53 protein-coding genes, 2 tRNA genes, 1 rRNA gene and 1 riboswitch are annotated in these 50,830 nt (G+C 70.1%); of the genes, 26 read left to right on the forward strand and 30 right to left on the reverse strand.

Annotated features, from left to right (window positions below; translation table 11 throughout):
* Window positions 1–547 precede the first annotated feature (547 nt).
* Genes ETD85_RS19865 through ETD85_RS19875 form a run of 3 tightly spaced genes read right to left on the reverse strand, consistent with a single transcriptional unit; the run spans window position 548 to window position 3,763 of the window.
* Window positions 548–898 (reverse strand): VOC family protein, encoded by a 351-nt coding sequence (locus ETD85_RS19865; RefSeq protein WP_138691238.1) that lies wholly within the window; start codon window positions 896–898, stop codon window positions 548–550.
* Between the two features lie 5 nt (window positions 899–903).
* Window positions 904–1,695 (reverse strand): helix-turn-helix domain-containing protein, encoded by a 792-nt coding sequence (locus tag ETD85_RS19870; RefSeq protein WP_138691239.1) that lies wholly within the window; start codon window positions 1,693–1,695, stop codon window positions 904–906.
* A gap of 10 nt (window positions 1,696–1,705) precedes the next feature.
* Complete coding sequence (locus tag ETD85_RS19875; RefSeq protein WP_138691240.1) at window positions 1,706–3,763, reverse strand: prolyl oligopeptidase family serine peptidase; 2,058 nt, start codon at window positions 3,761–3,763, stop codon at window positions 1,706–1,708.
* Between the two features lie 278 nt (window positions 3,764–4,041).
* Between ETD85_RS19875 and ETD85_RS19880 the strand changes: the two genes are divergently transcribed.
* From ETD85_RS19880 to ETD85_RS19890, 3 genes are read left to right on the forward strand one after another with little or no spacing between them, the layout of a single operon-like run.
* Window positions 4,042–4,551, forward strand: coding sequence for an HNH endonuclease (locus ETD85_RS19880; protein WP_138691241.1), 510 nt, complete (start codon window positions 4,042–4,044; stop codon window positions 4,549–4,551).
* A 49-nt stretch (window positions 4,552–4,600) separates the two neighbouring features.
* Window positions 4,601–5,410, forward strand: a complete 810-nt coding sequence (locus ETD85_RS19885; RefSeq protein WP_138691242.1) for a GNAT family N-acetyltransferase — start codon at window positions 4,601–4,603, stop codon at window positions 5,408–5,410.
* Window positions 5,411–5,468: 58 nt separating this feature from the next.
* Window positions 5,469–5,681, forward strand: a complete 213-nt coding sequence (locus tag ETD85_RS19890) for an FmdB family zinc ribbon protein (protein WP_138691243.1) — start codon at window positions 5,469–5,471, stop codon at window positions 5,679–5,681.
* An 86-nt stretch (window positions 5,682–5,767) separates the two neighbouring features.
* Here the strand turns inward: ETD85_RS19890 and ETD85_RS19895 are convergent, their stop codons facing one another.
* The 4 genes from ETD85_RS19895 to ETD85_RS19910 form a co-directional block, all read right to left on the reverse strand.
* Window positions 5,768–6,673 (reverse strand): serine hydrolase, encoded by a 906-nt coding sequence (locus ETD85_RS19895; protein WP_138691244.1) that lies wholly within the window; start codon window positions 6,671–6,673, stop codon window positions 5,768–5,770.
* A 67-nt stretch (window positions 6,674–6,740) separates the two neighbouring features.
* Entirely contained in the window at window positions 6,741–7,235 is a 495-nt protein-coding gene (locus ETD85_RS19900) for a helix-turn-helix transcriptional regulator (RefSeq protein ID WP_170246755.1), read from the reverse strand.
* 89 nt (window positions 7,236–7,324) lie between these two features.
* Window positions 7,325–9,163 carry a dihydroxy-acid dehydratase gene (gene ilvD, locus ETD85_RS19905; RefSeq protein ID WP_138691245.1) on the reverse strand — a complete coding sequence of 613 codons (1,839 nt, stop codon included), beginning with the start codon at window positions 9,161–9,163 and terminating at the stop codon, window positions 7,325–7,327.
* 149 nt (window positions 9,164–9,312) lie between these two features.
* Complete coding sequence (locus ETD85_RS19910; RefSeq protein WP_138691246.1) at window positions 9,313–10,122, reverse strand: thioesterase family protein; 810 nt, start codon at window positions 10,120–10,122, stop codon at window positions 9,313–9,315.
* A 67-nt stretch (window positions 10,123–10,189) separates the two neighbouring features.
* Between ETD85_RS19910 and ETD85_RS19915 the strand changes: the two genes are divergently transcribed.
* Entirely contained in the window at window positions 10,190–10,879 is a 690-nt protein-coding gene (locus ETD85_RS19915; RefSeq protein ID WP_138691247.1) for a TetR/AcrR family transcriptional regulator, read from the forward strand.
* 9 nt (window positions 10,880–10,888) lie between these two features.
* Here ETD85_RS19915 and ETD85_RS19920 read toward each other — a convergent pair whose 3' ends face one another.
* Window positions 10,889–11,716: a nuclease-related domain-containing protein gene (locus tag ETD85_RS19920; RefSeq protein WP_138691248.1), complete on the reverse strand. Its 828-nt coding sequence runs from the start codon at window positions 11,714–11,716 to the stop codon at window positions 10,889–10,891.
* A gap of 299 nt (window positions 11,717–12,015) precedes the next feature.
* Between ETD85_RS19920 and ETD85_RS19925 the strand changes: the two genes are divergently transcribed.
* Both ETD85_RS19925 and ETD85_RS19930 read left to right on the forward strand, forming a co-directional pair.
* Window positions 12,016–12,306 (forward strand): hypothetical protein, encoded by a 291-nt coding sequence (locus tag ETD85_RS19925; RefSeq protein ID WP_138691249.1) that lies wholly within the window; start codon window positions 12,016–12,018, stop codon window positions 12,304–12,306.
* Window positions 12,307–12,313: 7 nt separating this feature from the next.
* Complete coding sequence (locus tag ETD85_RS19930) at window positions 12,314–12,676, forward strand: DUF5130 family protein (RefSeq protein ID WP_138691250.1); 363 nt, start codon at window positions 12,314–12,316, stop codon at window positions 12,674–12,676.
* Between the two features lie 6 nt (window positions 12,677–12,682).
* On the opposite strand, the gene ETD85_RS19935 is transcribed toward ETD85_RS19930, so the two are convergent.
* The 4 genes from ETD85_RS19935 to pepN form a co-directional block, all read right to left on the reverse strand.
* Window positions 12,683–13,633: a hypothetical protein gene (locus tag ETD85_RS19935; RefSeq protein ID WP_138691251.1), complete on the reverse strand. Its 951-nt coding sequence runs from the start codon at window positions 13,631–13,633 to the stop codon at window positions 12,683–12,685.
* 95 nt (window positions 13,634–13,728) lie between these two features.
* A complete protein-coding gene (locus ETD85_RS19940; protein ID WP_138691252.1) occupies window positions 13,729–15,009 on the reverse strand; it encodes a serine/threonine-protein kinase in 1,281 nt (426 codons plus the stop codon).
* 45 nt (window positions 15,010–15,054) lie between these two features.
* Window positions 15,055–15,330 carry a TIM-barrel domain-containing protein gene (locus tag ETD85_RS19945; protein ID WP_138691253.1) on the reverse strand — a complete coding sequence of 92 codons (276 nt, stop codon included), beginning with the start codon at window positions 15,328–15,330 and terminating at the stop codon, window positions 15,055–15,057.
* 98 nt (window positions 15,331–15,428) lie between these two features.
* Entirely contained in the window at window positions 15,429–17,993 is a 2,565-nt protein-coding gene (pepN, locus tag ETD85_RS19950; protein ID WP_138691254.1) for an aminopeptidase N, read from the reverse strand.
* 107 nt (window positions 17,994–18,100) lie between these two features.
* Here pepN and ETD85_RS19955 point away from each other — a divergent pair, with 107 nt between their 5' ends.
* Together ETD85_RS19955 and ETD85_RS19960 are read left to right on the forward strand one after the other, a co-directional pair.
* On the forward strand, window positions 18,101–18,703 hold the full coding sequence (locus tag ETD85_RS19955; protein WP_379508007.1) for a mycothiol-dependent nitroreductase Rv2466c family protein: 603 nt from the start codon (window positions 18,101–18,103) through the stop codon (window positions 18,701–18,703).
* A gap of 140 nt (window positions 18,704–18,843) precedes the next feature.
* Window positions 18,844–20,247 (forward strand): aldehyde dehydrogenase family protein, encoded by a 1,404-nt coding sequence (locus tag ETD85_RS19960; RefSeq protein WP_138691256.1) that lies wholly within the window; start codon window positions 18,844–18,846, stop codon window positions 20,245–20,247.
* A gap of 42 nt (window positions 20,248–20,289) precedes the next feature.
* Here the strand turns inward: ETD85_RS19960 and ETD85_RS19965 are convergent, their stop codons facing one another.
* Together ETD85_RS19965 and def are read right to left on the reverse strand one after the other, a co-directional pair.
* Window positions 20,290–21,018 (reverse strand): SDR family oxidoreductase, encoded by a 729-nt coding sequence (locus tag ETD85_RS19965; protein WP_138691257.1) that lies wholly within the window; start codon window positions 21,016–21,018, stop codon window positions 20,290–20,292.
* A gap of 9 nt (window positions 21,019–21,027) precedes the next feature.
* Complete coding sequence (def, locus tag ETD85_RS19970; RefSeq protein ID WP_138691258.1) at window positions 21,028–21,513, reverse strand: peptide deformylase; 486 nt, start codon at window positions 21,511–21,513, stop codon at window positions 21,028–21,030.
* Window positions 21,514–21,603: 90 nt separating this feature from the next.
* Between def and ETD85_RS19975 the strand changes: the two genes are divergently transcribed.
* Window positions 21,604–22,071 carry a ribose-5-phosphate isomerase gene (locus ETD85_RS19975; RefSeq protein WP_138691259.1) on the forward strand — a complete coding sequence of 156 codons (468 nt, stop codon included), beginning with the start codon at window positions 21,604–21,606 and terminating at the stop codon, window positions 22,069–22,071.
* Window positions 22,072–22,078: 7 nt separating this feature from the next.
* Here ETD85_RS19975 and ETD85_RS63195 read toward each other — a convergent pair whose 3' ends face one another.
* The gene (locus tag ETD85_RS63195) at window positions 22,079–22,225 is read right to left on the reverse strand and encodes a hypothetical protein (protein WP_170246756.1); all 147 of its coding nucleotides are present in this window, start codon (window positions 22,223–22,225) and stop codon (window positions 22,079–22,081) included.
* 15 nt (window positions 22,226–22,240) lie between these two features.
* Window positions 22,241–23,470 carry a GNAT family N-acetyltransferase gene (locus ETD85_RS19980; RefSeq protein WP_138691260.1) on the reverse strand — a complete coding sequence of 410 codons (1,230 nt, stop codon included), beginning with the start codon at window positions 23,468–23,470 and terminating at the stop codon, window positions 22,241–22,243.
* Window positions 23,471–23,588: 118 nt separating this feature from the next.
* Between ETD85_RS19980 and ETD85_RS19985 the strand changes: the two genes are divergently transcribed.
* Window positions 23,589–24,704, forward strand: coding sequence for a PP2C family protein-serine/threonine phosphatase (locus tag ETD85_RS19985; RefSeq protein WP_138691261.1), 1,116 nt, complete (start codon window positions 23,589–23,591; stop codon window positions 24,702–24,704).
* A gap of 130 nt (window positions 24,705–24,834) precedes the next feature.
* Here ETD85_RS19985 and ETD85_RS19990 read toward each other — a convergent pair whose 3' ends face one another.
* Entirely contained in the window at window positions 24,835–25,431 is a 597-nt protein-coding gene (locus ETD85_RS19990; RefSeq protein WP_138691262.1) for a response regulator transcription factor, read from the reverse strand.
* Window positions 25,432–25,587: 156 nt separating this feature from the next.
* On the opposite strand from ETD85_RS19990, the gene ETD85_RS19995 reads away from it, so the two are divergent.
* Window positions 25,588–26,892 carry a M50 family metallopeptidase gene (locus ETD85_RS19995; protein WP_138691263.1) on the forward strand — a complete coding sequence of 435 codons (1,305 nt, stop codon included), beginning with the start codon at window positions 25,588–25,590 and terminating at the stop codon, window positions 26,890–26,892.
* Between the two features lie 4 nt (window positions 26,893–26,896).
* Complete coding sequence (locus tag ETD85_RS20000; protein WP_138691264.1) at window positions 26,897–27,247, forward strand: MmcQ/YjbR family DNA-binding protein; 351 nt, start codon at window positions 26,897–26,899, stop codon at window positions 27,245–27,247.
* A 73-nt stretch (window positions 27,248–27,320) separates the two neighbouring features.
* Here the strand turns inward: ETD85_RS20000 and ETD85_RS20005 are convergent, their stop codons facing one another.
* The 4 genes from ETD85_RS20005 to ETD85_RS20020 all read right to left on the reverse strand — a co-directional run bounded on the left by ETD85_RS20005 (window position 27,321) and on the right by ETD85_RS20020 (window position 31,218).
* Complete coding sequence (locus ETD85_RS20005; protein WP_138691265.1) at window positions 27,321–28,055, reverse strand: hypothetical protein; 735 nt, start codon at window positions 28,053–28,055, stop codon at window positions 27,321–27,323.
* 137 nt (window positions 28,056–28,192) lie between these two features.
* Window positions 28,193–29,149, reverse strand: coding sequence for a coiled-coil domain-containing protein (locus ETD85_RS20010; RefSeq protein WP_138691266.1), 957 nt, complete (start codon window positions 29,147–29,149; stop codon window positions 28,193–28,195).
* Between the two features lie 5 nt (window positions 29,150–29,154).
* Window positions 29,155–29,294, reverse strand: a riboswitch (cyclic di-AMP (ydaO/yuaA leader).
* Between the two features lie 68 nt (window positions 29,295–29,362).
* The gene (galT, locus tag ETD85_RS20015) at window positions 29,363–30,442 is read right to left on the reverse strand and encodes a galactose-1-phosphate uridylyltransferase (protein ID WP_138691267.1); all 1,080 of its coding nucleotides are present in this window, start codon (window positions 30,440–30,442) and stop codon (window positions 29,363–29,365) included.
* Window positions 30,439–31,218, reverse strand: coding sequence for a DeoR/GlpR family DNA-binding transcription regulator (locus ETD85_RS20020; RefSeq protein WP_138691268.1), 780 nt, complete (start codon window positions 31,216–31,218; stop codon window positions 30,439–30,441). The genes galT and ETD85_RS20020 overlap by 4 nt, the downstream gene beginning before the upstream one ends.
* Before the next feature lie 139 nt (window positions 31,219–31,357).
* Between ETD85_RS20020 and ETD85_RS67505 the strand changes: the two genes are divergently transcribed.
* Window positions 31,358–31,435, forward strand: a complete 78-nt coding sequence (locus ETD85_RS67505; RefSeq protein ID WP_371252575.1) for a 50S ribosomal protein bL37 — start codon at window positions 31,358–31,360, stop codon at window positions 31,433–31,435.
* Window positions 31,436–31,473: 38 nt separating this feature from the next.
* Here ETD85_RS67505 and ETD85_RS20025 read toward each other — a convergent pair whose 3' ends face one another.
* The 5 genes from ETD85_RS20025 to ETD85_RS20045 form a co-directional block, all read right to left on the reverse strand.
* Window positions 31,474–32,784 (reverse strand): TrpB-like pyridoxal phosphate-dependent enzyme, encoded by a 1,311-nt coding sequence (locus ETD85_RS20025; RefSeq protein WP_138691269.1) that lies wholly within the window; start codon window positions 32,782–32,784, stop codon window positions 31,474–31,476.
* Window positions 32,785–32,876: 92 nt separating this feature from the next.
* Entirely contained in the window at window positions 32,877–33,767 is an 891-nt protein-coding gene (locus tag ETD85_RS20030; RefSeq protein WP_138691270.1) for an LLM class flavin-dependent oxidoreductase, read from the reverse strand.
* On the reverse strand, window positions 33,760–34,428 hold the full coding sequence (locus ETD85_RS20035) for a nucleoside/nucleotide kinase family protein (protein ID WP_240779255.1): 669 nt from the start codon (window positions 34,426–34,428) through the stop codon (window positions 33,760–33,762). Before ETD85_RS20035 ends, ETD85_RS20030 begins: the two co-directional genes overlap by 8 nt.
* A 39-nt stretch (window positions 34,429–34,467) precedes the next feature.
* A complete protein-coding gene (locus ETD85_RS20040; protein ID WP_138691271.1) occupies window positions 34,468–35,046 on the reverse strand; it encodes an alpha/beta fold hydrolase in 579 nt (192 codons plus the stop codon).
* Between the two features lie 166 nt (window positions 35,047–35,212).
* Window positions 35,213–35,286, reverse strand: a tRNA-Gly gene (locus ETD85_RS20045).
* 89 nt (window positions 35,287–35,375) lie between these two features.
* Between ETD85_RS20045 and ETD85_RS20050 the strand changes: the two genes are divergently transcribed.
* From ETD85_RS20050 to ETD85_RS20080, 6 genes are all read left to right on the forward strand, one after another.
* Window positions 35,376–35,449, forward strand: a tRNA-Pro gene (locus tag ETD85_RS20050).
* A gap of 176 nt (window positions 35,450–35,625) precedes the next feature.
* Window positions 35,626–37,188 (forward strand): dipeptide ABC transporter ATP-binding protein, encoded by a 1,563-nt coding sequence (locus ETD85_RS20055; RefSeq protein WP_138691272.1) that lies wholly within the window; start codon window positions 35,626–35,628, stop codon window positions 37,186–37,188.
* Window positions 37,185–37,694 (forward strand): nuclear transport factor 2 family protein, encoded by a 510-nt coding sequence (locus tag ETD85_RS20060; RefSeq protein ID WP_206058414.1) that lies wholly within the window; start codon window positions 37,185–37,187, stop codon window positions 37,692–37,694. The genes ETD85_RS20055 and ETD85_RS20060 overlap by 4 nt, the downstream gene beginning before the upstream one ends.
* A gap of 191 nt (window positions 37,695–37,885) precedes the next feature.
* On the forward strand, window positions 37,886–38,308 hold the full coding sequence (locus tag ETD85_RS20065) for a DoxX family protein (protein ID WP_240779256.1): 423 nt from the start codon (window positions 37,886–37,888) through the stop codon (window positions 38,306–38,308).
* Window positions 38,309–38,360: 52 nt separating this feature from the next.
* Entirely contained in the window at window positions 38,361–39,143 is a 783-nt protein-coding gene (locus ETD85_RS20075) for a hypothetical protein (RefSeq protein WP_170246757.1), read from the forward strand.
* Entirely contained in the window at window positions 39,133–39,633 is a 501-nt protein-coding gene (locus ETD85_RS20080) for a DinB family protein (RefSeq protein WP_138691274.1), read from the forward strand. The genes ETD85_RS20075 and ETD85_RS20080 overlap by 11 nt, the downstream gene beginning before the upstream one ends.
* Before the next feature lie 70 nt (window positions 39,634–39,703).
* Here ETD85_RS20080 and ETD85_RS67290 read toward each other — a convergent pair whose 3' ends face one another.
* From ETD85_RS67290 to ETD85_RS20095, 4 genes are all read right to left on the reverse strand, one after another.
* Window positions 39,704–40,087, reverse strand: coding sequence for a VOC family protein (locus ETD85_RS67290; protein ID WP_206058415.1), 384 nt, complete (start codon window positions 40,085–40,087; stop codon window positions 39,704–39,706).
* A gap of 90 nt (window positions 40,088–40,177) precedes the next feature.
* Window positions 40,178–40,414 (reverse strand): VOC family protein, encoded by a 237-nt coding sequence (locus ETD85_RS67295; RefSeq protein WP_206058416.1) that lies wholly within the window; start codon window positions 40,412–40,414, stop codon window positions 40,178–40,180.
* On the reverse strand, window positions 40,404–41,099 hold the full coding sequence (locus tag ETD85_RS20090; RefSeq protein WP_240779257.1) for a TetR/AcrR family transcriptional regulator: 696 nt from the start codon (window positions 41,097–41,099) through the stop codon (window positions 40,404–40,406). Before ETD85_RS20090 ends, ETD85_RS67295 begins: the two co-directional genes overlap by 11 nt.
* 199 nt (window positions 41,100–41,298) lie before the next feature.
* On the reverse strand, window positions 41,299–41,775 hold the full coding sequence (locus ETD85_RS20095) for an ATP-binding protein (RefSeq protein ID WP_138691275.1): 477 nt from the start codon (window positions 41,773–41,775) through the stop codon (window positions 41,299–41,301).
* A gap of 242 nt (window positions 41,776–42,017) precedes the next feature.
* Here ETD85_RS20095 and ETD85_RS20100 point away from each other — a divergent pair, with 242 nt between their 5' ends.
* The 7 genes from ETD85_RS20100 to ETD85_RS20130 form a co-directional block, all read left to right on the forward strand.
* On the forward strand, window positions 42,018–42,884 hold the full coding sequence (locus ETD85_RS20100; protein ID WP_138691276.1) for a helix-turn-helix domain-containing protein: 867 nt from the start codon (window positions 42,018–42,020) through the stop codon (window positions 42,882–42,884).
* A 165-nt stretch (window positions 42,885–43,049) separates the two neighbouring features.
* The gene (tig, locus tag ETD85_RS20105) at window positions 43,050–44,441 is read left to right on the forward strand and encodes a trigger factor (protein WP_138691277.1); all 1,392 of its coding nucleotides are present in this window, start codon (window positions 43,050–43,052) and stop codon (window positions 44,439–44,441) included.
* 458 nt (window positions 44,442–44,899) lie between these two features.
* Complete coding sequence (locus tag ETD85_RS20110) at window positions 44,900–45,532, forward strand: ClpP family protease (protein ID WP_138691278.1); 633 nt, start codon at window positions 44,900–44,902, stop codon at window positions 45,530–45,532.
* A 12-nt stretch (window positions 45,533–45,544) separates the two neighbouring features.
* Window positions 45,545–46,168 (forward strand): ATP-dependent Clp protease proteolytic subunit, encoded by a 624-nt coding sequence (locus ETD85_RS20115; RefSeq protein WP_138691279.1) that lies wholly within the window; start codon window positions 45,545–45,547, stop codon window positions 46,166–46,168.
* Between the two features lie 188 nt (window positions 46,169–46,356).
* Window positions 46,357–47,640, forward strand: a complete 1,284-nt coding sequence (gene clpX / locus ETD85_RS20120) for an ATP-dependent Clp protease ATP-binding subunit ClpX (protein ID WP_138691280.1) — start codon at window positions 46,357–46,359, stop codon at window positions 47,638–47,640.
* 72 nt (window positions 47,641–47,712) lie between these two features.
* Window positions 47,713–50,286: a valine--tRNA ligase gene (locus tag ETD85_RS20125; RefSeq protein WP_206058417.1), complete on the forward strand. Its 2,574-nt coding sequence runs from the start codon at window positions 47,713–47,715 to the stop codon at window positions 50,284–50,286.
* A 448-nt stretch (window positions 50,287–50,734) separates the two neighbouring features.
* Window positions 50,735–50,830 (forward strand): 16S ribosomal RNA (locus tag ETD85_RS20130); the annotation flags it as partial.

Consider the following 50,830-nt stretch of genomic DNA (forward strand, 5'->3'; position numbering starts at 1 on the left):
GGCCCCAGCAGCCGCCCCAGCCCCGGCGAAGCCTTCAGACGCACCCCCGGCAAAGCCTTCAGACGCACCCCCGGACACGCCCCCGGACGCGGCCCCAGGCGCGCCCTCGGCTGTGCCCACAGATACGCCCTGGGCGACGCCTCCAGACGTGCCTCCAGAGACGCCGCAGGCTACGCCCTCAGACCACGCCTTCGGCTGAGCCCCCAGAGACGCCCACAGGCACGCTCCAAGCCGCGGAGACACCAGGCTGACCAGCAGCTCAGACCGGTCGCTCGCAAGTCCAGGTCGGCGGATCGGCCGCGCTCCGAGCGACCCGGCCAGCCGCCGTCACGGCGTCATCCGGTCCAGGCAGCCCAGGGGGCGCTCGCCCCGGTGTGAGCGAGCCCGGAAGCTGCGAGCCCGGAAGCTGCGAGCCCGGAAGCTGCGAGCCCGGAAGCCCCAAGCCTGGGGCCGGGAGCGCGGAGCCAGGGCCGGGAGCCCAGGGTCGGGAGCCGGGGATTGAGAGTGCGGGGCCGAGGGTCGGGGGCGCCTCCGTGGTCGCCCGGCCTCAAGGCCGGTACGTGCCGAAGAACCAGGAATTCCCCTCCGGATCCTTGCAGGCGTATTCGCGCGACCCATAAGGCTGCTCCGTCAGCCCCATGGTGACCTCGGCCCCCGCCGCCCTGGCCCGGTCGTGGTGGGCGTCGACGTCGTCCACCGCGACGTAGATTCCGGGCCCGCCGGGCCGGCCCTCGCCGATCATGATCAGGTCGTCCCCGACCAGCAGCTCCGCGTGGTTGACCACGCCGTCGTCGTTCTTGCTCGCCTCGTGCACCCGGAACCCGAACGCGCTGGTCAGGAAGTCCAGCGCGGCCTGGCAGTTCTGGTAGCGGGCGAGTGCGTAAACGGTTCGCTTCATGAAGCTCAGGATGCCTGGGGCGCGTCCAGGGGTCTTGGAAAAATCTGACCTGGCGTCGTGCCGCCCAGCAGCCGGAACTCCCGGTTCATGTGCGCCTGGTCGTAGAAGCCGCAGTCGGCCGCCGCCCGCGCGATGGGCGTGCCCGACTGCAGCAGCCGTACCGCCCGCCCGAACCGGATCACCCGCGCGGCCGTCTTCGGCGAGAGCCCGATCTGGTCGTGGAAGCGCGAGACGAGATGGCGATGGCTCCAGCCGAGCGACGACGCCAGCGACGACACGCCCACGCGGCCGCCGGACTCCAGCAGCCGCGCCCACGCCCACGGCAGCTCGGGGCCGATCGCGGGCCCCTGCCGGATGCGCGCGGCCAGCAGCCGGTCGGTCAGCGCCAGCCGGTCCTGCCACGACGGCGTCTCGGCCAGCCTGCCCACCGCCATGTCGGCCCAGGGGCCGAGCAGGTCGGCGAGCGGCACGGTCAGGTTGGTCAGGTGCCGCAGCGGCACGCCGTAGAGCCTCCTGGCCCCGAACGGCGTGAGCAGCACCTCCACACCCTCCGTCGGCCCCATGGTGCGGGTGATGGTGAAACGGTCGCCGAGACCGCCGGAGAACGCCGTGACCGGCTTCCCCGCCACCTCCATCGGCGAGCCGAACGCGAGGATGAGCACGGCTCCCGGCAATGCCATCTCCGACCGGGTCACCGGGGAGCCGTAGTGCTCGCGGTAGGCGCACAGCCGCGTCACATAGGGCCGCAGCGCAGCGCTGGGGTCGGCCTCGACCATGGCCAACCCCAGGGTGCTCACATTTTCGAGACTATAGGCCGGTGTGCCGCGCCAGGAAGGTGAGCGTGTCGGCCGACAGGTCGACACTTCTGCTCACCGAGCGGGCACCGTGGCCGACTTCGGTCTCGTTGCGCAGCAGCACCGGCCGGTCCGACGCCGAGGCGTGCTGCAGCGCCGCGCACATCTTCCACGCGTGCATCGGGTGCACGCGCGTGTCGGACTGGAAGACGGTGAACAGCGTCGCGGGGTACGACACCGCCTCCTTGACCGCGTGGTAGGGCGAGTAGCCCAGCAGCCAGCCGAATCCCTCGGGGTCCTCGGCGGAGCCGTACTCGACGTTCCAGGTGGCGCCGAGCCCGAACTGCTCGTACCTGATCATGTCGAGCAGCGGCGCGGAGCACACGACGGCGGCGTACAGCTCGGGGCGCTGCGTCAGCGCCGCGCCCACCAGCAGGCCGCCGTTGGAGCCGCCGGAGATGCCGAGCTGCGCGGCCGTCGTCACGCCGGTGGCGATGAGGTGCTCGGCGGCGGCGTGGAAGTCGTCGAAGACGTTCTGCTTGTTGCCGAGCATGCCCGCCCGGTGCCAGTCCTCGCCCTCCTCGCCGCCCCCGCGCAGGTTGGCGATCGCGTAGACGCCGCCCGCCTCCACCCAGGACAGGATCGAGGCGGAGTAGCCGGGGGTCATCGACAGGCCGAAGCCGCCGTAGCCGTACAGGATCGTCGGCCGGGGGCCGGGCGTGTCGTCGGCGGGAGAGATGATCAGCATGCGGACGTCGGTGCCGTCCTTGGACCGGTAGACGACCTGCGAGGTGCGCACCTCAGGCACCTCGACCGCGCCGGGCGAGGCCGCCCAGAGCGTGGTCTCGCCCGTCCTGGCGTCGTAACGCTGGATCGTCGGGGGCGTGGTGTTGTCGGTGTAGCCGAACCACGCCTCGTGACCGCCCTCGGGCCGCTCGGAGATGCCGCCGATCGTGCCCAGGCCCGGGGTGGGCACCTCGCCGAGGCGTTCGCCGGTCGCCAGGTCGTGCACGGTGATCTCGCTGATCGCGTGGCGGGTCCAGCCCACCAGCAGTACCGGGCGCTCCAGGTCGTCGAGGATCGCGAAGTCGCTCAGCACCGCCTCGGGGTCCTCGGGGATCAGGTCGCGCCAGGTCTCGTAGCCAGGCTCGGCCGGGTCGGCGACGCACACCCTGGCCCGGGGCGCGTTGAGGTCGGTGTGCACGTAGAGCTTGCCGTCGCGGCCGAACACGAGCCCGGACTGCGCGTCCAGGCCCTCCTGTACGACCGTCAGCGCCGGCCGCTCGATCGGCGACTCGGTCAGGTCGGCCACCCAGAGGTCGTTGCGCGGCGCCGTGCCCTCGTGCGCCGACACCTGCAGCCAGCGGCCGTCACGCGAGACCGAGACGCCGTAGTAGTTCGTCATCTTCAGGCCATGCCCGAAGATCATCACGTCGTCCTCGGTCGAGGTGCCGACGCGGTGGAGGTAGACGCGGCGGTGGAACTGCGTCTCGTTCTCCGGCACCTCGGTGCTCGGCAGGCGGCGTACGTAGTAGAAGGCCTCCCCGCCGGGCAGCCACGCGATGGGGGAGTAGCGGCAGCGATCGATCGGGCCCTCGACGCGCACGCCCGTGGCGACGTCCATGACGTAGAGGACCGACTCCTCGTCGCCGCCCACGGAGATCTGGTACGCGAGCAGCCGCCCCTCCTTGTCGGGCTGCACCGCGTCGAGCGTGGTCAGCCCGGAGGGGTCGATCTGCATGGGGTCGACCAGCGCGCGCTCGGTGCCGTCGGGCTCGACGACGTAGTAGACGGCGTGCTCCTGGTCGGGCGTGCGCCGGCTGAAGAAGTGGCGCCCGCCCCGCCAGGCCGGCGTGCCCACCGAGCCGGACCTGAGCAGCTCCGCGATGCGGCTCTTGAACCGCTGAGTCCCCCGACCGTTTCTGAACAGCTCGGCCTGACCGAGCAGCCAGCCCTTCGTCTCGGGACTGTCGGGATCCTCGAGCCATCGATAAGGATCTGACACGGGTGTTTCGTGCAAGATGTCGACGGTGCTCTCGCGGCGTGCGGTCGGGTAAGGCTCTCGCGTCATGCAGGAACCCTACTGCCAACGTGGATGCGTAAAGCGCTGGTGAAGCGGGCATAAAACGTATCGTGCGTCCCTCTAGTCATTCCGGCTGCCGGTTTTGGGGTGGCGGGGACCACGGTGCAAACGCCAGACTTGGTGACAGGACGGTGCCGTGGTGACCATCCGCTGGACCGTCCGGCGGAGGTCCACGTGACGGAAGCACAAGTGCCCCAGGAGGGGCCGACAGGCGGGACATGCTGCGGCATGTCCCCTTTGATACGCGTGCAGCAGGGAGAGGCCCGATGACGCGCCAAGTCCTGCTGCTTAACGCCACCTACGAACCCCTGACCACCCTTTCCCTGCACCGCGCCATCGTGCTCGTCCTGCGGGAGAAGGCCGACGTCGTCCACCGTGACGGCCGGGGCGCGGTGCTGCGCTCCGCGACATGCACGCTGGACGTGCCCTCGGTGATCAGGTTGCGGAGATATGTCCGGATCCCGTACCGGTCGCGCATACCCCTGACCAGGGCCGCTCTCATGCGGCGCGACGACTTCCGTTGCGCCTACTGCGGGATGAAGGCCGAGACCATCGATCACGTCGTCCCGCGGTCCAGGGGCGGCACCCACACCTGGGAAAACTGCGTCGCCTCGTGCACGACGTGCAATCACCGGAAGGCCGACAAATACCTGGAGGAGCTCGGGTGGACGCTGCGCGTCAGCCCGGCCGTGCCACGGGGCGCCCACTGGCGGCTCATCGGCGCGTCGCTCGTCGGCGACCCCCAGTGGGCGCCCTACCTTGAGGCAGCGGCCTGATCACGGGCCCCGTATACCGGGACTCCGCCGCCTGACACCATGAACAGGCATGTGGACCTTAACCCAGGACGCTGAGGAGTACGCCGCGGTCGCCGAGCCCTTTCTGCTCGGCGACCCGGTGCACAACACCGTCGCGCTGACCATCCTGGCCAACCTGCGGGCGGGCATGCCCGCGAAGAACCCGGTCTTCGGCTGGTGGACAGTGGACGGGGAAGTTCGCGGGGCGGCTTTCCGTACTCCGCCGCACCCCGTCGGGCTGGCCGGCATGCCCGTCGAGGCCGTCGCGCCGCTCGTGGAGGCGCTCGGCGGCGACCTGCCCGCGGTCGTGGGGCGCCTGGAGCTGACCGCGGAGGTCATCCGGCTGCTCGGGCCGCCCCGGAGAGCGGTGTCCGAACGGCTCTACCGCCTCGGCACACTCCACATCCCCGACGTGCCCGGTCACGGCAGGCAGGCCGTGCCCGCCGACTACCCGCTGCTGGTGAGCTGGTACCAGGCGTTCGGCGCCGAGGTGGGGCTCGGCGAGTCCGACGACGTTGCCCAGCGGGTGGCGCAGCGACTGGCGGGGCGCGAGTTGTTCGTGTGGGAGGCGGACGGGGCGCCGGTCTCGCTGGCCGCGCTCTCCCTCCCGGCGGGCGGCGTCTGCCGCATCGGTCCTGTCTACACGCCGCCCTCCTGCCGCAGGCGCGGGTACGGCGCCGCCGTCACGGCCCACGCCAGCCAGGTCGGCCTGGCGGAGCGTTGCGAGCAGGTCGTGCTCTTCACCGACCTGGGCAACCCGACGAGCAACGCCATCTACCAGGCGATCGGCTACGAGGCCGTGTCCGACTACGCCCACCTCACCTACGGTCAACGCGCCTAGGCAGGGTGGCGCCCGACGGGCCGCAGCGGTCAGCGGAGTCTGCGGATACGCTTAGGTCATGCCGCGATACGACTTCCGCTGCCGCGCCTGCGGCTCCACCTTCGAGGTCTCCCGTCCCATGTCGGCCTCCGACGACCCGGCGACCTGCCCCGACGGGCATGCCGACACGGTGAAGCTGCTGTCCACGGTGTCCATGACCGGCAGCGCCGCCGCCCCCCGGGCGAGCGGTGGCGGCGGTGGCGGCTGCTGCGGCGGAGGCTGCTGCTCCTGACCCGCTGCTCCCGAGAGCACCGGTCCAGAAGCGCCGCTCTTGGACCGCGCTGCTCCTGACCGCTCGGCTCTCCGCCCGTGCGGGGTTCAACCACGCGGCCGGGCCGCCACGGCGGTTCCGGCGGCCGGGTGGGCTCGGGTCAGCGCACGAACCGCCAGCCGGGCGAGCCGCTCCACGGTGGCGATCCCCGTCTCCATGTCCGGGCTGCGCTCCGACAGCACCGCGATCAGCAGCTCGTGCCCGCGCACGTCCAGCCGCCCCACGCTGTTGACCGTCCACAGCCCGTCGTGCACCTCCGCCGGCAGCCACCCGTTCTTGAGCGCGGTCACGCCCTCGGCCGCCGCCGCGCTGACGCCCCACGCCTGCGAGGGCCGCACGGACGACATGAGCTGCAGGGCGTAGCGCCGGTTGCCGGCCGACACGGGCCCCTCAGGGTCGGTGAGCTGCTCCAGCACCTTCACCTGGTCGGACGGCCCGCTCATGGTGGCGCCCCACGAGAGCCCCGGGCCCGGCCGCGTGTGCTCGACGCCCACTCTGCGCAGCATCCTGGCCAGCCCGTCCTGGCCGCCGATGGTCAGGTAGAGCTCGTGCGCGCAGTCGTTGTCGCTGTAGCGGATCATGCGGGAGGCCAGCGCGCGCTCGTACGCGTTCAACGGCCGCCGCTCGCGCTGCTTGCCCAGCAGGAACGCCAGCAGGATGTCCACCTTGGCCACGCTGGCCAGCATGAACGCCGGCCGCTCCCGGAAGGAGTAGCGGGCGCCGGTCGTACGGTCATAGACGGCCAGCGCCGCCCGCCCGGGACGCCCGCGCAGGTAGCGTTCCAGCGCCTGGTCGAGCGCGCCCTGCGCCCGTGGTGGCAGGGCGTTCCCGACGACCGCCCCGTCCGGTCTCTGCTGGGGCGCGGGGACCGGGCGCGGCGCCGTGGCGCCGGCGCCGCAGCCGGGCGTGACCAGCAGGAGGGTGACGATGAGCGAGAGCCCCCGAACGCGCATGTGCGGGAGCCTGCCAGCCGCCACCCCAACGGGCGGGGGTGGCGCCGGTCAAACTTCGGCCAGTTTCCTACGCGGCCCGGCTGCGCCTGCGGCGCTGGAACGGCAGGAACCGGTCGGCCAGATGCGGGCGGGACGGCGTGAGCGTGGGCTCGACCGCGATGATCCGGTCGAACCTGAACGCCCTGATCGCCCGGCGCATCCTGCACACGCCGACCAGATACCAGTATTCGCGGTGGACCAGGCACGTCACCGGCTCGACGTCGCGCGCGGTGATGTGGCCGGAGGCGTCGCGGTAGTGCAGGCGGATCATGAGCCGGCTGGTGATGGCGTCGGCCATCAGCCTGGCCCTGGAGGCGACCTCCAGCGGCAGCGGCTCGGTGAGGGTTTCGAGCGTGGTGGCGATGACGTCGTCGTCGAGCTCAAGGTGCTCGAGTGCGTGCTGCAGGCCGCGCCTGGCGGTGACGGCCTGGGGTCCTGCTCCGAGGTGGGCGAGGGAGAGGGCGAGGGCGGCGATCTCGGCGGTCGTCAGCGGGCGAGTATCGTGCTTCACGACTGTCGTCATACCCCAATATTAGGGACGACCACCGACAATTTTCGAAAACCTGTGCGGCAGGCAAGGGTGTTCTCACCTGCCGCACAGACCGCCGTCTGCTAGCGCGAGAGCTGGGTCAGGTCGCGCGAGGCGCCCGTGGAGGCGGACGTCGTCATCGCCGCGTACGCCTGCAGCGCCACGCTCACCGGCCGGTTGCGGTCGCGCGGGCGGTAGCCGCCCAGGTCCGCCAGCAGCCGCTCGCGCCGCGCCGCCAGCTCGGCCTCGGGGACCCGCAGCTCCAGCTTGCGGCCGGGGATGTCGATGTCGATGAGGTCGCCGTCCTCGACCAGCGCGATCGCGCCGCCCTCGGCCGCCTCGGGTGAGGCGTGGCCGATCGACAGGCCGGAGGTGCCGCCGGAGAAGCGGCCGTCGGTGACGAGCGCGCACACCTTGCCTAGCCCCTTGCCCTTGAGGAAGGAGGTCGGGTAGAGCATCTCCTGCATGCCGGGCCCGCCCTTGGGGCCCTCGTAGCGGATGACCACGACGTCGCCGGCCTTGACCCGCCCGCCGAGGATGCCCTCGACGGCCTGCTCCTGCGACTCGAACACCACCGCGGGCCCGCTGAACTTCCAGATCGACTCGTCGACCCCGGCCGTCTTCACCACCGCGCCGTCACGCGAGATGTTGCCGTAGAGGACGGCCAGGCCGCCGTCCGCGGTGTAGGCGTGCTCCATGTCGCGGATGCACCCGTCCGCGCGGTCGACGTCGAGGGAATCCCAGCGGTTGTCCTGTGAGTACGCCTTGACCGTGCGCACGTTGCCCGGCGCCGCGTGCCACAGCTCCACGGCCTCCGGCAGCGCCGTCGGCGAGCGGACGTCCCAGGAGGCCAGCATGTCGCCCAGGGTGCCGCCGTTCACGGTGGGCACGTCGCGGTGCAGCAGCCCGCCCCGATCGAGCTCGCCCAGGATGGCCGGGATGCCGCCGGCGCGGTGGACGTCCTCGATGTGGTACTTGTTCGTCGCGGGGGCGACCTTGCACACGCACGGCACCCGCAGCGAGATCTCGTTGATCTCCTTGAGCCCGAAGTCCACCTGGGCCTCGCGGGCCGCGGCCAGGATGTGCAGGATCGTGTTGGTCGAGCCGCCCATCGCCACGTCGAGCGTCATCGCGTTCTCGAACGCCTCACGGGTGGCGATCGAGCGCGGCAGCACCGACTCGTCGCCGTCCTCGTAGTAGCGGCGGGTGATCTCCACGAGCTGCCGGCCCGCGTCCTCGAAGAGCTTCTTGCGCGCCTTGTGCGTGGCCAGGATCGTGCCGTTGCCCGGCAGGGCCAGGCCGATGGCCTCGGCGAGGCAGTTCATCGAGTTGGCGGTGAACATGCCCGAGCAGGAGCCGCAGGTCGGGCAGGCGTTCTCCTCCATCTCCAGCAGCTCGGCGTCGGAGACGGAGTCGTCGGCGGAGGCGATCATCGGGTCGATCAGGTCGAGCTTCTTGCCGGGCGTCTTGCCCGCCTCCATCGGCCCGCCGGAGACGAAGATCGTCGGGATGTTGAGCCTGAACGCGGCCAGCAGCATGCCCGGCGTGATCTTGTCACAGTTGGAGACGCAGATCAGCGCGTCGGCGCAGTGGGCCTCGACCATGTATTCGACGGCGTCGGCGATCAGCTCGCGCGACGGCAGCGAGTAGAGCATGCCGCCGTGGCCCATGGCGATGCCGTCGTCGACCGCGATCGTGTTGAACTCGCGGGGGATGGCCCCCGCCTCCCGGATCGCGGCGGACACCACGTCGCCCACCTCGCGCAGATGCACATGACCCGGCACGAACTGGGTGAAGCTGTTGGCCACGGCGATAATGGGCTTGCCGAAGTCGCTCCCGGCTACGCCGGTCGCCCGGAGCAGGGCCCGGGCACCGGCCATATTCCTGCCGTGGGTGACTGTACGTGACCTGAGGGCGGGCATTGGGCGTCTCCCATCGCTAGCGAGTCTTCACATGTTACGGCCACCGCCCGGTAACTGAGACGTCCGTCCACGCTTCGGACGCTTGGTTACCGGATCGTGCCGCGACCGAATCCGTCAACCCGCCAAGCGGGCACTCGTGCGGCGGATCGCTAGGCAGGCAGGCGCACGGCGGCGAGCTGGGTCGCCTGGGCCACCAGCCGGCCCTTGTCGTCCCACACGTGGGCCACCTCGTCCATCCGGTCGCCTCCGACGTCCGTGGCCGTCAGCCGGACCCTGATCGGGCCGGGGGCCGGAAGCCTGCGGATGTACGCGGAGAGCTGGATGGTCGGCACCCACCCCGACAACCCCAGGTCGAACGAGACCGGTGGCACCGGGTCGAGCGCCACCAGCAGGCTCAGCGGGTCCCAGTCCGAGCCGTCGGCCAGCCGCTGCCAGGTCGCGACCAGGCCGCGCATGGAGGGGGAGCCGAAGGCGAAGGCCAGATGGTCCGGGTCGATGCGCTCCTCGACCACGGCCATCAGCGGCACGGAGAACCCGGCGCCAGGGGGATCGACGGGCACCAGGAGGCAGTCCTGCTCGGGCGGCAGCGCCACCGGCTCGTGCGCCGACCACCAGGGGCCGGAGTCGTCCAGCAGGCCGAGCGTGATGTGCGCCTCGACCCGCGTCCTGCCCTGCTGCACCAGCGCGGCCCTGACCTGGGCCACGCTCCTGCCCACCCGCAGCGTCTCGACCCGCGCCACGGCCTCGCCCGGCTCGGGAGGCTCGATGAAGGACCCGCTCACGGCCGACACGTGCGGATGCCCGGCGCCCGCCGCGCTCTCGCAGGCGGCCCGGCCCAGGACGGCCAGCAGGTAGCCGCCGTGCAGCCGGGTCCCGACGCTCCACTGGGCGTCCAGCACGGCCCCGAACTCGCCGTCGCCCCGGACGGTGAGCGCGGTCGCTTCGCGAAAAGTCCCCATTTTTCGTAATTCCTTCCGCCGGAGCTCAGATTGACATCGTTAACCTGACGGCGTCAACCTGAGTTCCATGACCACCAGACGCGTACGCGCCAGGCGCGGAGCGGGACTGCTGCTACGGGAGGAGATCCTGCGCGCGGCCGAGGACCTGCTGGCCGAGTCGGGCACCGAGGACGCGCTCACGCTGCGCGCGGTCGCCCTGCGGGCGGGGGTGTCCACACCGTCGGTCTACCTGCACTTCGCCGACAAGGAGGCCCTCGTCGAGGCGGTCTGCCTGCGCGTCTGGGACGAGCTGGGCCGGCTCTTCACCGACAACCTCGGCGGCGACCCCTTCCTCGCCCTGGGCCGGTGCGGGCGCGCGTACGCCAGGTTCGCCCTCGACCATCCCGTGCAGTACCGGGTGCTGATGCTGCGCCCGTCGGCGACGCCGGGGGTGCCGCCCGCCGCCGCGCAGGCATTCCGGCACATGGTGAGCGTGGTCACGGCCTGCGTGGAGACCCGGGTGCTCGAAGGCGACCCCGAGGAGCTCGCGCTGGGCCTCTGGTCGGCCGTGCACGGCTGCGTCTCCCTGCTGATCGCCCAGCCGTCGTTCCCGTGGCCGCGCGACAAGGAGGCACTGATCGACCGCATCGTGCGCATCGCCGGGTTCGGCACCGCGCTCTACTCGCGGCTCCCGCAGTCGCTGCCGCCGAGTGAGGAGCTGGCCGCCGGCCTCGACGACTTCGGCGTACGGCTGGCGGCCCGTTCGTGGGAGGCGTGAGGCGCTCGCTCAGCCCTCGCCGTAGCGGGCCGGCAGCACCTGGGCGGCGATGTCGAAGATGCGGTCGATCTCGCCGTCGGTCAGCGCCCGCTCCCGCTTGGTGATCCACTTGCGCGCGCGGTCGCCCTGGTAGACGTCCACGCCGCGAATGGTCATGATCTTCCACGGCACCGGAGGGCCGTAGATGGCGAGCGAGGGCACCACGGAGATCTCGCGGCCGAACGCCTTGGTGATCAGCTCGCTGGCCTGCGAGGCCTCCCACTTCGCCTCGGTGAGGCGGGGTTTCATGTCGAAGGGGCCGTGGAACAGCTTCTTGCCCATCTGCACGCGGACGGGAAGGCGCTTGTCCCACTTCTCGGAGTCGACCGCGTACACGCCTGTCGGGCCCACCACGAGGTGGTCGATCTGGGCCTCGCTGCCCGGGATCGCCCTGGCGTGCAGCGTGCGGTAGCCGCTGCGTTCAAGCTTGCGCAGCTGCGCTTCGGTGCGGCGCTCAGCCACGGACGTCCGCCGCCACGCGGGCACGGACGAATTGGAGCGCGCACGGTAGACCGCCTCCAGGATGCCCGCGATCACACCCGCGGTCACCCCCACTCGCCAGTCGCCCACGAGGAAGCCCACGACCACGCCGACGGCCGCCGCCAGGATCGCGCGGTTGCGCAGGCGGCGAAAGCGTGGCTGCTGGAGCAGGCTGCGCACGGACGCGCGCTCGACGGGCGCGTACGTGGAGGTGGGCGCCGAAGGCTTCGCGGCGGCGGTCTGCTCGCTTTCTGGCCGGTCGCTCACCCAGATAGGTGACGCGTTGTGACCGTCTTCTCGCTGGATGTCGGAGTCCACGTAACTCACCGTAGCTCGGGAATCTTAAGGATTCCTAGTGTTGACCTGTCCATAGTTTTATGGCCCAGCTCATCGTGTTCCACTCATGTTTTCGGGGTATGTCTTTCGTTCCCTCTCTAGAGAGGCGAAGGCCCAGCTTCCCCGGAAAACGATCTTAGCGCGTTATAGGAGATGCCGATCGGGCCGCCTGTCACGCCGGAGACTTTGCCGGATCTTGCCGACGGACATTCCCGGACAGGTCCGGCGGACACCCGTAGACGGGTCTGGCCGGACCGCCCAACGGGGTTTACGTTCTTGGTGTGAACAGCGCAGCGGAGATCCTGCTCTTTCTCATCGGAGTGTCCTTCGGGCTGTTCGTGCTGATCAGCCTGCTGGTCATGCTGCCGGGTCGCAGCGCGCAGCGCCGGATCGAGTCCGGGCCGGTGTGGCTGGGCGGCCCGTCCAGGAGCGAGCGCGGCGTGAGCACCTCAGGGCTGGTGCTGGCCGACCGGGTCGCGCACTGGGCGGAGGTGCCCGAGCACGACTGGGTGGCCGCGGCCGAGACGGCGGAGCCGGGCAGGCACGTCGGCGGCGCGTCGGCGGGATGGTGAGGTGGCGATGCGCGGACTGACCGCCGCACAGGCCGACGACGTCAGGCAGGCCCTGCACACCGCCGAGCGGCGCAGCGGGCTGCGGTTCGGCGTGTTCCTCGGAGAACCGGTGGGCAGCCGGCGGCACTTCGCCGAGCGCCTGCACGCCGCCCTGGGCGAGGAGGCCGACGACGCCGTGGTGGTGTTCGTGGACATCGCGGGCCGGGCGCTGGAGATCGTGACGGGGGAGCGCGCCAGGCGGCGGCTCACCGACAGCGCGTGCCGGCTGACCGGGATGTCGATGGCGACCGCGTTCAGCGTCGGAGACCTGGTGGGCGGGCTGCTGTACGGCATCGCCGCCCTCGGCGAACAGGCCACCGCCCGCCGCTGACCGGCGTCAGCGGGCTTCGAGCAGGCCGACGATGTGCTCGCTGACCCCGTCCAGCAGGGTCGCGGGCGCGATCGGCGCGTCGGCGACGGCCGAGAACAGCGCCGGCAGCCCGGGCAGCGGGAACCCGTCGTCCTTCAGCGCCGCCGACCCCACGGCGCTCTTGTCGAGCACCGCCCGGCTGCGCTCCCAAGCGTCGAGCACCTCCTCGGGCGACGGCACGCCGAAGCCGTGGCCCACGGGCGCCGCGTGGCGCAGCCGTACGAGCGGGGTCTCGGCGAAGGCCAGCGCCGTGCGCGCCCGCAGCTGCAGGTCGGCGCGGGGCTCGGGCGCCACCCAGTCCATGGCCGTGCACGGGTTGCGGCAGGTGGCCACGCACACGCCGAGCGCGCCCGCCACCTGGCTGTGCTGCCGGTCGAAGTACGCCCGCCATCCCTCGGCCGGCTCCACCGACACCCGCAGCGTCCTGTTCGTGGCGGACTGCTCGGACTTGGTGTGGTCACACTCCCGGTCGCCGATCACGCCGAACCTGCTCCCGGCCGCGCTCAGCCCGGCCGGCCACCGCGCCGGATCGCCCGCATGGCCGAGCTGCGGCTCGAAGGCCAGCAGCGGCAGGTATTCGCTGGCGATGTGCACCGCGGCGATCATCGGGCTCAGCTCGCGCCGGTGCCACCGCACGGCGATCACTTCGAGCAGCAGCCCGTACGCGGGCCGCAGCGACTCCAGCGCGCCCCGAGGCTGCTCGCGCGGCGTCTGCGGCATGTGGCAGGCCCGCGCCTGCCGCCGCAGGTCGGCCGGCACGCTCCTGGCCTCGGCGGCGAAGTCTTCGGCGTCGAGGGAGAGCAGCCGCTGCCCGAACTCGCACACCTCGGCGACCTCCGCGACCGATGCGAGCGCGCCGAGATCGGCGAAGGCGTAGCGGCGGGCAAGGGCGATGAGCAGGTCACGAGTCGAGTCCACGCGATGACTTTCTCATGATGGGCGAGCGGCTGATGACGGGAGAGACCCGGGCATAGCGGGTCACCAGGGCGTACAGCTTCAAGATCTGGACGCGATCACGGGCACGGCGCCCGGATGCACTGGATGTCGCCGGGCGGGACGCTGACCGTCGGCTCCGACGTCGGCTCCTCCGGGCCGGGGGAGGTCGGCTGCTCGGTCGGCGGCTCGGGCTCCGACGTGGTCGGCGTGGGAGTCGTGACCGTCTTGGTCGGCGTGGGGACGGAGACCGTCGCGGTGGGGCTCGTCGGCACCGGGGTGGCGCGGGTCGGCCGGGCGGCGGGGCTCCGCTTGACCGGCGGCAGGGTCGTGTGCCGGCCGGCCGTCGGCGGCGTGGGGGAGACCTCGGCGACGGTGCCCATGACACTGCTCGATGGCTCGACCTCGTTGCTGGAGGCGGGCTCGGTGGGCCGCAGCCAGACGGAGCCGGCCACGGCGGCGGACACCGCCACGGCGACGATCGCGGTCAGCACCACCCGGGTCGTGCGGCGGCGGCGCGGCACGGGCAGCGTGTCAGGCGCGGCGATGGCCTTGCGGGCGGCCTCGGCCATCAGCGCGGCGGTCGGCCAGCGCGCGTCGGGGGACTTCTCCAGCGCCCGCGTCACCACCTGCCGGGGCCCGGGCGGCACGTCGTCGGGCAGGCGCGGGACGGGGGAGTTGAGGTGCTTGAAGATGATCTGTACGGGCGTGTCGCCCTGGAACGGCAGGTTCCCGGTCAGGCACTCGTAGCCCACCACGCCCAGGGCGTAGACGTCGACCGCGGGCGTGACGTCGCTGGCCGTGGCCATCTCGGGCGCGCAGTAGCCGGCCGAGCACAGCATCGTGCCCGTGGTCGTCAGATGACCCGCGGAGACGGAGTGCGCGATGCCGAAGTCGGTGAGCGCCACGCTGCCGTCGGGCCTGACCATGAGGTTGGCCGACTTGACGTCGCGGTGCACGATGCCCTGCGCGTGGGCCGCGGCCAGCGCGTCGCCGACCTCCGCGACCAGCCGCATGGTGGCCTCGGAGCCGAGCGGGCCGCGCCGCAGCACGCGGTCGAGCGACTCGCCCCGCACGTATTCCATGACCAGGAAGCTCACCTGGCGGCCTTCGACCTCGCAGGTGCCGTAGTCGTAGACGTCGACCACGCCCGGATGCCTGAGCGTGGCCATCGCCCTGGCCTCATTCTGGAAGCGCTGGGCGAACGTGGGGTTTTCGGTCAGGGCGGGCATGAGCACCTTGACCGCCACGGCCCGCCCGAGAACCGTGTCGTCGGCACGCCACACCTCGCCCATGCCGCCGCCGCCGAGGCGGTCGGACAGCAGGTAGCGATCACTGAGAGTGGTCCCCGCGCCTAGCACGCCCCCGAGGCTAACACCGCGCCCGCGATGCCAGCGCCAAGACGCTCAATCGGTGAAGACAGAGGTGAGACGCGTCCAGTGCCCCGCCGCGCAGACGACGGGCGGCCGGTCGAGCGCGGCGGGCAGGATCACCTCTCCGCCACCGGGCAGCGCGGCTCCGGTCCAGACGTCGATCCACTCACCTTCCGGCAGGTAAACCGTCACTTCCGTCCTGCCGGGCTCCGTCACGGGAGCGACGAGGAGCGCGTCCCCGAGCTTGTACCGCAGCGGGTGCCGCCAGATACCCGGGTCGCGGGGATGGTCGACGAACAGGCCGCGCATGAGCGGCGCGCCAGGGCACCTGGCTGTCAAGACCCGGAAACCGCCGCGAAACGCGAAAGGCCCCCGCCAGGTGTGGCGGGGGCCTTTCTACGGAGACGTCAGGCGGACGCGGCGTCCTTCTCCTGGTTGCGCAGGGCGCGGCTGACGCCGTCGGCGCCTTCGAGGATCAACCGGCGCAGCGCCTGCGGCGGGTTCTCCGCCGCCAGGAAGTCGTTCGCGGCCTGCACGGTCGCGGCCTCGATGAGCAGCGAGGGGAAGCAGCCCACCGCGAACGACGACGCCTGGTCGAACGTCCACTCCTGGTAGATCCGCCCCACCTCCGCGAAGTACTTCTCGCGGTACGGCCTGAGCAGCTCGGGGTGGTGCGGGTCCTGGAAGCCGCCGATCGTGGTGCGGGCGATGCTGTTGGCCAGCTGGCCGCCCACGATCCGCTCCCACGCGGCCGCCTTGGCCCCGGCGTCCGGGATCGCGGCCCGGCACAGCGCGGCCGAGCGCTCACCCGTCGCCGTAGGGTCCCGCTCCAGCTCGGCGTCGATGTCGGACTCGGCCAGCCGGCCGCCGACCACCAGCGCGTGCACCAGCGTCCAGCGCAGGTCGGCGTCCACGGTCAGCCCCTCGGGCACCGCGGAGCCGTCCAGGATGCCCTCCAGCAGCGCCAGGTCCTCCGCCGAGGTCGCCACGGGGGCGAACGCCTGCAGGAAGGCGAGCTGGAGGTCCGAGCCCGGTGCGGCCGAGCCGAGCAGCGAGCGCAGCTCGGCGGCCAGCAGAGACAGGCCCTCCGCCCGCCACGCCGGGTCGGCGTACTGCTGCACGGACATGCGGGCCTGCCGCAGCACGGCCTGCAGGACCGTGATGTCGGTGACCGTGGACACGCCCGAGATGACCAGCTTGACGTAGTCGCGCGTGGACATCTCGCCGTCGCGGGTCATGTCCCAGGCCGCCGACCAGCACAGGGCCCTCGGCAGCGACTCGGTGAACCGGGCGATGCCGCCGTTGACCAGCGTCCGCAGCGAGTCGTCGTCGAGGCGGATCTTGGCGTAGGTCAGGTCGTCGTCGTTGAGCAGCACCAGGTCGGGCTGCTCCTCGCCGACGAGCTGGGCCACGTTCGTGCGGGCGCCGACCACGTCCAGCTCGACGCGCTTGGTCCGGGTCAGCACGCCGTCGGCCAGGGAGTACAGGCCGATCGCGATCCGGTGCGAGCGCAGGGTCGGGTAGTCGGCCGGGGCCTCCTGCAGCACCTCGAAGCTGGTGAACCGGCCTCCGGACACCTCGAACGACGGGCGCAGCGTGTTGACCCACGCGGTCTCCAGCCACTCCTTCGACCAGGAGGACAGGTCGCGGCCCGAGGTCCGCTCCAGCGCGGTGAGCAGGTCCTTCAGCTCGGTGTTGCCCCAGGCGTGCTCGGCGAAGTAGTCGCGGACGCCGGCCAGGAAGTTGTCCAGGCCCACGTACGCCACGAGCTGCTTGAGCACCGAGGCGCCCTTGGCGTAGGTGATGCCGTCGAAGTTGACCTCGACCGCCTGCATGTCGGGGATGTCGGCGGCGATGGGGTGCGTCGAGGGGAGCTGGTCCTGGCGGTAGGCCCAGGCCTTCTCCACGTTCGCGAACGTCGTCCACGCGCGCGTGCCCCACCTCGTGGCCTCGGCCTGGGCGAGCACGGACATGTAGGTGGCGAACGACTCGTTCAGCCACAGGTCGTCCCACCAGCGCATGGTGACCAGGTCGCCGAACCACATGTGCGCCATCTCGTGCAGGATCGTCTCGGCGCGCCGCTCGACCACCGCGTCGGTGACCCGGGAGCGGAAGACGTAGTCCTCCAGGAACGTCACGCAGCCCGCGTTCTCCATGGCGCCGGCGTTGAACTCCGGCACGAAGAGCTGGTCGTACTTGCCGAAGGGGTAGCGCACCCCGAACACGCGGTGGAAGAAGTCGAAGCCCTGCCGGGTGACCTCGAGGATGTTGTCGGCGTCGAGGTGCTCGGCGAGCGAGGCCCGGCAGTAGATGCCCAGCGGGATGCCATCGTGCTCCGAGGTCACCTTGTGGTACGGCCCGGCCACCAGCGCGGTGATGTAGGTGGACATGACCGGCGTGGGCGGGAACTCCCAGCGCCGGGCCGCCTGCACCACGCCGTGCTTGCCGCTCTCCTCCGGCAGCTCCGTCACCTTGGCGGCGGCCGCGTTGGAGACGACCTCCCAGTCGCCCGGGGCGAGCACGGTGAGCTGGAAGGCGGCCTTGAGGTCGGGCTGGTCGAAACAGGCGTACATGCGGTGGGCGTCGGCCGTCTCGAACTGGCTGTGCAGATAGACCTTCTGGTCCACCGGGTCGACGAAGCGGTGCAGGCCCTCGCCCGTACGCATGTAACTGCAGTCGGCGTCCACGCGCAGCTCGTTGGACTCGGCGACGGAGGGCAGCGGGAAGCGGCCCTTCTCCTCGTCGTAGCTCTCGACGTCGAGGTCCTCGCCGTTGAGTGTCACCTTGCGTACGCGCGCGCCGTGCAGGTCGATGAACGTGGGCGCGCCAGGGCGGCTGCTGGTGAAGCGGACCGTCGTGACGCTCTCGAAACGCTCGTCCCCCTCTGTCAGGTCGAGTGCGACCTCGTACGACTCGACCTTCAACAGCCGGGCGCGCTCGCGAGCCTCGTCCCGGGTCAGGTTGCCTGCCAAGTTGCGCTCCTTTTCACCACTTCGTCGGGGTTGTCCGTATCCTGCCATGCCGGGAATACGATCCGAACCACCTCAGGTTATGGCCAGACGTGACTGAGAAGATTCCCGTGGATCTGTGGTTCGATCCTTCCTGTCCGTTCGCCTGGGTTACGTCACGATGGTTGCTCGAAGTTGGGAAAGTTCGCTCCATCGAGCCTCGCTGGCGCTTCATGTCCCTGCATTTCCTCAACGAGGGCAAGGACGTGCCGGATGAATACCGCGAGGGCGCTATTCGTGCCCATGGAGCCGTACGCGTGGTGGCGGCCGCCGCCGCCAAGCACGGCGACCAGGCCATCGGCGCCCTCTACACCGAGCTCGGCACCCGCCTGCACAACGAGGGCAAGAGCAAGGAGCCCGAGAGCTTCCGCGAGACCATCGAGTCCGCGCTGGCGGGCGCGGGGCTGGAGCCGGGCCTGATCGAGGCCGTCGACTCCGACGAATACGACGGCGCCATCCGCGCCTCGCACGACGAGGGCATCAACCTCGTCGGCCAGGAGGTCGGCACGCCGATCATCCGGGTCGGCGCCAACGCCTTCTTCGGGCCCGTGATCACCCGGATCCTGCGGGGCGAGGAAGCGGGGCGGCTCTGGGACGGCGTTCTGATGGTCACCGAATCCGATGACTTCTTCGAGCTGAAGCGCACCCGCACCAAGCGTCCTCAGTTCGACTGACATGTCCACCCGGCGCCGGGGCGCGCCGGGGATAATCGTGATACGCGGACGGGGGAAACCTTGATCGCGGTGGAGAAGGCTTATCCTCCAGTCAAAGTGAGCACTGTCCCAGTCTCCTGAGGCACTGTCAGGATGTGGCTATGCGTCAGCTGTATATCGGCGGCTCGTGGACCGCTTCGGCGTCCGACGAGCCCATCGAGGTCGTCAACCCGGCCACGGAAGAGATCATCGATCGAGTGCCCGCCGGCACTCCCGACGATGTCGAGTCAGCCGCCAACGCCGCCAGAAGAGCCTTCTCCGCCTGGTCGGAGACGCCTCCCGCCGAGCGCGGCAAGCTGCTCGGCAATGCGGCCGAGCTGCTGAAACAGCGCTCCGACGAGATGGCCAAGACGATCGCGACCGACATGGGCGCCCCCCTGGGGTTCGCGCTCAAGGTGCAGACGCTCATGCCCGCGACGGTCCTTTCCTCCTACGCCCAGCTCGCCGAGAGCTACCCGCGCGAGTCGCGCATCGGCAACTCCCTGCTGGTCAAGGAGCCGATCGGGGTGGTCGCCGCGATCACGCCCTGGAACTACCCGCTGCACCAGGTCATCTGCAAGGTCGCGCCCGCGCTGGCGGCGGGCTGCACGGTGGTGCTCAAGCCGAGCGAGGTGGCGCCGCTGGCCGCGTACGCGCTGGCGGAGATCTTCCACGAGGTGGGCCTGCCCGCCGGTGTGTTCAACCTGGTCAGCGGGCGCGGTCCGGTCGTCGGCGAGGCCATGGCCGCCCACCCCGAGGTGGACATGGTCTCCTTCACCGGCTCGACGGCCGCGGGCCGCAGGGTGGCCGCGCTGGCGGCGGAGTCGGTCAAGCGGGTGGCGCTGGAGCTCGGCGGCAAGTCCGCCAACATCATCCTGCCCGACGCCGACCTCGCCCTGGCCGTCAAGGTCGGCGTGGCCAACTGCTTCGTCAACGCCGGCCAGACGTGCTCGGCGTGGACCCGCATGATCGTCCACCGCGACCAGTACGACGAGGCCGTCCGGCTGGCCGTCGAGATCGCCCGCGGCTACACCGTCGGCGACCCCTTCGACGAGTCCACCAAGATCGGCCCGCTGGTGTCCGCGACCCAGCGCGACCGGGTGATCCGCTACATCAACCGGGGCCAGGAAGAGGGCGCCCGGCTGGTCGCCGGCGGCACCGAGCGGCCGCACGAGCGCGGCTACTACGTCGAGCCCACGGTGTTCGCGGGGGTGGAGCCGGGGATGACGATCGAGCAGGAGGAGATCTTCGGGCCGGTCCTGTCGCTGATCCCGTACACGACCGAGGACAGCGCCGTCCAGATCGCCAACGACACCAAATACGGCCTGGCCGGCGCGGTCTGGTCGGGCGAGGAGCAGCACGCGCTCGCGGTCGCCCGCCGCCTGCGCACGGGCCAGGTGGCGGTCAACGGCGGCCGGTTCAACCCGCTGGCCCCCTTCGGCGGCTACAAGCAGTCGGGCGTGGGCCGCGAGCTCGGCGAGTACGGGCTCGAGGAATATCTCGAGGTCAAGTCCCTGCAGCTCTGATCTCCCGCGCGCCGGGGCGGTCACCCGCCCCGGCGCCGGACGTCAGACGATCATCCCGCCGGTGGCGTTGATGTTGTGCCCGGTGACCCAGCGCCCGTCGGGGCCGGCGAGGAAGGCCACCACCGCCGCGAGGTCGTCGGTACGCCCGAGCCGTCCCAGAGCGGTGAAGGCCGCCGTCTGGGCCAGCGCCTCAGGCGGGTTGGTGCCCCGCAGCATGTCGGTGTCGGTGGCGCCGGACGAGACGACGTTGACGGTGATCCCGCGCCCGCCCAGCTCCCGAGCCGCCACCTTGGCGAACTGCTCGATGGCGCCCTTGCTGCCGCAGTAGAGCATCAGGCCGGGCGCGGGCACCTGAGTGTTGAGCGTGGAGATGGTGATGATCCGCCCGCCGTCCCGCATGACCTGTCCCGCCCACTGCGTGGCCAGGAACACGGCCCGGGTGTTCACCGCGAACACCCGCTCGTAGTCGGCGTCCGTGATGTCGGCCATGGCCATCTGCCCGGTGACGGCGGCGTTGTTGACGAGGATGTCCAGCCCGGGCAGCCGCGCCTCCGCCTCGGCGAACAGCCGCGCCAGATCCGCCTGGTCGCCGAGGTCGGCGCGGACGGCGTGCGCACCCGTCTCCTTGGCGACCTGGCGCGCCGCCTCCTCCGAGTGCTCGTAGCAGAAGACGACCTCGGCGCCGTCCTGGGTCAGTCGCTCCACGACGGCCTTGCCGATGCCTCTGGAGCCTCCGGTTACCAATGCCCCTTTTCCCGAAAGTACGCTCATGTGGCCAACCTACGTTCTGAGCATGATCTTTCGGGCTTCGTTCTTGGGGAGGCGGTCGACGTACAGTTTGCCGTCGAGGTGGTCGGTCTCGTGCTGGAAGCAGCGGGCCAGCGAGCCGCGGGCCTTGACGCGGACCGGCTGCTGCAGGCGGTCGAGGCCCTCGACGGTCACGCCCGCGGCCCGCGCGACCGGGGCGTAGATCGGCTGGCGGGACTGGCGGTCGGGCACGGACAGGCAGCCCTCCTCGTCGAGCACCTCTTCCTCGTCGTCGACGGTCAGGACCGGGTTGACCAGGTGGCCCTTGCGCCCGGCGATGTCGTAGACGAACAGCCGCCGTGACACGCCGATCTGCGGGCCGGCCAGTCCGACGCCGTTGACCGCGTACATGGCCTGGAACATCTCGTCGATCAGGCGGCGCAGCTCGCGGTCGAAGTCCGTCACCGGCTCGGCGGGCGTGCGCAGCACCGGATCGCCGATGACGCGGATGTCACGCATGGATCTCCACTTTCGTAAGGACTGGACAACGCTAGGGGTCCTTACTCTAGTCAGCGAGACCGAGCGCCGGGGCTGTGGAAGACTGGTCAGGTGCGTGTCTACATCGGTGCCGACCATGCCGGCTATGAGCTCAAGAATCACCTCGTGTCCTGGCTCAAGGACCACGGCCACGAGGTGACCGACTGCGGTCCCTTCGTCTACGACGCCGAGGACGACTATCCCGCGTTCGTGCTGCGCGCCGCGGAAGGCGTCGCGGAAGATCCCGGCAGCCTGGGGATCGTCATCGGCGGCTCGGGCAACGGCGAGCAGATCGCCGCCAACAAGGTGCGCGGCATCCGCGCCGCCCTGGCCTGGAGCGAGGAGACGGCGAGCCTGGCCCGCGAGCACAACAACGCCAACGTCGTCAGCGTCGGCGCCCGCATGCACTCCACGGAGGAGGCGACCAGGTTCGTCGAGGTCTTCCTGACGACGTCGTTCTCCGGCAGCGAGCGCCACAGCAGGCGGATCGCCCAGCTGACCACCTACGAGACGATCGGCCAGCTCCCCTCACTGCCGTGATCACGGCCTAGCTCTTGCGTTTCGCATCACGTCTGGGCATCTCATCGCGCAGGGGCCGCCGGTCGGCGGCCTCCTGCTGCTCCTTCGACGGCTTGGAGACGTCGCGGGCACGCATGGCGATGATCGCCGTGATCTGCAGACTTTGCAGCGCCATACCTTCGACCTTACGTCAGAACGTCAGGCCCGCCCACGGTTTCGGACTCCACGACATGGCGGTGGCCAGCGAGCGCACCGTGCCGGGCGAGTGCTCGCGCAGCAGGCCCGCCTCGAGCGACTCCATGAGCAGCCCGTCGCCCATGTACGCCGATCCGAGCGCGGTGATCGGCAGCGTCATGTCGGGCTCGTCCTCGACGGGCTTGCACTCGGCGCCCGTCAGGTCGGCGGTGAGCCGCCAGCGCCTGGCGTTCCACGGGCACATGTCGTCCTCGACCTCGATCACCACGTCCACCGCCGCCGAGTACGCCCGCGCGGCCAGCGCCACGTCCGCCTCGACCAGGCGGACCCAGAGCTCGTCGCCCCACCGCGCGCGCAGCTGACGGGGGTCGGCCAGCAGCGCGATCAGCGGGTCGTCCACGGGCCTGGTGCCCGCCTCGACCCTGGAGACCAGGTCCCGGTCCAGGACGCTGCGCCAGAGCAGGGCGTAGGCGGCGGGATCGGCCGCCTCCAGCTCGAACAGCCGCAGCTCGCCGTCCGGGACGCCGTTGTCGTCCCAGGCCGACTTGACCCGGAACAGCGCGTAGCCGCGCACGCCGCCGTCGTCCTCGGCCAGCACCGCGCGCAGCGAGCCCGCGCCGCGCTGGTCGAACTCCTCGTCGGCCAGCAGGCCGGTCCAGGTCTGCGGCCTGCGCTCGTAGCGTCCTGGCCGGCGGGACACGACGGAGGCGAACAGCTGCTGCATCTCGTCGCTCACGTCGGCGGGCTTGGCCACCCTGATCCGCAGCGCCGGGTCCTGGGGCGCGTTCCTGACGAACGCCGAGCCGTGCCTGCGGATGTGGAAGGACAGCTCGCTGGCCGCTCTGCCGTATCCGTACCGCCTGTAGATCGTGGCCTCGGAGGCGTAGAGGGCGGCGACGCTCTCGCCGCGCTCACGGATGTCGGCGAGCTGCCTGCGCATCAGCGAGGTCAGCACGCCGCGGCGGCGATGGGAGGGCAGCACGCTGACGCTCGTCACCCCCGCGACGGGGAGCTGGGCGCCCGGCACCGTCATGGTGAAGCTGAAGATGGAGGTGACTCCGGCGATGACGTCGCCGTCGAAGGCGGCGAGCGTCCGGTCGAACTCGGTCTCGGACTTGAACCGCTCTGTCTGCGTGGGGTGAGGCGTCCAGTTGAACGCTTCCTGGAGGACCCCGGCGAAGGCCGGCCACTCGGACTCGTCAATCGGGCGGATCGGATACGTCATCCGTCCAAGGTAGGAGCGGGCAAAGGGGGACGGCCACCCAATATCCGTGCTTAATGATCAAGGCCTTGGTCAAGTGGGCTGCCCAAACAGGGGTCAGACCGATACAGTCAGGCGCATCATGAGTTCCCGTCCGGCGCCGCTGATCCCGCCACGGGTCCGCGCCGTCCTGGTGCGGGTTCCGTTTCTCGTGTCCGCAGTCCGGTTCGTCCGCAGGGGCCCGCTGGGCCGCGACCGCAACCTGCTCATCACCCTGTCCGTGCTCGCGCTCGTCATCGGGGCCCTGGCCGCGAAGGTGTCCACCGAGTGGTTCTCGCCCTCACTGCTCATCCTGGTGACCCTGGTCGGCGGGCTCCAGCTCCGGCTGGCCAGCCTGGTCAAGCTGCTCGTGGCCGTCGGCGTTGCGCTGGCCTACATCGCGATCACGCTGGGCGTGGCCCGCATCGGGCTCGGGCTCACCGTGACGATCGGGTTCACCACCGTGCTCGCCGTGCTCATGGCCCGCACCAGGGGCAAGCTGGGCGTGCAGGGCCTGCGCGGCGACGCGATGCTGCTGGAGCTGCGCGACCGGCTGCGGAGCCAGGGCGAGCTGCCGCCGCTGCCCAAGGACTGGGGCGGCAAGGTCGTGCTCAAGCAGGCGGGCGGCTCGTCGTTCGGCGGCGACTTCCTGGTCTCCATGCGCGACGGCGACTCCGTCGAGATCGCCCTGGTCGACGTGTCGGGCAAGGGCGTCGACGCGGGCACCAGGGCGCTGCTGCTGTCCGGCACGTTCGGCGGCCTGCTCGGCTCGGTCGAGGACTTCCTGCCCGCGTGCAACGCCTACCTGCACCGACAGCGGGGCGACGAGGGGTTCGTGACCGCGGTGCACGTGCGGCTCGACCTGGCGACGGGCGACTACACGATCACCTCGGCCGGGCATCCGCCGGTGGTGAAGTTCGACGCGGGCACCGGAAACTGGCAGGTCGCCACGGCCAAGGGCGTGGTCCTCGGCGTGGTGCCCGACCTGCACTGCGAGCCCGACAGCGGCACCCTGCGCAAGGGCGACGCGCTGCTGCTCTACACCGACGGGCTGATCGAGCAGCCGGGCCGCGACATCGACGCCGGGCTCGACCGCCTGCTCGGGGAGGCGGAGCGGCTGCTGCCCTCCGGGTTCCGTGACGGCGCCAGGGCGCTGGTCAACTCCATGTCGTCGGGGCACAACGACGACTGCGCGCTGGTGCTGATCTGGCGTCCGTAGTGACGTTTCACACGGGTGAGGTCGTGATGGCGGTCACTGGCAGCGGGCTTCGCGCTGCTGAGATCCTCTAGGAGTTCGGGCCCCGGCGGAGCGGCGCGGCTTCACCGGGGTCCCGTACCATCTCGGCTGCTCACAGCCAGCCGCTGTCGCTGGCGATCCGTACGGCGTCGAGGCGGTTGCGCGCGCCCGTCTTGCACATGATCCGCGACAGATGGTTGCGCACGGTCCCGACCGACAGGAAGAGCTCGTCGGCGATCTCCGTCGAGCGCGCCCCGCCCGCCGCGATCCGCAGCACATCGAGCTCCCGCCTGGTCAGCGGATTGGCGGCGCACTGGAGCGCGGCCACCGCCAGCTCCGGCTCGATGGCCCGCCGGCCCGCCGCGACCTGGCGCACCCCCTCGGCCAGGCGCTCGGGTGGCACGCACAGGCTCATGAAGCCCAAAGCGTTCGCCGTCAGCGCCCTGCGCACCTGACCGGGGTTGGGCGCGGCCGACAGGATCAGCACCCCGCAGCCCGGCGCCTGCTCGGTGAGCTGGGCGGCGACCGGCAGCCCCGGCAGGTCGAGGTCGACGACGGCGACGTTCGGCCCCCCGGCCAGCGCCGCGCTCACCACGTCGTCGGGGCGGCCGACCTCGGCGACCACCCGCAGGTCGGGCTCGGCGCCGAGCGTGGCGAGCAGGCCGCGGCGGACCAAAGGCAGGTGTTCGGCGATGAGTATGCGGATCAAGACGTCCCCCTCCGTCGTCTCTTAGAGTGATCGTTTGATCGCGTACTGTCAATGCTCTCCAAAAGGCGCGCAAGCCGTGCGCTGCGGGGAGTTCGACTACTCTGGGGCTGTCGAACCTTTCGTCTGCCCTTGCCGTCTGCTGTGGAGCGCGTCTAGATGAACTGGCTCTATCTCGTGGGGATCGTCATCTTCCTGCTCGGGTTGATGTTCTCCATCGCGTTGCACGAGATCGGCCACCTCATACCCGCCAAGATCTTTGGCGTTAAGGTGACCCAATACATGGTGGGCTTCGGCTCGACGGCCTGGTCGCGGCGGAAGGGCGAGACCGAATACGGCGTCAAGTGGATCCCGCTCGGCGGCTACATCCGCATGATCGGCATGCTGCCGCCGCGTCCCGGCGACGACCCCACGAAGCTGCGCAGCACGGCGACGGGGCCCTGGCAGGGGCTCATCGAGTCCGCCCGCGACGCCGCGCAGGAAGAGGTGCGGCCGGGCGACGAGGACCGGGTCTTCTACCGCAAGAAGTGGTGGCAGAAGGTCATCATCATGTCCGGCGGCCCGGCGATGAACTTCGTGCTCGCCTTCGTGTTCTTCAGCATCCTGCTGGTCGGCATCGGGCTGCCGGGGTGGGCGCCGATCGTGTCGCCCGAGACCAACACGTGCGTCATCCCGATCTCCGAGCAGCGCACCGACTGCAAGTCCACCGACAAGCCCACGCCCGCCGCGCAGGCGGGGATGAAGCCGGGCGACCACATCGTCTCCTTCGGCGGGCAGCAGATCACCTCCTGGGACGACGCCACCCGCCTCATCCGCTCCCACGGCCCCGGCCCGGTCGCGCTCGGCATCGTCCGCGACGGCAAGCCGATGACGCTCAACGTCACGCTCATCGCCCAGGACCGGCCCAACCTCCAGGACCCGAAGAAGATCGACAAGAACGTCGGCTTCCTCGGCGTCCTGCCCACCGAGGTCATGCAGACGCAGAGCATCGGCCAGGTCCTCGGCTACATGGGCGAGCTCACGGGCCGGGTGGCGGGCTCGCTGATCAACCTGCCGGAGAAGATGGTCGGGGTCTGGCACGCGGCGTTCTCCGGCGAGCAGCGCGACCCCGAGGGCCCGGTGGGCGTGGTCGGGGCTGGTCGCATGGGCGGCGAGATCCTCGCCTCCGACCTGTCCAACGAGAAGAAGATCGCGATCTTCGTCAACCTGCTGGCGGGCTTCAACCTGGCGATCGGCATGTTCAACCTCATCCCGCTGCTGCCGCTCGACGGCGGCCACATCGCCGGCGGGCTGTGGGAGGGGATCAAGCGGGCCTTCGCCAAGATCATGCGGCGGCCGGAGCCGAAATATGTGGACATCGCCAAGGTGCTGCCGCTGACGTACGCGATCGCGCTCGTGATGATGATCATGGCTGGGCTGCTGGTCTACGCCGACCTGGTCAACCCGCTCACGCTGACCGGCTGATCCGGTGGACGCGCTGGAGCGGCTGCGCGAGCTGTGCCTGGCGCTGCCGGAGACCACCGAGCGGCTCAGCCACGGTGAGCCGACCTGGTTCGTCAGGGACAAGAAGACGTTCGTGATGTTCGCCGACCACCATCACGACGACCGGCTGGCGTTCTGGTGCGCGGCCGCTCCCGGGGTGCAGGAGGAGATGGTCGCGGAAGACCCCGAGCACTTCTTCCGCCCCCCTTACGTGGGGCACCGGGGATGGCTCGGCGTCTACCTGGACGTCGAGGTGGACTGGGCGGAGGTGGAGGAGATCGTGGCCGACGCCTACCGCCGGATCGCCCCCAAGTCGCTCGTCGCCCGCATGCCCTGACCCGCGCCCTGCTCTGCGCCACGCGCCGCGCCGTGGTCCGATCCCATCGGGGAATCCGGCCTCACGGCCCTGATCAGGCACGTTTGGATCGGCGCCTCCTCGCGCCGGCTGCGCCGATGACAGGGGAGGTGGTCAGGGAGTGCGAGGGTGCGGTAGACCTGTCCGCGGCCCGGTAGACCGGCGCGCGGTCGCGGCGCCAGATGGGGTAAGGCGTGATGCTCTTGACGTCGACGCTCTTGTCGGCCGCCGCCTCAAGGTAGTTGTCGGGGCTGCGTACCGGGGTCGGCGGGCGCTTGCCGGGCGGGATCGCGCCGGCCCCCACCTTGGCGGGCGGCCTGCGCAGCAGCGCGGAGGCCCGGTCGAACAGGCATGACGTGCTGCGTCCCAGCAGGTCGCCCATCTTGCGGACGGTCTCCCGCCCGGCCGTCCTGGCGTCGCCCACGATGGCGGGCACGGCCGCCAGCGACGCGCCGCCCGTCGGCCCCGAGGCCGTGGCCAGGCGCGCCAGGTTCAGTGCGAGCCGGAGGAGCACGACGATCAGCGCCACCTTCATGGCCGGCACGATCATGGCCGAGAGCCGCAGCGCACCGCCGATGAGCAGGGCGGCGGTGATCGCGTCCCCGGAGCGGGCCGAGGTGTCGTGCCAGTCGCCGTCGAACGCCCGGACCCCTTCGCCCGCGTTGCGCGTGGTGGTCCGGGCGGCGTGCGTGCCGGCGGCCGAGGAGACGCGCACCGCCGTCAGCGCGAAGGAGATCCGCTTGGTCCCGGCCTCGTGCAGCGCGACCTCGTCGATCAGCGGCCACGACACGACGAGGTTGAGCTGCGGTGGCGGCTGCAGCGCCAGGATCTCCTCCTCGCCGCAGATCCGCTACACGTGATCATGCGTACGAGGCGCCACTGTACTGGGATGCGGGCCGGCGTGGGGAGAGAGCGGCCGGCCCGCGCTCAGTTCATGGAGATGTGTACGTGGTCGAAGTGGTTCTCCGTGATGCTGCCCCGGTCCGACATGGCGCGCCAGCCGGATCCCTGGTTGATGCGCTGCCGCCAGATCACGTACTTGATCCCGAGCCGGCCCTTGTTCTTGAGCGCCCATTCCGCGATCCGGTCCCCCAGGGCGTTGTTGACCGCGCTGGGCATCGAGCCGCCCGTGCTCATCATGAAGTCGCAGGCCCGCCCGAGCGGGTGCTCGCCGCTGGAGCCCGCGCGGAAGCAGCCCACGTCGAACGGCAGCGAGAAGTTCTTCTCCACCTGGGCCTTCATCAGCCGGGTCCGAGGGGTGATGTTGTCCGAGCCGGCGGGCAGCTCGGGCGCCCAGCTCCCGTCGGAGTTGCGGCCGGTGCCGAACGGCACGAGGTCCTGGAGCTTCTTCTTGATGTCGTCGATGACGTCCTCGGCCTCGTCGCGCTGGCCGGCCACCTCCGCCGTGTCCCCGCCGATCTTCGTGGCGAGCGCGGCGGCCTCTTCGGCGGCCTTCTTCTTGTCGTCCCTGGCTTTGGCCACGCTTTGCACGACGGCCTGCTGCTCGGCGATGAGGTGGTCGAGCACGAGGGCTCCGCCGCTGCTGTCGGGCACCATGAGGCCGGGCAGCGAGGACTCTCCGGCCTGGTAGCGAAGGGTGGCGATCTCGGCGACCCGCTGCTCGGCCGCCGTGAGCGTCTGCTCCGCGGTGGCCAGCCGGTCCTTGGCCGACTCGGCGGCTTCCTGCGCCTTGGCCAGCTCGACGCGCTTGAGGTTGTACGTCTCTATCAGCTTGTCGACCTTGCTGTTGAGCTGCTTGAGCTGGGCGCGGAGCTCGGATTCCGTCGGTTTGGGATCGGCCGCGGCCGAGGTCGCCGGGAAGAGGGCGATGGCGGCTGCGACGATGAGACCGATGGCAAGTTTCGCGGGGGACAAAGCCGCCACGTAGATGTTCCTCTCCCTCTGCCGGCCGGGTTAGCTGACGGGTTCGGGCATGGGAGCGCTTCCCTACCACCGAAGTGGATTCACCCCATGTGCGATGGGTCCCCGGCTCCCGGGCGACGCGCCCGGAATTAGGCAACAACGACCTGTTATGGCCGGTGCATATGGGGATGTTAGTGGTAGATCACGAGTAATGCGACCCTAACTAGCAATCCATTAGTGATCTACTTGTGACCGAAGCATGCCAGCGGCCTCTTCCGGCAGCACGTCGTTGACGAAGGCGCCCATCGCCGACTCCGATCCGGCCAGATACTTCAGCTTGCCGGGCGCGCGCCTGATGCTGAACAGCTCCAGGTGCAGGTAGCCCAGCTCGCGGTCCTGGCGGACCGGCGCCTGGTGCCAGGCCGAGATGTACGGCATCACGACGCCGAACAGGTCGTCGAAGGCCCGCAGCACCGAGGTGTAGAGCGGGGCGAACGCGGCCCGCTCCGTCTCCGACAGCGCCGCCAGGTCGGGCACCTGCCGGTGCGGGTAGATGTGCACCTCGAACGGCCAGCGCGCGGCGGCGGGCACGAAGGCCGTCCACAGCTCGTTGGCGGCGACCACGCGCGTCCGCGCGGCGCGCTCGGCGGCCAGCACGTCGGCGAACAGGTTGCCCGCTCCCTGATAGCGCGCCGCCGCGCCGAGCTGGAGCTTGGTCCGCGGCGTGACGTACGGGTAGGCGTAGATCTGGCCGTGCGGGTGGGCGAGCGTGATGCCGATCTCCTCGCCCCGGTTCTCGAAGCAGAACACCTGCTCCACGCCCTCGATGCCGGACAGCTCGGCGGTGCGGTCGGCCCATGCCTCCATGACCAGCTCGACCTGGGCGTCGGAGAGCCGGGAGAAGGATGACGAATGCTCGGAGGTGAAACAGACCACCTCGCAACGCCCCACGCCCGGCCGTACCTCACTCAATCCGCCCGGCTCGCTATAGGTCCCGAAATTTCCGGAAAAGGAGGGGAAGCGGTTCTCGAACACCACCACGTCGTAGTCGTACGCCGGGATCTCCGAGGACCGCGTGTCCGACGAGGGGCACAACGGGCACTCGGCGGCCGTGCCGGTCGGCAGGAACGTCCGCGTCTGCCGATGCCCCGCCATCGCGATCCACTCTTCGGTCAGCGGGTCGTAGCGCAGCTCGGAGGCCACCGGCCGGGGGTCGAGCACCCGCCGGTCGATCGCGCTCCTGTCGGCGTCGTCGTGCCGGTCGAAGTAGATCAGCTCTCGGCCGTCGGCCAGGTGGGTGATGGTGCGCTTCAAGACGTGCCCTCCGCGATGATCAGTTCGCCGGCCCGTTCGGCCAGCTCCATGCGTGCGTCCTCGGTCAGCCCCGCGTCGCTGATGACCACGTCGGCCTCGCTCAGCTCGGCGATGGTGCTGATGCCGACCGTGTTCCACTTGGTGTGGTCGGCGGGGATGACCAGCCGGTGCGCGGCCGCGACCAGCTCCCTGTCGGTCTCGGACTCGAGCAGGTTGGGCGTGGTGAACCCGGCCCGCACGCTCATCCCGTGCACTCCGAGGAACAGCGTGTCCACGTGCAGGCGGCGGATCGCCGCCACGGCCACCGGGCCCACCAGGGCGTCGGACGGCGTGCGCACCCCGCCGGTCAGCACGACGGTCCTGTCGGTGAGCGGGTTGCGGTGGAAGACCTCGGCGACGGGGATCGAATTGGTGATCACGGTCAGCTCGGGGATGCCGATCAGATGGTGGGCCAGCGCCCACGTCGTGGTGCCCGCGCTGAGCGCCACGGCCGTGCCTGGCCGGACGAGCTGGGCCGCGCGCCGCGCGATGGCCTCTTTCTCCGGCTGCTGGCGGGCGGACTTGGCGGCGAAGCCCGGCTCCTCGGTCGAGCCGGGGCCGAGGGCGGTCGCGCCGCCGTGCACCTTCTCCAGGAGCCCGCGCTCGGCCAGCACCTCGAGGTCGCGGCGGATGGTCATGTCGGAGACGCCGAGCTCGCGTACGAGGTCGGCGACCCGCACGCCTCCGCTCGTGCGTACGCGTTCGAGGATCGCCTGCTGCCGCTGCTGTGCGAGCACGCCCGCTCCTTCCAACAGATTCCACCAAATTATGACATGGAATTGTTGGGGAATGTTAGTTCGGGCGGGTCGCTTGCCTGGCCGGCGCAGCCGCGAGACGTTGGTTGCTCACCTCGTACCGAGCACCGGGAGGCAGCCTATGGCCAGGCGCGCACGCAAGGGCAAGGCACGCAAGAAGAAGAAGGCGAACCACGGCAAGCGCCCGACCGCACGTTGAGAGGTGGCCGCTCGGGGGCGGCCACCCTTTTTGCTCTCTCAGCCGGGCAGCTCGGTGAGCGCCTGGTCGATGCGGTCCTGGGGCAGCGTGTAGTCCTCCAGGTCGCCCGCCAGATACCGGTCATAGGCGCCCAGGTCGAAGTGGCCGTGGCCGCAGAGCGCGGTCAGGATGACCTTCTCCTCGCCGCTCTCCTTGCAGCGCAGGGCCTCGGCGATGGTCTCGGCCAGCGCGTGCGTCGGCTCGGGCGCGGGGACGATGCCCTCCGTCCTGGCGAAGCGGACGCCGGCCTCGAAGCACTCGCTCTGGGAACGGGTGACCGCCTCGAACAGCCCCAGGTCGTACATGTGGGACAGCAGCGGCGACATGCCGTGATAGCGCAGCCCGCCCGCGTGGATCGGGTCGGGCACGAACGAGTGCCCCAGCGTGTGCATCTTGAGCAGGGGCGTGAACCCGGCGGTGTCGCCGAAGTCGTAGGCGTAGACGCCGCGCGTGAACGACGGGCAGGCGGCGGGCTCGACCGCTCGGAACACCGTCTTGATCCGTCCCGCCAGCTTCTCGCGCAGGAAGGGGAAGGAGAGGCCGGCGAAGTTCGAGCCGCCTCCGGTGCAGCCGATGACCAGGTCCGGCATCTCGGGCAGCTGGCCGAGCGCCTCCTCGCCGATCACCGTCTGGTGCATGAGCACGTGGTTGAGCACCGACCCGAGCGAGTAGCGGGCGTCGGGCGTCGCGCCGGCCACCTCGACCGCCTCGCTGATCGCGATGCCCAGGCTGCCGGGCGAGTCCGGGTCGTCGGCCAGCACCTTGCTGCCCGAGCCCGTCACGGGGGACGGGCTGGCGTGGACGGTGGCGCCGTACACCTGCATCAGGGAGCGGCGGTACGGCTTCTGGTCGTAGGAGGCGCGGACCATCCAGATCTGGCATTCGACGCCGAACTGGGCGCAGGCGAACGCCAGAGCCGAGCCCCACTGCCCGGCGCCGGTCTCGGTGGTGAGCAGCCGCACACCCTCGCGGGCGTTGTAGTACGCCTGGGGGACGGCCGTGTTCGCCTTGTGCGAGCCCGCGGGCGAGACGCCCTCGTACTTGTAGTAGATCCTGGCCGGCGTGCCGAGTGCCCGCTCCAGCCGGCGCGCCCGCAGGAGCGGCGTCGGCCGCCACAGCCGGTAGACGTCCAGCACCTCCTGCGGGATCGGGACGAACCGCTCGCCGCTCACCTCCTGGCCGATCAGCTCCATCGGGAAGAGCGGGGCCAGGTCGTCGGGTCCTATGGGCTGCCGCGTGCCGGGATGCAGCGGCGGTGGAGGCGGAGCGGGCAGGTCAGGAACGATGTTGTACCAGTCGCTGGGGATCATCGCTTCAGTCTGCGCCGGTTACGCGGATCGTTCCAGCGTCACCCGCCGAGGCGAGTCACGCGCCTCGTTTCAGCGTCACCCGCCCAGGCGAGTCACGCGCCTCGTTCGAGTGCCACCTGCCGGCGCACCTCCGGCACCACCCGCTCGGCGAACAACGTGAGCTGCGCCTGCTGCTCCCCCTCCGGCCAGAACACGAACCCGTCGATCCCGTAGCCCAGCGCGAGATCGGCCAGCTCCTCCACCCACTGCTCCACCGGCCCGTTCAGGAAGCCGCCCGACGAGCCGCCGGTGATGGTCCCGTTGACGTTGTAGACGCGGCGCAGCTCGCCGGGCTCCCTGCCCGCCTCCCGCGCCGCGTCGTCGAGGCGCGCGCTCAGCTCGGGCAGCACCTCGGGGGTCGCCCATGAGGACGACGGCAGCCACCCGTCCGCCACCCGCCCGGCCAGCGCGAGCGCCTTGGGCCCGCGCACGCCGAGCCAGATCCCGATCGGATGCGCGGGCGCCGGACCGGCCTGCGCGCCTTTGAGCCGGTAGTGCTCGCCGTCGAAACGCTGGTTGCGCTCGCCGCTCCAGATGGCCCGGATCACGGTGATCGCCTCTTCGAGCGCGCCGAGTGCCTCCTTGGGGGCGCGGCGCGGGCCGCCGTACGCCTCGATGGCGTCCCAGAACGCGCCCGCGCCCAGCCCGAGCTCCACCCGGCCGCCGCTGAGCAGGTCGAGGCTGGCGGCGGACTTGGCCAGCACGGCCGGCTGCCTGAGCGGCAGGCTCGCCACGTCGGGGAAGACCCGGATCCGCTCGGTCCGCGCCGCGATCACGCTGAGCAGCGTCCAGGTGTCGACGTATCTGCGCTGGTAGGGATGGTCCTGTACGCCGATCAGGTCGAGCCCGAGCGCGTCGGCCCGCCGCGCCAGCTCCACCAGCGGCGCCTCCGCCTCCGGCACCAGGAAATAGCCGAACTCCAGCGGCCGCCCGTAGTCACTCATGATCCTCATCTTGCACCAGCACCGCCAGGCGATCCGGATGATCGGCCCTGACCACGACGTCCGCCGCCCGCTGGGGCCGTACCTCCCGCTCGTACCGCTCGTACGCGGGCAGCCGCCACCGCTCATCCGCCGGCGTGCCGCGCGCCAGCGCGCCGGGGGACAGCCACACGTGCGCGCTGAGCTCGAACGCCAGCCCCCGCCCCAGCAGCAGCGTCCCGTCGACCACCACCACGCCGCCCGCAGGCAGCTCCTGGTACGGCAGCCGGTATGCCCGATCGACCCGGCTGTCCCAGAGCGCCCGCAGCACCTGCCCCGACCCGCCCGGATCCAGCGGTTCGAGCACCTCCCTGCGCAGGGCCTTGGCGTCGAGCCAGTCCTCGTAGAAGGCGTCGGGGTCGGTCCTGCCGTGCTCCAGCCGCAGGGAGGCGGGCCGCAGGAAGTCGCCGGCGGACACGCGCAGCACGGGCCGGCCGCGCAGCCGCAGCGGGGCGACCAACTCGTCGGCGAGCCGGCCGGGGCGCGCGGCGGGCGCGCCGTCCACGGCCACCCGCACCCACTCCCGCGGGGGCCGGGCGGCGATCAGCTCGGCCAGCTCCTCGACGAGCACGTCACGGGAGATCGCTCGCGCACGCATCATCATCGCCAGCTTACGAGCCCGCACGCGACGCGGCGGTGCGGGTGACCCCGGCAGGACGGTGGCTCAGCCGAGCTCCGCCACGAAACGGGACATGGCCGCCGTCACATCCTTGAGTATCTGGACCGAGCCGACCGGGTCGCCATGGATCTCGAGGCCGTGGTTGGCATCGGGGATCTCGACGTACCGGTGATCCATGGTCCGCACGGCCGCACCGTCCCACGACTGGTCACCCGTGCCCCCGACCAGGAGCGTGGGCGCCGTGCTGCGACGCACGGACTCCAGGACGCCGCCCATGGTGATCAGCGGGGTCAGCCAGATCGCCGGCAGCCCGCGATCCGCGGCCTCGGCCGCGGCGAACGTGCCGAGCGACTTGCCGACCAGGAGCAGCCGGTCGGCCTTCTCGGCGTCGAGCGCCTGCCGCGCCTGGTCGATGACCCACTTCTCCCGGTGCTCGACCGTCGGGCCAGTGGGGGCGTCCCACCAGATCTCCTGGACGGACCAGCCGTGCTGCACGAGCACCGCGCGGGCGAAGTGGAGGAGGGGACGGGCAGCCGTGTAAGCCTGGCCGGGCAGCAGCACCGCCACGCGGCCCGGATCGCCCTCGTGCCGGGTGGGAAGCGGGGAGATCTTCTCGGAGGCCATAGGGCGCAGTGTAAGTCGCCGCCACGCGAGATCACCAAGCCATTTACCGCCCGCCAGGGAGCCGTGGTGACGGGCCCTTGCCACGGAGATCGGGAAGAAGCTGCGGAAGATCCGAAGATCGTGAAAGGCCAGGCCCCGAACCCCGGTGACCTGGCCTTTCGTCCTCTGGAGCGGACGACGGGAATCGAACCCGCGTAGCTAGTTTGGAAGACTAGGGCTCTACCATTGAGCTACGTCCGCGCGAACCGGTCGAACTCTGGTCTAGACTTCATCCGGTCGTCAGGGCGTAAGCGTACCGGAGTCCCGGAGCGTATGCGCACTCGGCGAGACGGGGCGTGGCGCAGCTTGGCAGCGCGCTTGCTTTGGGAGCAAGAAGTCGCAGGTTCAAATCCTGTCGCCCCGACAGGTAGGTGCAGGTCGAGGCCCTGTTTCACTTCGGTGAGACGGGGCCTTTCTGCTGCCCGTCTCGCAACCGTCTCACGATCACCACCGTCCGCATGCCGCGTTCCGCGCCACCATGCCGGTACGGGAGGTGGCGCCGGCCCGTGAGGTCGGTCGCGGACGCCGCGGTCGGGCGCCGTGCCCGCCGTACGGTCGGTCGATCTCGACGTCCGGCCGGGGGAGATCGTCGCGCTGGTCGGCGAGTCCGGCTCGGGCAAGAGCACGCTCGCCCACGCGATCGTCGGGCTCCTGCCCGCCAGAGGGCGGATCGAGGCCGGCCGCATCGGGTTCGGCCCCCACGACCTGGGCGCGCTGTCGGAGCGGGAGTTGCGCGCCGTACGGGGCGTCCAGATCGGGCTCATTCCTCAGGACCCGGCCGTCTCCCTCAATCCGGTCAAACGCGTCGGCGAGCAGGTGGCCGAAGTGCTGCGGATCCACGGCCTGGCCACCCGCCGCTCCGCCAGGAGCGAGGCGATCGAGCTGCTGCGCCGGGCCGGCCTGTCCGAGCCCGCGGTCCGGGCGCGGCAGTACCCGCACGAGCTGTCCGGTGGCATGCGGCAGCGCGCGCTCATCGCCATCGCGGTCGCCGCCCGACCCAAGCTGATCATCGCCGACGAGCCGACCAGCGCCTTGGACGTCACCGTGCAGCGGGTGATCCTGGACGACATCCAGCGGCTCACGCAGGAGACCGGCGCGGCCGTCCTCCTGGTCACCCACGACCTTGGAGTCGCCGCCGACCGGGCCCACCGCCTGGCCGTGATGCACGAAGGCCGCATCGTGGAGAGCGGCCCGGTGCACGACGTGCTACGCCGTCCCCGCGACCGCTACACCCGCCGGTTGCTGCATGCCCTGCCGGCCCAGGCCGTCACCCGCCCCCGCGCCGTCGCGCGGCCGGACGCCGGCGCCCCACCGCTCGTCTCGGCGGAGCACCTGGTCAAGGAGTACCCGCTGCCGCACGTGAGCGGGGCGGCGCGAACGGTACGCGCGGTAGGCGACGTCAGCATCACCATCGGCCGCGGCGAGACCTTGGCGCTGGTCGGCGAGTCGGGATCGGGCAAGACCACCACCGCCAGGCTGATCTTGCGCCTCCTGGAGCCGACCGCCGGTCGGATCGTCTTCGACGGCGAGGACGTCACCTCCCACTCAGGAGCCCGGGTGCGAGCGCTGCGCCGCCGCGCGCAGCTGGTGTACCAGAACCCGTATGCCTCGCTCGATCCGCGCTTCTCGATCGAGGAAGTGATCATCGAGCCGCTGCGCGCGTTCGGCGTCGGCGACCGGACCTCCCGCACCGCGCGCGCCCGGGAGCTGCTCGACCGGGTCGCGTTGCCCGGATCGGTGCTGCGCCGCAGCCCCGCCGAGCTCTCCGGCGGCCAGCGGCAGCGCGTCGCGATCGCCCGCGCGCTGGCGCTCTCTCCCGAACTCGTCGTCTGCGACGAGCCCGTCTCCGCCCTGGACGTGTCGGTACGCACGCAGGTGCTGGACCTGCTGGGCGAGCTGCAGGACGACACGGGCGTCGCCTACCTGCTGATCACTTACGACCTGGCCGTCGTCCGCCGGATCGCCCATCGGGTCGCGGTCATGCGGGCGGGCCGCATCGTCGAGACCGGCGCTACCGACGCCGTCTTCAACCACCCCGACCACGGCTACACCCAGGAACTGCTCGCCGCCGTCCCGGGCGGCGGGCTGGAAAGGACCTCATGATGTCGTCATCGAACGAGACGCTGCTCGCCACCATCGAGGCGGAGCGGGAGATATACCGGACCTTCCTGCGGTTCTTCCGCCTGGTGGACACTCGTCAGTTCGAGCGGCTGGGGGAGGAGTGCTTCACGCCGGACGCCGTCATCGAATACCACCTCCCCGCGCCGCACCGGTTCAACGGGCGCGCTGAGTTCACGGCCTACATGCTGGACGGGCCCAGGCGGCGGCAGCAGATGGTGGCTCACGTGCTCGGGCAGATCGCCATCGAATGGGAGGCGGGCCGGCCGTCCGTGTCCGCGTACGCGACGGTCTGGCACTGGTACCAGGCCAACGCGTCCCAAGGTGACCTCCGCCCGGCGGACTGGACGACGATCGGCCTGGTGGAGGACGACTTCGAACAGTTCGAGGGCAGGTGGCTGATCGCCCGGCGCACGGTGTCACCGATCACCGGGCTGGTCGCCGCCGGCTCGCCGCCGTTGCCGACGGCGGCGAGGCCGGCCGCGGAATGAGTGCCTCGGCCAGCCCGCCGTGGCGCCGAGGTGTGCCTCGATGCCGACCAGAAGGTTTCTTCCGATCTGGGAGGGACCTGCTGCGGCGGGAGTGCACGTAGGTACACCCCTGCCCGGCACCTGAGGCGATTCTCCCCGCCGATCTTCGCGCCTAACGTCGGAGACATGCAGCTAAAGGGAGGTACGAGATCGTGACCAGGACCGCACCGCACTCACCCGACCGGACGGCGACCACCGGGGGGCGCGTGCTCAACGTCGCCCTGTGGGTTCTCCAGGTCGCGGTGGCCGGGTTCTTCCTGATGTCGGCCATGGGCAAGTTCACCAACGCCGAGCCGGCGGCCTCGACGTTCGAGGCGATCGGGCTCGGCGACTGGTTCCGCCACCTGGTGGCGGTGCTGGAGGTGGCGGGGGCGGCGGCGCTGTTCGTGCCGCGGCTGGCGGGAACGGCGGCGCTGGCGTTCGTCGGCCTGATGTGCGGCGCGACGCTGACCGAGGCGTTCGTCTCGGGCGGTGGCGTGTTCCTGCCGCTGCTCCTGCTCGTACTGTCCGCCGTGATCGCATGGGGGCGGCGGGCGAGCATCGCGGCGCTGTGGGCCAGACTCACCGGTAGGTGACAGCGCCCGGCCCACCGATAGGTGACAGGGCGGGGCGGTCATGCTGGAGGGCGTGGAGCTCTTCGCGGACGATCCGATGTCGTGCCCGCTCACCTACCCCGGCCGCATCCCGGCCGGGTCCGGAGTCCTGCTCGACGACGCCTACGTGCCCCTGCGCGCCGCCGGAGGCCCGCCGGGGGAGTGGCGGGCCGGGGAGGAGACGCTGGGAGCCCTCCTGGCCCGCCTGGAGTGCCACCCGCCGGCCGCGCGCCATCTCGTCGTCGCCGTGGGGTCCAACGCCGCACCCAGCCAATTACGCAGGAAGTTCCTCGACCACGGCGTACGCCCCGTCGTCCCCATGACGCTCGCCGACGCGCCCGGCATCGCGCCCGGCGTCTCCGCTCACGTGAGCAGATGGGGCTACGTGCCGGCCGCGCCGCTCGAGACCCCGGGCGAGACCTCCACGCTGTACGCGCTGTGGCTCGACGAGCGCCAGCTCGCGGCACTCGACCTCACCGAGCCCAACTACCGCAGGAAGCCCCTGGAACACCCGGTGATCATCGGGGGAGAGCGGCTCGCACCCGCCTTCGCCTACGAAGGAAGGCACGGCCTCCTGGCCGACGCGGCGGGCCGCCCCCTGCGACTCGGGCCCCAGCGAGCTCTGATCCAGTCCCTGCTCGACGACTCGCCCGCGTTACGCCACCTGTGCGGCGACACCCCGGACGCCTTCGTCGGCAACGTCGGGGACGAGTCCGTCCGCGCGGCGGTCTTCCGCTTCTTCCAAGCCGAACGCCGCGCCGGCCACCGGCCCGAGCAGTCGCGGCGGGCGGCTAAGGTCGAGCCTCGTGATCGATAGCCGTACCCCACCACCCCTGACCGGCGACGAGCTGACCGTCCTGAACAACTGGCTCGAATGGCACCGCGGCACACTCGCCGTCAAGTGCGCCGGTCTGTCGGCGGAGCAACTGCGCCTGCGCTCCGCGCCGCCCTCGAACCTGTCCCTGCTCGGCCTGGTCAGGCACATGGCCCACGTCGAACGCAGCTGGTTCCGCCGCGTGCTGAACGGCGAGGACCTGCCCAAGCTCTGGGACAAGGACCGCGACAACGACGCCGACTTCAAGGAGGTCGACGCCGCCTCCGCCGAGGAGGCCTTCGCGACCTGGGAGGACGAGATCGCCCGCGCCCGCGCCATCTCGGCCGCCAAGCCGCTGGACGCCGTCGGCGACCGCAACGGGCAGGACTGCTCCCACCGCTGGATCCTCATCCACATGATCGAGGAGTACGCCCGGCACAACGGTCACGCGGACCTGCTACGCGAGCGTATCGACGGCGTGACCGGCGAATAACGGCCGCCCCCATCACCTGGCCGCCCTCACCACCCGGCCGCCCCCATCACCCGGCCCGTCGTCGGTGTGATCAGGCGGCCTGACGGAAGACGATCGCGACGCCGAACGCCGCCCGTCCCAGATACCGCTCGTAACGCCGCTCGACGTCGTCCAGCTCGCCGCCGGCCACGCACAGCACGCACTCCACCAGCGCGACGGCACCGTTGGGATGGTCACAGGTCTGCGCCGCGGCGTCGGAAGCGGGGGAGTTCGCGGCCAGCCCGACCCTGCCCTCGGGTACGAGCCCGGGCCCCAGCCCGTCTATCTCCAGAAAGCGGACAGGCTCCATCCGCACCCCGTCAGCCGTCTCCACCGGTCGTTGGGCCGCCTGCACCCCGCCGTGCCCGACCCCGTTCGCCTCCAGCCGGGCGGCGGCGCGCGCGATGTCCGGCGAGTCGAACATCAGGATGTGCATCCCGCCGCAAGCAGGACGCCAGGTTCGCGGCGGTCCCGCGGATGGCCTCCTTGAGACGGGGGAGTGCCTCCTCGGACGCGCGCAGCGGGATCAGCCGGGCGTCCGCGGGCACTCGTCCCGAGCCGGCGACCGTGACCAGCTCGATATGAAGTTGCCGGGGAAGTACGCGTGCGTGTTGCCGACCCCGAACGGCTGGGGCGGCTCCTCCAGCACCGGGTACGCGGGCCCCGGCAGGGCGAACCCCAGCCGCCGGTACAGCTCCAGGGCCTGGTCCATGTCGTGTACGAGGTGGCCCACGTGGTGCAGCCCGCTGATGTCATGATCCATCGGTGCCTCCGTAGGCGGCGTCGCGGAAGTCGCGGGAGAGCTGCTCGAAGACCTCGATCACCCGCGCCGAGGCCGGCCCGCAGTCCGGCAGCCGCTCGGGCTCGAACGTCCTGCGCAGCGTGTCGGCCAGGTGCCCGGCCTTCTCCTCCAGCCCGAGATCGAGCTCGGCGGGGAGCAGCGGCTCGACCCCGAAGAACCCGAACACGATCGTCGGCAACGAGTAGTCCAGGTCCGCGGGCCGCAGATCCGGCCGCAGCAGGCCGTGCCCGGCCAGCACGCCCAGGTATTCGCGCGAGGCCAGCAGCTTGGCGCCCTGCAAGGGCTTTCTGGCCGGGCTGGAGAGGAACTTGTCGAGCATCTCCACGTCCCGGGTGAAGAGAGCGCGCAACACGGGCCGGCTCATCGCCTCGACGAAGAACCTGCGCATGTACCGATGCAGGGCGATCTCGCCGGGGTCGGCCCGCATGGCCGCGACGACCGCGTCGATCATCGCGACCGCCTCCCTGGCGCCGACGGCGAAGAACAGCTGCTCGCGCGTGCGCCAGTGCAGGTAGATCGTGCCCTTGCCGACCTCGGCCCGCTTGGCGATCTCGTCGATCGTCACGCGCCGGTATCCCCAGCGCAGCAGCAGGTCCTTCGCCGCGTCGAGGATCCGATCGGCGCGCCCGCCCTGGTCGGCTCGCACAGAGTGCCCTTCTCTCGCCGTATGACTGGTGACCGGTGACCAATTTAGCATTTCAGTCACGAAGGCTCGCAGGCGTGGGCGAAAGGTGGTTTCTCGCAAGGTGTACGTGAAGGCGGCCCGGGGTTGGAGAGCGTTCTCTCGAAATGGCCGGTGCAGCCGTACAGGATGGAGGGGCCGCGCCGGAGCGGGACGGCTCAGCTCAGGATTCGGTGCGGAACAGCGCCCAGACGGCCTTGCCGCCGCGGTCGAGCGGGTCCCAGCCCCAGCACTGGCTGTACGTTTCGACGATGTAAAGGCCGCGCCCGTTCTCCGAGATGAAGTCGGGCTCCTTGGGCCGTGGCACGTCGTCGCTCGGGTCCGCCACCGCCAGCAGCACGTGCGGGGCCATCCGCATGAGCAGAAGCTCGATCTCCCGGCGGCCGGCCGCGTACATCGCGTACCTGACCGCGTTCGTCACCAGCTCGGACACCACGAGCGCGGCGTCGTCGCTCAGCTCGTGCAACCCCCACCGCCGCAGCGTCGAGCGGGTCACGTCCCTGGCGGTCTTCACCGAGTCGGCCTGAAAGGGCAAGGGGCACGAGGTCGCGTACGGCTTCCCGCCCATGAGCAGGTGGTCGAAGCCGACCTCGCGGGTTATCTGCAGGCAATCGGCAGTGGCCAGAGGATCCTCCACCATGCCGCCGATACCTCCCCGTTCAACCTTTGTTAGTGCATGTTTGGCCCAATATCCCACTATGCACTAAGCCATCATGGGTCACGATCCGCTGCCGCTGCAAGACCCAAATGCACGTGCAGCTGCAATGTGCAACAGCAAGCGGCGTTTTGGGGCATAGATATCCGAATCGGACACGAGGTTGAGACCTTGTCATACCCGGCAATGTGGTGTCACTGTGTGTGCGGACCTTGATAGGAGGCAAAGTGACGCAGAACCAGCCGGGTTCCGGGCCGACGGCGCTGCGCATCCTCCTGGGCTCCCAGCTGCGCAAGCTCAGGGAAGCGAAGAACGTCACTCGTGAGGAGGCGGGCCACCTTATCCGGGGCTCGGAATCCAAGATCAGCCGGATGGAACTCGGCCGAGTGGGGTTCAAAGAACGCGACGTGGCGGACCTGCTGACCCTGTACGGGGTCGTGGATCATCAGGCCCGCTCCGCCGTACTCGACCTGGTGGCCACCGCCAACGAGCCTGGTTGGTGGCACCGGTTCAACGACGTCCTGCCCACGTGGTTCCAGGCGTACGTCGGCCTAGAAGAGGCCGCCGCCAGGATCAGGACCTACGAGGTCCAGTTCGTGCCAGGACTGCTGCAGACCAAGGAGTACGCAAGGGCCGTGGTGACCGCCGGATCGGCGGGCATCGGGGCGGAGGAGATCGCCCGCAGGGTGGATCTTCGGCTGGAGCGCCAGCGGATGTTCGACCGGCCGGACGGGCCGGTCTTCTGGGCCGTGATCGACGAGGCCGCGCTGCGGCGGCCCATCGGCGGTACCGAGGTGATGCGGGCCCAGCTCGAGCACCTCATCGACTTGATGCGCCAGCCGAGCATCACGATCCAGATCATGCCGTTCAGTTTCGGCGGGCACCCGTCGGAGGGCGGAGCTTTCAGCATCCTCCGCTTCCCCGACACCGATCTGCCCGACGTGGTGTACGTCGAGCAGCTCGCCAGTGCCCTCTACCTGGACAAGCGTGAGGACGTGGATCGCTACACCGAAGTGATGGAGCGGCTGTGCGCCGTGAGCACCACTCCGGATGAGACGATCGAGCTTCTGCGCGCGATCGCGGACGAGTTCTGACCCCGGCGGCGTCGTTGTTGGGTACGCATCTGCCCTAGACTGGCCATCGGCGTTGGATCCCGCCGTGGCGGAGCATGCCCAATGCCGCACATGTGGGCGCGGCGCGTGAGCCGAACCGATGGACGCGCCCGCGATCACTCGTAGCTTGATCAAGGAGACCATTCCGTGAAGACCGCTGTCGAGGAGCTCAGCCCGACCCGGGTCAAGCTCACTGTCGAGGTGCCGTTCGACGAGCTGCGCCCGAGCATGGATGCGGCGTACAAGAAGGTCGCGCAGCAGGTGCGCGTCCCCGGGTTCCGGCCTGGCAAGGTTCCGGCCCGCATCATCGAGCAGCGCTTCGGCCGGGCGGTAGTGCTGGAGGAGACCCTCAACGACGCGGTGCCCAAGCTGTACGGCCAGGCCGTCGACGAGGTCGACGTCTTCCCCGTCAGCCAGCCCGACATCGAGGTCACGAAGATCGACGACGGTGAGCAGATCGAGTTCACCGCCGAGGTCGACATCCGGCCCAACTTCGAGGTGCCCGACTACCAGGGCGCCGAGGTCACGGTCGACTCCGCCGAGGTCTCCGACGAAGACGTGAACACCCAGCTCGACGGGCTGCGCCAGCGCTTCGCCACGCTGACCGGCGTCGAGCGGCCCGCCGCCAACGGCGACTTCGTGATCATGGACCTGCGCGCCGAGATCGATGGCAAGAACATCGAGGAGCAGCAGGCCAGCGAGGTGTCCTACGAGGTCGGCGCGGGCTCCGTGCTGCAGGGCCTCGACGCCGCGCTGGAGGGCATGTCCGCGGGCGACGAGAAGAGCTTCAAGACCGAGCTGGTCGGCGGTGAGAACGCCGGCGAGGAAGCCGACGTCATCATCAACGTCAAGGCGGTCAAGGAGAAGGTCCTGCCCGAGCTGGACGACGAGTTCGCCCAGCTCGCGAGCGAGTTCGACACGCTCGAGGAGCTCCAGAACAGCGTTCGCGAGCAGTCGCGCCGCAACAAGCTGATCGACCAGGTCGTGCAGGCCCGGGAGAAGGCGCTCGACTCGCTGCTGGAGAAGATCGACATCCCGCTGCCGGAGAGCGCGCTCAAGGCCGAGGTCGACGCCCGCAAGCACAACCTCGACCACCAGGTGGCCGAGAGCGGCCTGAGCCGTGACGCCTTCTTCCGCCTCTACCAGACGACGGAGGAGGAGCGCTTCGCCGAGTTCGACAGCGGCTCCGCCCGGGCGCTCAAGGTCGGCTTCGTGCTCGACAAGATCGTCAAGTCCGAGGAGCTGGGCGTCTCCGAGCAGGAGCTGACCAACTTCGTGGTCCGCCGCGCCATGGAGATGGGCGTGCAGCCCAACGAGCTGGCCAAGCACCTCGCCGACAACGACCAGCTCACGCTGGCCATGGTCGAGATCGTCCGCGACAAGGCCAAGTCCGTGCTCGGCGACGCCGCCAAGGTCGTCGACACCGACGGCAACGACGTCGACCTCAAGGCGATCTACGCCGAGATCAACGGCGAAGAGGTCGTCGAGGAAGACGAGGCCGCGGCCGAGGACAAGGCCGACGACAAGGCCGAGGCGTGACCTCAGCCTCACCCAGGCATTGAAGGAGACCCCCGGACCACGCTGGTCCGGGGGTTTCGTCTTTCTCCGCAGAACCGAAGTCCTGTCTTTGCGGTAAGCCAGACCCCGGATTGCCCTGGTTCGAGGGCTTCGCCCCTCCGCGCTCCGGACGGCCCCACCGCACCCCGGAAACCTGTCTCCGCCTCTTCCCGGGCGCTCAGACGGCTCGTGACGTCCCGGGGGAGGGTCGCCGCTCTGTCGGTAGGGGCCCACCCCCGCCGGGTCGCCAGAGAGCGTCCTGATGGCCGCGCCGGACCCCGCACGGTGGCGCCGGACGGAGCGGGCGAAGTCCGGCGTATGAGGCGTCCCGGAACCTGCGCCGTCAGCGAACAGTACGGGGACCGGGCATGACCTGTAGGTGGCGCGCGTTAAGGTCACAAGCAAAGCCAATCGATTACGACGCATCGGAAGGTGACGCTGTGACCAGCCCGCCGACCTTCTATCAGCCTGAGTCGCGAGGCCGTGAGAACGGCTCGTCCTTCCGGCTTGAGGACCAGCTCTACCAGCGCCTGCTCCGGGAGCGGATCATCGTGCTCGGGCAGGAGGTCAACGACGAGATCGCCAACCGGATCTGCGCCGAGCTGCTGTTGCTCGCGGCCGACGACCCCGACCGGGACATCACTCTCTACATCAACTCGCCGGGCGGCTCGGTGAGTGCCGGCATGGCGATCTACGACATGATGGAATACGTTCCTAACGACGTCTCCACGGTCGTGATGGGGATGGCGGCCTCGATGGGGCAGTTCCTGCTGTCCGCCGGAGCGGCCGGCAAGCGCTACGGCCTGCCGCACGCCCGCGTGATGATGCATCAGCCGTCCGGCGGCATCGGCGGCACCGCCGCCGACATCGCCATCCAGGCCGAGCAGATGCTCTACGTGAAGAAGACCTTGGCTGAGCGGATCGCCTTCCACACGGGCCAGCCGCTCGACCAGATCGAGGCAGATTCCGACCGCGACCGCTGGTTCACCGCCGAAGAGGCCAAGGACTACGGCTTCATCGACCACGTCGTGCGCAGCGCACGGCAGGTGCCCACCCAGGGCCCGGTCTCCTAGGGGGAGCTGACCATGAACATCGAAAGCCGTTACGTTCTCCCCTCCTTCGTCGAGCGCACGTCATATGGCGTGAAGGAGATGAACCCGTACAACAAGCTCTTCGAGGACCGCATCATCTTCCTCGGAGTGCAGATCGACGACGCGTCGGCCAACGACGTGATGGCCCAGCTGCTGACGCTGGAGTCGCTCGACCCCGACCGTGACATCAGCATCTACATCAACTCGCCCGGCGGCTCCTTCACGGCCATGACGGCGATCTACGACACGATGCAGTTCGTCCGGCCGGAGATCCAGACGGTCTGCCTCGGCCAGGCGGCCTCGGCCGCGGCCGTGCTGCTGGCCGGCGGCACCCCGGGCAAGCGGTTCGCGCTGCCCAACGCCCGGGTGCTGATCCACCAGCCGTCCACCGAGGGTGGCGGCCAGGGCAGCGACATCGAGATCCAGGCCCGTGAGATCCTGCGCATGCGCTCTCTCCTCGAGGAGATCGTGGCGAAGCACTCGGGCAAGTCCTCTGCCGAGGTCCGCAAGGACATCGAACGCGACAAAATTCTCAACGCGGACGAGGCAAAGGCGTATGGTCTGATCGATGACATCATCCCGTCCAGGAAGAAACGAGCCCAGGCCGTAGCTTCCTAGACGAGACGTGACGCACCGGAGCGCTGCCCAATAGGGCACGTTCCGGTGCGACTCGCCGCTAGGGGGCTCACTGAGGGCCCAGAAGACGGTAACGTCGAAACCTGAGCGGTTCGGCCTAGTCCGGAGGATGTCCGGAGACACTGCTCGCGTGAGCAAGCAGGGCGGTCCCACGCAAAGGAGTATCTGGGGTGGCACGCATCGGCGACGGGGGAGACCTGCTGAAGTGCTCTTTCTGCGGAAAGAGTCAGAAGCAAGTCAAAAAGCTCATTGCCGGTCCAGGCGTCTACATCTGCGATGAGTGCATCGATCTCTGCAACGAGATCATCGAGGAGGAGCTCTCCGAGTCCTCCGAGCTCAAGTGGGACAACCTGCCCAAGCCGAGGGAGATCTACGAGTTCCTCGACGCCTATGTCATCGGTCAGGACAAGGCGAAGAAGGCGCTCTCGGTGGCGGTATACAACCACTACAAGCGGGTGCAGTCCGGAGACCGGGGCAGAGACGACGGCCTTGAGCTGGCCAAGAGCAACATCTTGTTGCTCGGGCCCACCGGCTCGGGCAAGACGCTGCTGGCGCAGACCCTGGCGAAGATGCTCAACGTTCCCTTCGCCATCGCCGACGCCACCGCGCTGACCGAGGCGGGCTACGTCGGCGAGGATGTGGAGAACATCCTCCTCAAGCTCATCCAGGCCGCCGACTACGACGTCAAGAAGGCCGAGACCGGCATCATCTACATCGACGAGGTCGACAAGATCGCTCGCAAGAGCGAAAACCCGTCGATCACGCGCGACGTCTCGGGTGAGGGCGTGCAGCAGGCGCTGCTCAAGATACTGGAGGGCACCACGGCGAGCGTGCCCCCGCAGGGCGGCCGCAAGCACCCGCACCAGGAGTTCATCCAGATCGACACCACCAACGTGCTGTTCATCTGTGGCGGCGCGTTCGCCGGTCTGGAAAAGATCATCGAGTCGCGCATCGGCAAGAAGGGCATCGGCTTCAACGCCATCATCCGGTCGAAGGAAGAGGTCGACACGGCCGACATCTTCGCCGACGTGATGCCGGAGGACCTGCTGAAGTTCGGCATGATCCCCGAGTTCGTCGGCCGCCTGCCGGTCATCACCTCGGTGCACAACCTCGACCGCGAGGCGCTCATCCAGATCCTCACCGAGCCCCGCAACGCGCTGGTCAAGCAATACCGCAAGCTGCTGGAGCTCGACGGCGTGGAGCTGGAGTTCACCGACGGCGCCCTCGAGGCCATCGCCGACCAGGCGATCCTGCGCGGCACCGGCGCCCGTGGGCTGCGCGCGATCTTGGAGGAGGTGCTCCAGTCGGTCATGTACGAAGTGCCTTCGAGGCAGGACGTCGCGCGCGTGGTCATCACCCGCGAGTCGGTGCTGGAGCACGCGATCCCGACGCTCGTCCCGCGCGACCAGCTCGCCGCCAAGCAGCAGCGCACGCCTCGCGAAAAGTCGGCCTGAGCCGCCTTCGCGCATCTCGAACGCCCCGTGGTCACCGACCATGGGGCGTTTCGCTTGTCCGCCTCCCTAGAATTGGTCACTGTGACAACGCCAGAGCTGCCCACCCAATACACACCGGCCGACGTCGAGACCCGTAGCTACGAGCGCTGGGTATCCGAAGGCTATTTCGCCGCCGACCCGGGCAGCTCGCGCGAGCCGTACAGCATCGTCCTTCCTCCGCCCAACGTGACGGGCGTCCTGCACATCGGGCACGCGCTCGACCACTCCGTCCAGGACGCGCTGACGCGCCGCGCCCGCATGCAGGGGCGCGAGACCCTCTGGCTGCCCGGCATGGACCACGCCGGCATCGCCACCCAGAACGTCGTCGAGCGCGAGCTGGCCAAGCAGGGCCTGTCGCGGCACGACCTCGGGCGTGAGGCGTTCGTTGAGCGGGTCTGGGAGTGGAAGGAGGAGTCCGGCGGCCGGATCCTCGGCCAGATGCGCAAGCTGGGCGACGGCGTCGACTGGTCGCGCGAGCGGTTCACCATGGACACCGGGCTCTCCCGGGCCGTGCAGACGATCTTCAAGAAGCTGTTCGACGACGGGCTGATCTACCGCGCCGAGCGGATCATCAACTGGTGCCCGCGCTGCCTGACCGCGCTGTCCGACATCGAGGTCGAGCACAGCGAGGACGAGGGCGAGCTGGTCTCGATCCGCTACTCCGACGAGATCGTGGTGGCCACCACCCGGGCCGAGACCATGCTGGGCGACACGGCCGTGGCCGTCCACCCGTCAGACGAGCGTTACGCCCACCTGGTCGGCACGCTGGTGGAGGTGCCGCTCACCGGCCGCATGATCCCCGTCGTCGCCGACGAGCACGTCGATCCGGCGTTCGGCACCGGCGCCGTCAAGGTGACCCCGGCCCACGACCCCAACGACTTCGAGATCGGGCGCCGCCACTCGCTGCCGTCGCTGACGGTCATGAACGAGCGCGGCGTGATCACCGCGCACGGCCCGTTCGAGGGGCTCGACCGCTTCGAGGCCCGTCCCGCCGTCGTGGCCGCCCTGCGCGCCGAGGGCCGGATCGTCGCCGAGAAGCGCCCCTACGTGCACTCGGTCGGCCACTGCTCGCGCTGCAAGACCGTGGTCGAGCCGAGGCTCTCGCTGCAGTGGTTCGTCAACGTGGCCCCGCTGGCCAAGGCCGCCGGCGACGCCGTTCGTGACGGGCGCACCCGCATCCACCCGCCGGAGCTGGCCAAGCGCTACTTCGACTGGGTCGACGACATGCACGACTGGTGCATCTCCCGCCAGCTCTGGTGGGGCCACCGCATCCCGGTCTGGTACGGCCCGGGGGGCGAAGTCGTCTGCGTGGGCCCCGATCAGGAGCCGCCGGCCGGCTACACGCAGGACGCCGACGTTCTCGACACCTGGTTCTCCTCCGGGCTCTGGCCGTTCTCCACGATGGGCTGGCCGGACGCCACGCCGGAGCTGGCGCGCTTCTACCCGACCTCCGTGCTGGTCACCGGATACGACATCCTGTTCTTCTGGGTGGCCAGGATGATGATGTTCGGGCTCTACGCCATGGACGGCGAGCCGCCGTTCCGCGTCGTCGCGCTGCACGGCATGGTCCGCGACCAGTACGGCAAGAAGATGTCCAAGTCGTTCGGCAACGTGGTCGACCCGCTCGACTGGATCGAGCGCTTCGGCGCCGACGCCACCCGCTTCACCCTGCTGCGCGGCGCCAACCCCGGTGCCGACGTGGCGGTGAGTGAGGAGTGGGCGGCCGGGTCGCGTAACTTCTGCAACAAGATCTGGAACGCCACCCGCTTCGCCCTGATGAACGGCGCGGCCGTGGGCTCCCTCGAAGGGGCCGAGCTGACCCCGGCTGATCGGTGGATCCTGTCACGCCTGCAGAGCGTGGTGGGGGCGGCCGATGCGGCCTTCGAGGAGTTCGAGTTCGCCAAGGCGGCCGACCTGCTCTACCACTTCGCGTGGGACGAGGTCTGCGACTGGTACCTGGAGCTGGCGAAGATCCAGCTCGGTGAAGGGCTCGAACACACCCGGCTGGTGCTCGGCCACGTCCTGGACGCGTTGCTGCGGCTGCTGCATCCGCTGGTGCCGTTCGTGACCGAGGAGCTGTGGCGGGCCGTCACGGGTGGGGAGTCGATCGTCGTGGCGCCCTGGCCGGTGGCCGAGGCCCGCTACCGCGACACGGCCGCCGAGGCGGAGATCGACGCGCTGCAGGAGCTGGTGACGGAGGTCCGCAGGTTCCGCTCGGATCAGGGGCTCAAGCCAGGCCAGAAGGTGGCCGCGCGGCTCGGGCTCACCGGGACCCTCCTGGCCGGCCAGGAGACGGCGATCCGGTCGTTGCTGCGGCTGACGGAGCCGCCGGAGTCGTTCAACGCCACGGCCCGCTTCACGGTGGGCGGGGTGAGCGTCGAGATCGACACGGCAGGCGCGATCGACGTCGTGGCCGAGCGCAAGCGGCTGGAGAAGGATCTGGCGGTGGCGCGCAAGGAGGCCGCTCAGGTGGCGGCCAAGCTGGGCAACGAGCAGTTCATGTCCAAGGCCCCTGACGACGTCGTTGCCAAGGTCAAGGGCAGGGCCGAGCAGGCCGCGGCGGACATCGCGCGGCTGGAGACTCAACTTGCCGGGCTCGGTGTTTGAAAGTACGCACGCAGGGAAGGTCTATTCGTTACCTAAGAGTGGACCTTCGATGCCGTAGGGACTGCTACAGTTTTCAACGCAGGGCAGCTAGTCCTGCCACCCCTTCTGATCTATCTCGATCTTCGGGCTGCTCTGACCAGGTGGTTGGACAAGAGCCGAAAGTTGGAGTAAGTTAGCAGGGTTGCCTCGAAGAGAGGCAAGTCCGGAAGCTCCCGGATCGGGCGGTTTGACAAGGATCGTCCGGATCTGGTAGACTGAAGGAAATGAAATGCGCGCCTCGCTGCTAGGGTTCGAAGCGAACTCTGGTGGGGATGTACGCGTCCGTTTCTTGAGAACTCAACAGTGTGTTAAAAGCCAGTGCATGATTAACCATGCATAACCCCGTCAAGGGTTTTCGGATTCTTGATGGATTCCTTTTTGGTTGGGATTCAACCACTTTTCCAAGCATTGTTTGGAGAGTTTGATCCTGGCTCAGGACGAACGCTGGCGGCGTGCTTAACACATGCAAGTCGAGCGGAAAGGCCCTTCGGGGTACTCGAGCGGC

The organism is Nonomuraea zeae, from assembly GCF_005889725.1.
GTDB classification, from domain to species: domain Bacteria; phylum Actinomycetota; class Actinomycetes; order Streptosporangiales; family Streptosporangiaceae; genus Nonomuraea; species Nonomuraea zeae.

Excerpts from the sequence above, each read along its gene's own strand:
- ETD85_RS19865 (WP_138691238.1), bottom strand. The coding sequence starts at position 898 with ATGAAGCGAACCGTTTACGCACTCGCCCGCTACCAGAACTGCCAGGCC.
- ETD85_RS19875 (WP_138691240.1), bottom strand. The coding sequence starts at position 3,763 with ATGACGCGAGAGCCTTACCCGACCGCACGCCGCGAGAGCACCGTCGAC.
- ETD85_RS19880 (WP_138691241.1), top strand. The coding sequence starts at position 4,042 with ATGACGCGCCAAGTCCTGCTGCTTAACGCCACCTACGAACCCCTGACC.
- ETD85_RS19885 (WP_138691242.1), top strand. The coding sequence starts at position 4,601 with ATGTGGACCTTAACCCAGGACGCTGAGGAGTACGCCGCGGTCGCCGAG.
- ETD85_RS19890 (WP_138691243.1), top strand. The coding sequence starts at position 5,469 with ATGCCGCGATACGACTTCCGCTGCCGCGCCTGCGGCTCCACCTTCGAG.
- ETD85_RS19895 (WP_138691244.1), bottom strand. The coding sequence starts at position 6,673 with ATGCGCGTTCGGGGGCTCTCGCTCATCGTCACCCTCCTGCTGGTCACG.
- ETD85_RS19900 (WP_170246755.1), bottom strand. The coding sequence starts at position 7,235 with ATGACGACAGTCGTGAAGCACGATACTCGCCCGCTGACGACCGCCGAG.
- ilvD (WP_138691245.1), bottom strand. The coding sequence starts at position 9,163 with ATGCCCGCCCTCAGGTCACGTACAGTCACCCACGGCAGGAATATGGCC.
- ETD85_RS19910 (WP_138691246.1), bottom strand. The coding sequence starts at position 10,122 with ATGGGGACTTTTCGCGAAGCGACCGCGCTCACCGTCCGGGGCGACGGC.
- ETD85_RS19915 (WP_138691247.1), top strand. The coding sequence starts at position 10,190 with ATGACCACCAGACGCGTACGCGCCAGGCGCGGAGCGGGACTGCTGCTA.
- ETD85_RS19930 (WP_138691250.1), top strand. The coding sequence starts at position 12,314 with ATGCGCGGACTGACCGCCGCACAGGCCGACGACGTCAGGCAGGCCCTG.
- ETD85_RS19945 (WP_138691253.1), bottom strand. The coding sequence starts at position 15,330 with ATGCGCGGCCTGTTCGTCGACCATCCCCGCGACCCGGGTATCTGGCGG.
- ETD85_RS19960 (WP_138691256.1), top strand. The coding sequence starts at position 18,844 with ATGCGTCAGCTGTATATCGGCGGCTCGTGGACCGCTTCGGCGTCCGAC.
- ETD85_RS19965 (WP_138691257.1), bottom strand. The coding sequence starts at position 21,018 with ATGAGCGTACTTTCGGGAAAAGGGGCATTGGTAACCGGAGGCTCCAGA.
- def (WP_138691258.1), bottom strand. The coding sequence starts at position 21,513 with ATGCGTGACATCCGCGTCATCGGCGATCCGGTGCTGCGCACGCCCGCC.
- ETD85_RS63195 (WP_170246756.1), bottom strand. The coding sequence starts at position 22,225 with ATGGCGCTGCAAAGTCTGCAGATCACGGCGATCATCGCCATGCGTGCC.
- ETD85_RS19980 (WP_138691260.1), bottom strand. The coding sequence starts at position 23,470 with ATGACGTATCCGATCCGCCCGATTGACGAGTCCGAGTGGCCGGCCTTC.
- ETD85_RS19985 (WP_138691261.1), top strand. The coding sequence starts at position 23,589 with ATGAGTTCCCGTCCGGCGCCGCTGATCCCGCCACGGGTCCGCGCCGTC.
- ETD85_RS19995 (WP_138691263.1), top strand. The coding sequence starts at position 25,588 with ATGAACTGGCTCTATCTCGTGGGGATCGTCATCTTCCTGCTCGGGTTG.
- ETD85_RS67505 (WP_371252575.1), top strand. The coding sequence starts at position 31,358 with ATGGCCAGGCGCGCACGCAAGGGCAAGGCACGCAAGAAGAAGAAGGCG.
- ETD85_RS20025 (WP_138691269.1), bottom strand. The coding sequence starts at position 32,784 with ATGATCCCCAGCGACTGGTACAACATCGTTCCTGACCTGCCCGCTCCG.
- ETD85_RS20030 (WP_138691270.1), bottom strand. The coding sequence starts at position 33,767 with ATGAGTGACTACGGGCGGCCGCTGGAGTTCGGCTATTTCCTGGTGCCG.
- ETD85_RS20040 (WP_138691271.1), bottom strand. The coding sequence starts at position 35,046 with ATGGCCTCCGAGAAGATCTCCCCGCTTCCCACCCGGCACGAGGGCGAT.
- ETD85_RS20060 (WP_206058414.1), top strand. The coding sequence starts at position 37,185 with ATGATGTCGTCATCGAACGAGACGCTGCTCGCCACCATCGAGGCGGAG.
- ETD85_RS67290 (WP_206058415.1), bottom strand. The coding sequence starts at position 40,087 with ATGCACATCCTGATGTTCGACTCGCCGGACATCGCGCGCGCCGCCGCC.
- ETD85_RS67295 (WP_206058416.1), bottom strand. The coding sequence starts at position 40,414 with ATGGATCATGACATCAGCGGGCTGCACCACGTGGGCCACCTCGTACAC.
- ETD85_RS20095 (WP_138691275.1), bottom strand. The coding sequence starts at position 41,775 with ATGGTGGAGGATCCTCTGGCCACTGCCGATTGCCTGCAGATAACCCGC.
- ETD85_RS20115 (WP_138691279.1), top strand. The coding sequence starts at position 45,545 with ATGAACATCGAAAGCCGTTACGTTCTCCCCTCCTTCGTCGAGCGCACG.